Source organism: Paenibacillus sp. 2RAB27 (assembly GCF_052115445.1).
Taxonomy (GTDB): Bacteria; Bacillota; Bacilli; order Paenibacillales; family NBRC-103111; genus Paenibacillus_E.
Window position 1 is genome coordinate 230,687 of sequence record NZ_JBFRGR010000004.1, and the last position, 56,472, is coordinate 287,158.

Sequence of the window (56,472 nt, forward strand, 5' to 3'; positions counted from 1 at the left end):
AATCCTGATGAGAAACCACCTACTGAAATCGTACTCATGAATCCATACACAGATAAAGATTCTCCTCAAGATAAGCAATCCATATTTGGACATCCAAGCTAAAACTGTAGAAAGCAAACTTATAAATATTGAAATGCAGCTTTTTAACCGATATGACAATGAGTAGCGTACATTGTATTATTGGAGTAAGCACTATGCGAGCCAGCTTGAAGAGGGACAGTCATAAAAGAAGCTAAAGAAGTGCATCACCATTAATATTCTTAACTTCTCCATCGTACCTAATGAACGTTATCATAATGTTTTTCATTTGCGGGAGGATTATAGTGGCATCCCATTAACGGACGATCTGGAGATTCATTTTCTGGAACTCTCCAAACTGAATCAAATTAGGACAACAACTTCCAGCGGATTATTAAATTGGTTGCTTTTTCATAAAAGTGACAATACAGAAAATTGGGAGGTGCTAAAGATACAGGAACCTGAGCTTGGCAAAGTAATGACTGTGTTGAAATTTCTCAGTCAAGACGCTGAATTTCGGCGACTTTATGAAATGAGACAAAAGGCTTTGCATGACGAAGCTTCGTCTATTGAGGGTGCGAGAGAAGAAGGGGAAAAACAAGGAGAGTTAAAAGGCAAACTTGAAGTAGCTACTAAAATGCTTGAAAAAGGAATAGACATGGTGTCCATTTCGGAATTAACAGGGCATCCAATTGACGAACTAAAGAAAATCAATCAAGCTCATTAACTAATAACGACTGTCAGGGGGAATTTGCCTTGGCAGTCTTTTTCTATGGTATTCTGAATGTTACCGAATTGTCATCTTGGTAATGAAATGAGATATGAAAATGCATTTGATGGAGCCTGATGAGGATGCCTTTGATTTACATCCCAACCAAGGGATGTCCGAATCCTGATTTAAATGGCTGACGAAGCAACTCGAAGAGGACTTTTAGCGGTGGATTCAGACGCAGTGCTTCTAAACTTGAAGTATTCCTTCGAAGTTTATTCATCCGCTCCCTCCGCGCGTGCGAACCTTATAGGGGTTCTCTCCACAATGGCTCCAAGAACGAAAAAAAGAACATGTCCGATGCTCCAAAGGGGTGCTTGTTTATTCCTAGCGTATTTCTGACATTACTATTCTATGGTAAAATATCTTCTAAAACTGGTGAAATAAAAAGCCTGAATCAGGATATTTGCGTCACTTTTCGGATCCAGTAGCATTTGAGTACGTCACAGTTCTAGTATTTGATGCGTTCATTTTCTGAAAACGAAACAAAGCTAGAAACAGCAATAATTTGAGCTTTCTTAGCGAGTGCAACAGAACTACAGTTATGTAGTACTCAATTGGCCTTTTTGGGGTGTCTGAGGGCTCTATTAATTATGCTTTGATTAATAGTGCCCCTAAAAAAATGGTGACCACTCAAATATCAAACTCAATTATCTGAAATGATATGTTTACAATCCTCGTCCTATATATGAAAATGGTAATAAAAAAAGTGGGGGACAACTTTGTATCTTGCACAAATAACAAAATACATGGCAGTTAGTTTGTTGATTTTATCCTTTTTAAATTACTTTGAGCTCCTAGTTTTACCAACAGCTTATTTAATGGGATTTGCACTTTCAGCATTAACATTCACATTTATTGATTTGTTGGACTACAATGTTGCTCAATCGAATGATCCGTTTAAATTTCGTAGGTTGAAAGATTTCTTGTATTTTATAGCAGTTTCTTTTTTTATGGTTATTCCTTTCTTGAATATTAAGTGGGTTCAGTCGGTAATTGAGAATGTTAACGACATGACAGTTCTCTTAAGTGTTAGCATAATATTTTATGTTAACAGCTTGAAACATAAAAAAATGGTTTCTGAACAACTTGAAAGAATAATTAGTACTTATATTCAAGATTTTTTAGGATCGGATGAACATAAAAGAGTAGTTGAAGAGGCAGTTCAAGATAGTATTAAGAAAATGAATATTAAAGAGACTACTCTTGCTGCTATCCAGGAATACAAGAATTCACACGGAGAATGATGGTGGTGGTGGAGTTTAAGTGGCGAAACCTATGGTCACGAGGAAATTCACTCAAATATCAATTTAATTCGACCAAATAATAGTTTACAAACTTCCTCCTGTGATGGAAAATGTAGGATAAAGGGGGTGGAAAATATATGTCAAAAGCATTTTACGAAGTTGCAGCAGAGGTCGTTCAAGAGGTGTTCAGAGCACGGAGTCAAGCGATAGCTGGTGTCGAGCATCTTCCGTCGAAGAAGGAACTAATAGAAAAATATTTAAGTGATGAAGCTGTTGTGGCTACATATGATGTTGTTACTAAAGCAATTAAAGAGAATTATTAGTAGATTGAGTACCTCTAATAGGGGTACCTTTTTATTTGCATAATCAGTGTATATATGGATAAAAATCGTGTTAACAACAGTAAACTTCGCGAATGTTCAAAAATATGAAAACCTAATAATAATGCGGTACCTCAGCGTTTTGCATAAATGATGCATAATTACCTAATTCTTATTAAGGGTATAGTTGAAAAGCGACATAGCTGGAGATTTAGAATCAGTGGGGTAATAACTCGGAAAAATGTTCCAATTTAGGGTGAAAGGTGATAATCTCATTTTATTAATATAAAAAGGGGATTATCACTGAAATGGGAACAATGGATTTTATTAATCAGGGTTGGATTGGATCTTTCATAGGAGCGCTTAGTATCATATTTTCCATAGTATTCTATAAATTTACGCGTGTTAAAAATCAACTCTCTTATAAAACAAGCTTTATTAGACTTATCGGAAAAAGGAAGTCTTTATCTGATGACGTAGATATTTTGTATAAAGGGATTAGCATACCCAGGCTTACAAAAAGCCATTTAGTTTTTTGGAATTCTGGTACTACCACAGTTAATGGCATTGACATTATTAAAGATGATAGGATTAGACTTGAATTCTCTGAAGGCACGCAAATTCTTAGAGCGAATATTATTAAAGAGAATCGCAGAATCAATAAATTATCTGTTCAAATCGATGTAGATTGTTCAAATATAGTTAATCTTAATTTCGATTATTTAGACCCTAATGACGGCGCTGTAATAGAATTACTTCATACGGATCAAAAAAAGTATCCTCTTATTAAAGGAACCATTAAAGGAATTCCAAAAGGTATTATTGATCGTGGGAGAATAAATGATCTTAACGAGAAAACAACATCATTTCGTATTAGTGGATTCAATCTAACATTGAATAACTCTTCTAGGTTAGGAGTGATAATCTTCTTTGGTTCTGTTTCAATTTTAGCCCCAGTTCTTAGCAACGAAATGGCAGCACCATTAAAGTGGTTTTTTATTATTCTTGGATTATTTTATGTTCTTATTATTTGTGCCTATTTATGGATTGATAGAAAGAGTTCTTATCCTAAAACATTGAGGATATATGATTTGGATCTAGAGTAGAAACAAATTAGTTGGTTACAATCTGAAATAATGAAGTAGCACCGGTAACCGGTGCTTTCTTTAATTGTATAAAACAAGTGGAATTACTTCAATCGGAGTGCCTAGCGGTTTTCTGTACTATATGGAGCCTAGGGGGATGCCACCACTTGCACGGCACCCCCTAGAAGGGATGTCCGAATCTTTATTTAAATAGCTGACGAAGCGAACTCGATGAGGACTTTTAGCGGTGGATTCAGACGCCGTGCTCCTCCGCTACGCTTCGTCCGCGCGGGCGAACCCCTCAGGGGTTCTCACCCCCATACGGCTTCAAGAACGAAAAAAAGAACATGTCTGATGACATGTTCTTTTTATTTCGTTCGTATGGAGCCTAGGGGGATCGAACCCCTGACCTCATCGCTGCCAGCGATGCGCTCTCCCAGCTGAGCTAAGGCCCCGTGATGTCGCTTACAAACGTCGACTTTTTGTATTATACATGAATATATCGCGGCAGGCAATACCTGTCATTCAGGATTTTTCTAGCTTATGTGCATCTTAGATGCTGTATGTCGATTCTGTTGCAAACGGGGGTCGAACGTTGTTTTCGTCCGTAATTTCATGCTAACCTAGTAATATAAACTAGTTGAACGTTTGGGAGTGACGTAGAGTGTCAAACGCAGTATTGTATTGGATTTACTTGGGTATCGCTTTCGTAGTGCCGTTTGTGATTGGTGTTCTTTTGATGCGAAAAACGAACCGTTTAGGGTTCTCCTTTTGGATCACGACGGCGTTAAATATTGTGCTGACGGGTCTTGCAGCTTTGTGGTGGAAGTCTGTCACGACAGATCAGTTTCAGATGATGTTTGGGATGGCGTTTTATGGTGTATCCGCAGTGAATTTAATGGTTATTGAATTTTTTGCCCTATTCAGTATTCGCAAAAAAATGAATCCGTGAGAGAGAGAAAGGGGCCGTTATGCCGAAGTTAACACGATCGAAGACGGTATTCTACGTGTTCCTAGTGGCAGCCATTCTATGGATGGCTTTCATCTATATGAAATCTGCCGAGCCATACCAGCAGCAGAGCTTGAAGCCATACTTGGAATCGAAATTTTCCACTGAAAAGTTGAAAGAACATATCCCCAAAGTGAAGTTTACCTATGATCATCAAGTGATTTCATGGCAAGATCCCATTAATTTGATTGAATTCTTCATAAGAAAAGCAGGGCACGTTAGCGAATACGCTGTGCTTGCCCTGCTTTGGTCAATAGCTTTACTTGCAAAACCTGTCAGAATGAACATAGCTTTGATCAGCTCCTTCCTAATCTCATTGCTGTACGCAATGACAGATGAGTGGCATCAATCGTTCGTGAAGGACCGAACGGGGCACGGCATCGATGTAGTCGTCGACGGAGTTGGTATTCTGTGTGCGCTCATTCTGATTGTCGTGGTGGTTTCCATACGTAATCGAATTAATTCCAGAAGAATAAGCTAGTTAGAAGGACGTAGACTTTTCTTTTTTTAACGGATTGCCATTTCCAATGCTCGCGGGACTGGCTTTCCAAATCTTGCTGTTGCCACTCCATTAATTTCTCTGAAACATAGAGGTCTGTTGGTTGCATTTGAGGTTCACTTTCCTTTCTTTTCCTGATACGTTTAGTTTACGCTAGAATAAGGGGAACAAAAAGAGTATAATTCACTTCAATGATTTCCCCTTTTAGAAAGGACGTTGAAGATGCAGCTACTTACTCATTTTCTGGAGCTACGTGCGGGTTTTGAGCATGGTGTTGAGCATAAACCGCAGCCCATTACATTAGAAGAATTAGCGGACAGATTATATTGCTCGACACGGAATGTAAAGATTTTATTGAAAAAGATGAGTGATCAGAATTGGATTTCCTGGAAACCTGGCCGGGGGAGAGGGAACATCTCAGAGCTTACTTTTTTGGTCTCATCGGAAGACATGATCTCGAATCAAGCGATGGCGCTTGCCAATCGAGGCGATTATTTAGGCACGATTGAGCTGATTCATCAACTAGGCAAGGGAGAGGCACTTCAGGACTCCTTTATCGAGTGGTTGTTCAGCTTTTTTGGCTATCGTACGGTTGAGCATGAGGAGCGGTTTAAGGATACATTACGCGTGCCTGTTTACAAATGGTTGGTGACGCTGGATCCTGCTCACACCTTTTTTGCGTTTGATTTTCATCTAGTGAGTCAAATTTTCGATACCCTCATACGTTATAATCCACAGACAAGGGTGATCGAGCCGCACTTGGCTCATTATTGGGAAATTAGTGAGAATGGCTTGTATTATACGTTTTATTTGCGAAAAGGCGTGCTGTTCCATCATGGCAGAGAGATGACAGCGTATGATGTAAGTTACTCTTTGTCGCGATTAAAGAAGCTTGGTCAGGCTGCCACGCAAGGTTGGATGACCGAAAGCATTGAGACGATTACAGTACTGAATCGAAGTTCGATTGCTATTGAATTAAGCCAGCCGAATGTGCTGTTTCTTCAACAGCTGGCTCATACCTCGATGGCGATTGTTCCCGAGGAAATATGCCGGGATAATGAATCAATTTTTGGGCGAATGCCCATTGGGACGGGGCCGTTCAGGCTGGAGAGAAACGATGATTACATTTGCAAGCTGCGAGCGTTTGATAGTTATTTCGGTGTGAGGCCGCATATGGATCTCATCGAATTCTGGCTGCTGCCTTCGGATCTGCAGGAATCAACACCAAGCTATGATAAGATCCAAGTGTATCGTGGCCAATCGAATTCGAGTAAGCCGGTAGGCGCCATTGATAAAGATTCAGAATGGCATCAAATTGAACAAACCATAATGGGGTGCAGTTTACTAACGTTTAATCGCAATAAAAGAGGGCCGCAGTACCATCCTAACTTTCGTAAAGCGGTGGATTTGGTCATAGATCGTGAGCGTATGATTGGTGAGCTGGGTGGTTTTCGAGAAGCGCCCGCAAGCAGTTTTATTCCGACAATGGAGCCGCTAGTGAGGTCTAGGACGGATTTTGAAGAAGCCAAGCGTTTGCTAAATGAAATGGGCTACAACGGCGAGACGTTACATATGTATGTCTATCGGAATAACAATGAGGATGCCATGTGGATTTGCCGGCAGTGTGCGCAGATTGGGATTCCCATCGAGATCACGATTCGGAGTGAGTCCGACATGACAAAGATGGACACCATTGACGAAGCCGATCTTATTTTTTATCACATTTGCATGGAAAGCAATTATGACCTTCATATCATCCAAACATTGAAACAAAGCAATAGCTATGTGCGCGCACATTTGAATGAAGAACGGCTGGCGTGGGTGGATTCGAATATGGAGGGGATTCTGAGTAATCCGAGCCTAGATGAGCGTATTTGTGGCTTACATCAATTGATTGCCGAGCTTCAGGAGGAGAAATCGTTTCTTTTCGTCCTTCATCGCTCCCAACAAACGACGTATCATGACTCGATTAAAGGGGTAACAATCAACGATTTAGGCTGGATTGATTTCCGTGAAATTTGGTTTACACCAAGTGTTTGATAAACAAAAAAACGACCTTACGGTCGTCTAGGAGCAGGTGGCTCAAAGCGGTGTTCCATCGCAACCCAGCGTCCATTTGCAACGAAAAAGCCGATGAATGCGAATACGATTAATCGAATAGGAATCCAAGCGGAATTAATGGATTGAAAGCTAATATATTCAAGTAAGGTCGTGAGGATTGCAGCGCAGATACCCCAAGGTACAATCCCGAACATAATTAAATATCTAGAGCGGCCTAGTTTCTTTCTCTTCAGCCATATAGCCTTATGCGAATCTTTCATGTCAAAGCTCCCTTTTTTCTTTCTAGTATAGCACTGCTGGCGAAAAATCTCGAATGGTAGAAACTCCTTCCCTTTACGCCCTTTTTTTCTTACGGAAGGGGTAAACATAATCAGCATAATATGGTAGTATAAGGAAGTTGAAAAGGGGGAGTACACCATGCTTATCAAAATACTATTATTTGGATTGCTCTGGCGGATCGTTGGTAATCCGTTTCTAGCGTTACTTATTTTACTTGTCATTCTGTATGTGTTGGACAGAAGATACGTTGGCATCCTGCCGAATATTTGGAGACCGTTTCAGTTGAATCGAAGAGCATCACGTCTGCGAATTGATCTTCATGCGAACCCGCACAATACGTCAGCGAAGCTGGACTTGGCGCGCATTCTGATTGAACGCAAAAAATATCAAGAAGCGCTGCCTTATTTGGAACAAACACTACCAATCATGCAGGAATCTGCCGACGTTCATTATGAAATTGGACTATGTCTTCTGAAACTTGGCCGAATAGACGAGGGTGAATCCTTTATGCTGAAAGCGATCGAACTCAATCCTCGTGTAAAATATGGCGAAGCCTATCTGCGCCTCGGCGAGGCTTTGGCTCCCCTTGCGCCGAAGCGTGCGGCGCAGTTTATTGAACAATTCCGCGACCTGCACTCTTCCTCGGTCGAGGCTTACTACCGACTCGGCCAGCTGTACCAGCAGCTCGGCCGCCAGGAAGACGCCAAGCGCGCGTATCGCGAGGCGCTGGACATTTACCGCGGCTTGCCTCGCTACAGCCGCAGACAGCAGCGGCGCTGGGCCTGGCTAGCGCGCATGAAATAGAAAGGTTCCGCTCATCTGCGAGCGGAACCTTTTTGTACTGCGCGAGCGTAGCCGCGCGTGAGCAGTAAAGCACCCAGCAGCCCGATAAGTACGGCTGCTGCGGTGTGCACATCATAGAGCCAAAGGCGCCCAGGCGCTGGCTCTGGCTCTGGCGTAACGCGATCCCACAGGGTGAGAATCGCGGGATGCACGAGATAGATGCCGAAGGAGGCTGCGCCTAAGGCAGATAAGAAGGCGCTGAAGCGTGAGCCGCGCCCTATCTGGTTGCGCGCCCACGGCACACAGACGAGTGGGATGGTCAGGCAATAAGCGAGCAGAGCTAGCTCGAACCACGTATTTTCGATCATAGCGAGACCATATTGCTGAAGCAGGAGCATGCCGACATAAGCGCCACCAGCTACATAGACGGCGATCCCTATCCACCTTTTGTAACGAATCGCCCAAGTCACTAACGTTGGATAATAGATGCCCATGAAGGCACCGAAACAGAAAGTAGCCGTATAGCTTAAGCATAACGTCGCATACTCAGGCAGCGGGATTACCCAATGATGAAAGGTATAGGATGCCGCTTGAATGCCGATACCTAGAGGAATCAGGCCGCGACGCAGCCACGCGTAACGTTTGATCGCAGCAATCATCAAGGGGAACAGCGCATAGAACTGAACGATAATGACGATGTAATAGAGATGATAGCTCGCATTGCCCGAGAGGAGCAATTTAAATAGATGAAACGCATCAACATCTATCGTGCCATGAAACATGATTTGGTTATACAAATAATAGAATATGGACCAAATGATATAAGGAATTAATATCTTGTGCAGTCTTTTTGTCCAAAAAACACGTGCCATCTTGGGCTCCCAACGGTCATAATACGAATAAAACAAGACGAGACCGCTAATCCAGATAAACAAAGGAACCGTAAACAAACTAGCTTTGTTCAGGATGAAAAAGAAAGCCTGGGAGCCTGTCCCAACAGGAAGTTGAGTGGCGCTAGAGGTACCATGAATAAGTACGACAGCAAAGATGGCAAGCGCGCGTACGATGTCGATTTCTGACAGCTTGGGCTTAGATAACATCATGCAAATTCTCCTTTTTTCTCTCGTTTCACTGTAACATGATCCCCATAGGAGGACAATGGTTATAGGAATGAAAGCCCGATTAGCTTGACGCTCTCACCTACCCGAGATAAACTGTTGATAGCATGTAAAGAGATCAATCAAGAGGGTGAATGAACGTGAGTTATGAATATTTGATGCAGGCGGTTTTGCTCATATTTTTGGTTATTATCACTTTTTTTGCGATGTTGGTATGGACGAAATGGCGAAAAAGAGGACGGAGATAGACCATGTATTTTATTAATCATGAACAAATTGATGGGCGCATTCAGTTTCTGTCGGTACTCGCTGAGGCGAGTCAGCAATTAGAGGCGCAATGGACACAAGGTAAGCAGGATCTGACTTGGCAGCTTTCGCAAGAACGAGTACTTCATTTGGCGATCGAAACCGTGACGGATATTGGGAGCTTGCTCATTGATGCTTTTATATTAAGAGATGCAAGCAGCTATGAAGACATCGTAGAAATCGTACATGGAGAAGGGGCTTATTCAGAGTCTTTGACGGAGACGTTGCTGCAATTAGTGAAGCTGCGCAAGCCGCTAGTACAGGACTTTGTAGAATGGCCTCGCCAAGACTTGCATCCATTAATACCGAAACTCCCAGCGGCTTTTGAGGAATTCGCGGCATCCGTTCGCGCATTTATCAAAAGTGAATTGGCATAACATACATAAGTGTTTCATAATTTACTTATTGCCTGTGATGCTGTAAAATGAGACCTAAACGAGTTCCGAGGGCAGGTGAGAGCGTGAATCAAATACTAGAAACATCGACGCGTAAAGTGATTCTTTCTATGCTCAAAACGCAGGGACCGTTAAGTGTACAAGATATGGCTAAACAACTTGGCATCACAGAGATGGCCGTTAGACGACATATTCATTCGATGGAGAAGGATGATTTGCTCGAGGCTAAGCTCGTAAGGCAAGCTATGGGACGTCCTACAAGTGTGTATACCTTAGCGCCTCAGGCTGACGAATTATTTCCCAAGAAATATTCGCAGTTAACTTTGGATTTATTAGACGAGTTGTTAGAAGACGAAGGTCAAGATAAAATCGAACGGCTCTTTGAAGGTAGACAGGGGAAGCTCGAAGCTCGCTATCAGTCAAGGATGCAAGCCAAGAGCTTAGAAGATCGTGTGGCTGAATTAGCGCACATTCAGAATGAGAATGGCTACATGGTTGACTGGTCCCCGCAAGGTGATGATGCTTATATCTTTAATGAGCATAACTGCCCCATTGCGAAGGTGGCCAACACCTTTCAGCAGGCATGCCAGTGTGAGTTAGCGCTGTTCCGTAATTTGCTCGATGCCCAAGTAGAACGTACAGAGTGTCTCGCCAAAGGTGCTAATAAATGTGTGTATATCATACGTCAAAATAAATAGCTTCGAAAAAGAAGTTAAGCAGACAGTCTGCTTAACTTCTTTTTTTGTGCGCGCTGGGCGCTAGCGCCACCTCTACAGCTCCATTCCATGCTGTAACGTCAGAAATCGACTTGTACGCCTCTCCATAGTCAATTGGAGCACCGTAAGTCGAAAAAATCGACTTACAGTGCTCACCATAGTCACCTGGAGCTGTGCAACACTCTTCAGCATACTTTCAGCTAACATTCATACAGCTATCAGCCCAGTTTAAGTCTCGCTTCAGGTTAGCGTTCTATACTTGATCTATCAGCAAGACAACACAATGATAGCAATCGAGAGGCGGTAATCGTATGAATCAAGATATGAACAATAACGTGAACTTGAATGATATAAAAGTGGAGCGTAAACCAAGCAACTCGAGAGTAAAGCCAATTTTTGCAGCTTTTATGGCGGGTGCGGTTGTCGTTGGTGGATTGATGTTTACTTCGGACAAATTGAACCTCTTTGGCTATGATACGCAAACTGTGCAGTCCAGCGCCACCGCGGCTTCAGCAGCGAACTCAGCTGCAGCTGGTGTTCAAACGGCATCGTTGAACAATTTGGGAACCAATAGTATTTCCCAAATTACGAAAGCGTCGAGTCCAGCCATCGTCAAAATTGAAACGAAAGTCAAGCAAACAAGCACATCAGGCTCGCGAAGAAATTCGCAGCAGCAAGGAACGCAAAGTGGAGATACGATTGAGAATGGGATCGGTTCTGGTTTCATTTTTGAAGATAGCGGCTATATCTTAACGAATGAGCATGTCATTGACGGAGCAGACGAAATCGATGTTTACGTACAAGGTTATGATACCCCATTTAAGGCAACGCTACTTGGCAGCAGCTATGATTTAGATTTGGCTGTACTCAAAATTCAAGGAGACAAAGCTTTTCCAACACTGAAAATCGGGGATTCAAATGCAGCTGAAGTAGGAGAGTGGGTTGTTGCGATTGGGAATCCATATGACTTCGATTATTCCGTTACAACAGGCGTATTAAGCGCTAAAGAACGTGAAATCAGCATTGATGATGAGCAGGGGACACGTAATTACAAGCATTTGTTACAAACGGATACGGCCATTAACCCTGGTAACTCCGGTGGGCCGCTGTTGAATTTGAATGGTGAAGTCATTGGGATTAATACGGCTGTTAATGCCGAAGCACAGGGAATGGGCTTTGCGATCCCGGCAAGCACCATCAGCTCAGTCGTAGATAAATTGAAAAACAATGAAACTATTCCGAAAGATCCAGCACCCTACATTGGCGTAGCGTTGCAAAATATTACGGATGACATGCTGCAGGATTTGCAAATTAATAGCACCAATGGAGTGGTCGTTGCTGAAGTACAGCAAGGTTCGCCAGCGTTCAAAGCAGGAATTCGCCAGTTTGATGTCATTACGGAAGTGAACGGTAAAGGAATTGCGAATACGGAGGAACTAACGAAAGCGGTCCAAGCCGCTGCTGTTGGGGATGCTTTGAAGGTGAAAATTTCGCGCGATGGTCAAACGAAGGACGTATCCGTCGAAGTTGGAGATAAAAATGCAGTTGCCGCCTATCAAAGTTAAACAGCCCACGAAAATGCCTTAATAAAAAAGGAGCCGCGATTACTCGCGAGCTCCGTTTTCTCATACATGGGCGTACGTAAAGATTAATTAATGAAACCAGCTTTACTTAGGAATCGTTTCAGCATAGCAGCGGCCTCTGCGCGAGTCGCTTGGTTGCTAGGGCCGAGTGTTGTCTCCGTCAAGCCATTGATAATCCCAGCGTCGATAGCGGTAGCCATTTCTTTTTGTGCCCAAATGATGTGGTCAGAATCGCTGAATTTGTTTAACAACGCGAGTTGCTGCGAGTCAGAAATCGCTGATTTCAGTCCTGCATAGTTCATAGTGCGTACAATCATAGCGGTAAGCTCTTCACGAGTGATCTGAGCATTTGGCTTAAATGAGCCGTCTTCATATCCATCAATGATGCCTGCTTTAGCTGCAGTTGCAACGGTCGTAGCGTACCAATCGGAAGCTTGGACATCGCTGAATGATGATGTTGAAGTTTCCAGGTTTAAACCTAAGGAACGAACAGCCAGAGCAGCAAATTCAGCACGTGTAATATTTAGATCAGGAGCAAATGTTGTATCTGTCATCCCATCAATCACGAGTTTATTGGCAAGGAGACTTACATCATCCTTAGACCAGTGGGAGACAGTATCTGTAAAGATTTTGTCCATTTCGACTACTGTGTAGATGCTATTGTCGTTACGCTTCAGTGTGGCAACTGTTTTGCCATCTTTAACATCGAAGATTGCAGGAACAAAGCTTAGCTTCTTCGTTGTCTCGTTGAAGAGAACGCCAGTAACCATCTTGGAATCTACAGCATTTGAAATGTTAAGGGAGCGAGAGACATACGTTTTTCCAAAATCAATAGCCGTTGTTTTGCCATCTGGACCTACAGCAATGACATTAAAATCTACGGCATCTGTGATAGCTTTAGCACCGATTGCAGCGGCAGCAGTAGTTACCGCAGTAGCGGAATCACCGGTAAGCTTTGTAATACCTACTTTGATCTTCAAATCCTTCACGGCAATACCAAGCGATTTGGCCAAAGCATTCAAATCTAGGATAGAAAGAGGAAGCATATAAGTTCCGTTATCTGACATTACAGTAATCATAGAGCCCGATTTGCCAACAGCATCAACTAAAGCAGCTGCTGGAATAAGGGCGATGTCTCCGAATAGTTTGAGTTCAACGTTCGCACTTGAAGCTAGCGCAGTCTTCAGACTATCCTCGTTAACTTCACCGTTACTAGGTACACTAATGCTAGTCCCAGTTACTGGTGGTATCCAACCTCCACCCCCGCCATAACCGCCGCCACAGTTAATCGTGCATCCCGGTACATCAGGATTGGCATCCGTCGCATATACACGGCTAGAAACCGTAGAATTATATTCACCTTCTAAATAAACGGCGTCATATACGTTAGCTGTTATACCTGTATTGAACGTGAAATTGTAGTAAGTAACTCCACCTACGGTCGTTATATTGGTGTAATCAGACATGTAGGTCTTCTTTATCAGACTACTATTAGGAGCATACATATTTAGATAGACAGCTCCAGATACATTGTCATAAACGTCACTATAAACGGTTGCTGTAACATTCCCTGTCGTCTTGTCGTATGTGTACGACTTGATGCCTAGCGTTGCACCATACGCAATCACAGGTACTAGAATAGAAACGAACATGAATAGAGCTAAAACTCGAGAAACTTTTCCAGTTATTGATTTCACACGGAATGCACTCCTTTTTCTCTCTATTTGATTTTCACTGAACTGATCGTCTCTCATAAACGATGGATTCACCTCCTATGTTGATAGACTTCGAGAGTTTAGGTTCTATTTGAGTCCGTCACTTGGAAATTTGTCCCAATAATGTCCCCTATCAGAGCTAATTAGTCCACGCAGCTGCAAAAAAAACGGAGCCGCGATCACTCGCGAACTCCTTTTTCTCCTTCTCATGCACGCGACGCCGCGAGCAATTGAACCGCCTTTTCCGTGATCCAGCCGAAATTGCCGGCTTCGATTTCCTTCAGGTTGATGAGGGAGCCACCAATGCCTAGTCCATAGCAGCCGATGCTCAAAAATTGCTTGATATTGCCTTCGGTTACGCCACCGACAGCCATCATTGGGATGTGATCCAATGGCCCCATCAATTCCTTAATGTAGGGTAAGCCTAAGCTTGCACTTGGAAATATTTTAACGGCGGTCGCACCGGCTTTCCATGCTTTCACAACTTCGGTCGGCGTCATCGCACCAGGGAAGATCGGGATGCCCTCTTGCTTCGACCAGCGGATGACCTCCTCATCCAAATTCGGAGTGACCAGGAAAGCTGCCCCGGCAGCAATAGCTTGTTTGGCGTCCTCCAGATCCAGCACAGTGCCTGCTCCAATGAACATGTGATCTCCCCATTGCTTTTGAAGGTTAGAGATCATAGTGAGCGCATCAGGTGTGTTTAGCGTTACTTCCATAACGGTGATCCCACCTTGATGAAGTGCTTCAGCAACAGATAGTATGTGTGCCTCCTGAACGCCCCGAACGATTGCCACGATGCGTGTGCGTTCAATTTCTTGTAAGCCTTGTTCTCGGTTCATTTGTCGATTCTCCCAACTCAAATACCACGTTTTTGTTATTTATTATGACAGGTTCCTGAAATTTTTCCAATCCGTTTGTGTCAAAACAAGCCCTACCTACCTATACTGTAGTAATTCATAGGCATTCGTCTAGAAGCCTCATCAGCCCTCACAGCTTTCAGCTCATAGGAGGTGACCTACATGACATGGAGTGAGATCAGTATCGTCAGCTTGGCAGTTGCTTGTTTAGTGCTCATTGTCTTTACCGTTCGCATGTTTAATACGGCTACGCGAACGCTTCGCTTGTTAGGGGATACGGTTATTGAAGTTAAGCAGCAAATTGTCCATACGACAGAGCATGCGGAGAATCTAATGACGCAATTAGGGCAGCTTACGGAAGAGGTACATTTGCAAGTCCTTGCTTTAGAGCCAAGTATTCAATCGGTTGAAAAGGCAGGGAAAGCTGTCGGCGAAGTTGCTTCGACGCTGCGCAAAGCCTCACGCATGATGAATGATTCCTTACTAGGTGCGGAAAAGGTCGTACATACGCATCAGAATCGTATTCACGACATCATGGAATGGGCAACGACAGGGTATGAGCTATGGCAGAGATGGCAGGCGCAGCGGAGTGCGAAATCAGATCATTAAGGAGTGGATATCACATGTCCAATGGAAAAAAAGGTAAAGATCTTCTCATCGGTGCAGTCGTAGGCGGTTTAGTTGGGGCTGCAGCAGCGCTGCTGTTCGCACCGAAATCAGGTCGTGAGCTACGAAGTGATATTGCAGAAGGAGCTACTGTGGTTAGCGACAAAACCGTGCAACTGGCCACTACAGTTAGTCAAAAAACGCAAGCAGCTGCAAAAACAGTGAGTACGACAACTGCGGATCTCGTTGGTAAAGCCAAGGACACAGCAGCAAGTGTTGTCGAGACCGTTCGCTCTTGGAAAGATTCGCAATCTGAGGATGATATTCAAGACGAGATCGCAGCATCGGAAGCCGCAGAAGATTTGGTCATCGTAGGCCGATAGAATGATAAACAAAGAAGCAGAGCGCTCCTTCGAGGAGTACTCTGCTTCTTTGTTTACCATTTGGAAGGATCAATTTTACTAATATCGAGTCCTTCCCAAACATTCTTAATATCAGCGGTCTCAGGATGATCGAAAAGCAACCATGCGGTAGGGAGATAGCGTTCACCGTATTCACTTGAAGGTTTATTAATAATAGCATTATTGTGGACCAGCACGGTTGATGCGCCACCATCCAGGTTCGCCGCGGTAATTGCACCATGCGCTAAGAAAATTTCCTGCACATCATAGAGCGTTGCACCAATACTGTGCGTTTGTCTGCCATCAATGATGGCGAATAGAATCGCTCCGTCCTTCGTTTGAGCCATGCACGTTCGCGGTGCGATGCCCCAGCCATCTGCTTGACTTTTGACTTGGCCAACACCGTTCACGATGAAACGAGGACTGAAGGAGACGGCTTCTTGAACACCCATTTCAAGCAGTTCAGATACTTTGTATTTTCCTGAAATCATTCGGCCTTGCTTATCGATCCCTACGATCTGTACGGTACCGTTCATACCTTTGTCATTGTAGAAGATTTTGCCTCCGGAGATGACAACTCCTTCGGGTTGAAAGCCATTGCCTTCCCAGTTCGGGTCAATAAATCCACCGCCATTCACACCGAGGATCGCTCCGGTACGTTTGACCATTGAGGACACTTTTTCCCCTTTACCTGCTTTCTCTGGTACTGCTATGCGAAGCTTGGTAGGGTCTGAAATGGTTACAAGCTTACCTTTGAAATTGGGACCCGAAATATTCTCGATAGTTACTAAATCTTTTTTTACTGGAGCTACGACTTCGGTAGGTGTGTAGGACGGCACAGGTGCGAGTTCGACAAGTCCTAAATCCTTCTCGGTACCCATTTCGTCAAAGCTTTTCGTATACGCGGCTACACGTTTCTGCAACTCGGATGTGCCAATTAAATATTTGGCCCAATCCCGATGCTGAGTGGTGATGATGGTATCCGCCATCATGAAACGCAAGCTCGACCCCGAAGCAGTCAGGAAAAACCAACTTAATCCTAAGATTGCTAGAATGGTGATCGTAAGGACTGTATACGACAAAAAGCGTATTCCTGTAGAACGTTTGCGCTTTGCGCGGGCTTGCAAGGTAGTCTGGGCGGTTGTTTGTTGAACAGCCATGCTTAGGCATCTATCCTCTCTAACGCTAATCAAGTCCACACTGTCAACTAATAAGACGAAAAGAAAGGAGAATAAGTTTCAGATTTCCCTGAAATTTTCTCCTTTTTTGTAAAATGCTTAATTTTGTCGTTGAAGTGAGGCGAGTAGAGAGTCATTTATCGTACTTTTATCAAATTGATATTCCAGATCGTTCCCTGCATGATAGGCGACACTGCGTAGAATAAGATCATGGTATTTCTTCTGGCGCAGGGCAGCAATCGTTACGCTCAGGCTCACACCTAATGGATCGAAATAAAGTTTACCTGCTTGTGCATCATATTTCTTAACGTGAGACAAATTGACGAATAGATCCGTATCCATTTTCTTAAACCCTTGATCTTCTAATTGGTCTAAGAATAGACTGAAATCTAAGAGTGATTGCATGGGTATCGTGCGATTACCGATCCGAGTATGATACGTCATTTCGGTAGATCCAATTTCTATAAAAAGGATGTCTTCTAGGGGCAGAGTTAACGGTGTCGATTGACTATCTTGGTTAACTTTTTCGAGATATCCAGCTTTTTCCATGAGATCTGTATACGAAAACTTATAGGCATCCGACAGTTTTTTTAACGTGACAGGGGATGGTTTAATCTTTTCATTCGTCGAACGGTTACGCTCTAATTCTAAATCTCGAATATAGGCATGGGACAGGCCACTCTTGTTCGCTGCTTCACGTAAGGACATCTTTCCACGTAAGCTCTCCAAAAATTTACCGAATCCTTCAAATTGCTTCATCATAGGAATCCCTCCATATGTTAATTGTAATTGAATTGGCTCAAAATAGAAACGTTTATAGCACTTATTGGTACTAATTACCTGAGTAGAATGTGAACATCTTATATGATTCGTAAGTAAATTGCGAATTTGGTAGGTCGCGAGAATCAATCCCGTGACTTCTTACTTCTATTTTTTTATAATAGGGGAGTAGAAAGGGGACGATTTCATCATGTTAAAAAAATGGCTGAGAGACAACGGCATGCATATCTCATGGCTAGTTGCCTTAATTGCGACGCTAGGAAGCTTATATTTTTCGGAAATTTTGCATTTTGCACCCTGTAAACTTTGCTGGTATCAGCGAATTCTTATGTATCCATTGGTCGTCATTCTAGGCATTGCAGCCGTTCGTAGAGATTACAAAATAACCATCTACGTGTTGCCGTTAACGATTTGGGGAGCTTGCATCTCCATCTATCATGTTTTATTACAAATGGGTGTTTTCAAAGAAACGGGTACAGGTTGCGGTCCCATTGCTTGTGATACCGATTATTTAAACTGGCTTGGATTTATTACAATTCCGATGCTGGCTGGAACAGCGTTTATCCTACTTACTGTTCTACAATACTTGACTTATCGCGCTACAAAATAACTCCCAAAATCAATCGTTAGGCAGGTAAATTGTCATTCACTGTCGAATAAGATGGATGAAGAATCCATTTCTATCTCGAGGTGTATCTCATGATTAAACATACCCATAAAGCTGCACTGCTGATCATATTGAGTGTTTCGTTGGTCGGTTGTGCAGATATAAGCCTAACTGCCCCTGTCGGCACGGAAGCGGCTGCCAAAGCCAGTCCAGTTATTTCCCCTAGATTTTCGCCAACACCATCTCCTACGCAAACGGTTAAACCATCGCCGACAACGGCACCAACACCAATACCTCAGACAACGACAGTACCAAGTGCATCACCAGCTACACCGACGCCTAGTGCGACACCTAAAGCCACACCTGAACCTGCTAAAACGAAACCTTTACCCGCAGATCGGACTCCGTATTCTTGGTACTATATGAAGAAAAAAACAGGGCAAGTTCCTGATTTTCCGCATGAAACCAAATCCTTTACCAGTGACCAGAAAGCAGTCTGGGTTGGGACCGGGAAAAAAGTCTATTTAACGATTGATGCAGGAGGACCGCTCATTGAGGTTGATCTCATGCTGAAATCACTCAAAGAGAACAATGTGAAAGCGAACTTTTTTATCACAGGAAACAACATCAAGAAGAACCCGGATTATTTGAAAAGAATTGTGGCAGACGGTCATTATGTTGCGAACCATACGATGACACATACTGATTTTAATGATTTGACGGATGATCAGATCCGCAAGGAAATTAAGGATTTTGAAGTCGTGTATAAGCAAATCACTGGTAAAGAGGTCGGGAACTATTTCCGTTTCCCTTATGGGCACTATAATGCTCATAATTTAAGTCTTGTTTCTGAAATGGGCTATACGTCTGTGTTCTGGTCTACAGCCATGCGTGATTGGGAGCCTAGAGCGAATGGAGCTGAGGATCCCTACAACGATATTATGAATAATTTGCATGACGGCAATGTGATTCTGATGCATCAAGGGTCGGTTGAGAACATGCAGGCGCTGGATCGTATTTGTAAAGAAATCAAAAAGAGAGGGTATGAATTCGGACTTGTAACCGAGCTTCAGCCGAAAAAGTAAAGAAGATTAGGTCTAAATCTGTGTAGTACTCTTGGTACCTTTAAGCTTGGCCGCACATATCCTAACCATGTGGTTTATATCAATTCATCAACCGGCAAAGGAAGCGGATATGTGTGCAGCAAGCGATAGCCGTACTGGACTCCGGAGTCGGAGGGTTAACTGTTGTAAAAGAAGTTATGAAACAGCTGCCGCATGAAAAGGTCATTTATTTTGGAGATACAGCCAGGAGCCCCTACGGCCCCCGACCTGCTAGTGAAGTTCGTCACTTTACTCGTCAAATTGTAGACTACTTACTTCAGTTTAATCCCAAAATGATTGTGATTGCCTGTAATACGGCGACTGCTGTCGCGATTGAAGACATACGCGCGCGCGTCTCGATTCCTGTCGTAGGCGTGATTTCACCAGGAGCTAGAGCAGCAATCAAAATGACTCGAAGCGGTAGGATCGGTGTCATTGGCACGGATGGAACGATTCGCAGCCAAGCGTATGAAACCGCGCTGAGGCAGATTTCGCCAGATATTCATGTATATAGTGAGGCATGTCCGTTACTAGCTCCATTTGTTGAGAGAGGACTTTTTAGTAGTGATCGTACGCATTCCATCGTGGAGCAATCCCTGAGTCCCTTGAAAGATAAGCCGATTGATTGCTTAATTCTGGGATGTACCCATTACCCGTTTCTGATGGAATCCATTTCACAAGTTATGGGGCCTGAAGTGACATTAATTTCTTCGGCCGAAGAGACAGCCAGAGACATAAGTACAATCCTTTCTCAGAGAGGCATGCAAACGAAATCCAATGAAATACCGATTCATCAGTTTTTCTGCAGTGGTACGCCAACTGTGTTTCGGCAGATTGCGGAGAATTGGCTCAAGGATTATATTGCCTTCATGCCTGTCGTGTGGCAAGTGCCGAGTATTATTTAAGTGATGCAAATAGACCCTTTCGGGTCTATTTTTATTTCATCTCGTGGAACTGAGATACCGCATGGGTCAAGCAATCTAATCATAAGATTAGCCATACGAAAGAAGTAAAAGGCAGGTGGTTGTGTGTTAGGATATGGCTATCAGACATTGGTACAGGAGCTGAATCGTTTAGGCAAAATATATCCATTTTTGCAAATGGCGTGTATTGGCCAAAGTGCGATGGGGAGGGACATTCATACGCTGCGTATCGGGCACGGTACGAAGGAAATCCATTTCAATGCAGCTATGCATGCGAATGAATGGATAACAGCCCCCTTGCTGATGCAATTTGTTGAAGATCTGGCATGTGCTTATGCAAGAGGGACGGCATGGCAGGGGCGTAATGTTAGACGTATTTTGTCAGAGTATGCCTTATGGGTCGTGCCTATGGTCAATCCTGACGGGGTTGAGCTGGTATTGCATGGACTGCCCGAAGAACATCCACATCGTGAAGCATTGTTGGCATGGAATAAAGGCTCCTTATCGTTTATAAATTGGAAGGCGAATATCCGCGGCGTAGACCTCAATGACCAATTCCCTGCCCATTGGGAAGAAGAGAAGCTGCGAAGAGAACAGGAAGGACCAGGCGAGCGTGATTATGGCGGCGAAGCTCCGCTATCTGAACCGGAAGCCGCGGCATTAGCGGGGTTCACCGAGTGTCATGACTTCGAGCTTGTCGTTTCCTTACATACACAGGGGAGAGAAATTTATTGGAATTACCGTGATTATGAACCAGCTGAAGCTGAAGCACTTGCAGAGAGGTTGGCCTTAGCCAGTAATTACGAGGCTGTGAAGCTTACAGGCAGTGATGCAGGGTATAAAGATTGGTTCATTCAACAGTTTCGGCGACCAGGCTTTACAGTTGAGGTGGGGTTCGGCGTCAATCCTCTGCCAGTTGAAACGTTTGCGTTACTTTATGAGGAAGTCGTTCCTATCTTATTGACGGCCTTGGAATTATAATCTCAAGACAAGTTTCTTCAACTTGCTTGCCTTCGCCACGAACCGACTTTGCCCAGACTTCATATACTGAGGAAAGGAAGCTGTTGGGGAGGCGTGAACATGGCACCACCTAAAGGTAAAGGCAAAGTTGTTAAGAAGAAAAAGGAACTTTCATCTCGTGCTCAATACACGATGAGGATGGTTGAGTCTGCCACTTGTTCGGTGTGCAAAACACCTTGCGCAAGGGGCATGCGCTATCTGGATATGATGTCACAGCCTGGGGCTGTCGGCAGAGGTGTACCGTGCATTTTGACACGTAGAAAAATCAACTAACCAAGATCCGCCCCTTGGAGGGGTGGATTTTTTGTCTATTTACAACTCACAACAAGTTGGACCAACTCCCGTCAACTCCCACAACTCCCGCAAACACACGCAACTCCCACAACTCCCACAACTCAGGCAACTCCCGCAACTCCTGAACTCCGACAACTCCCACATCTCCAACAACCCCCACAACCCTCGTCCCCCTAGTATGCCGCCGATTGACACGAATAGATGGATTTTAAGTAGCTAATTCATTCGAATTTCGGCTGAAATCACGTTTAGATGGATAATGTACAGTTAATTACCTGCGTTTTTGCAGATAGGATCGAATGAGGCAAAATTAACTACCTATTTTCCATCTAAATTGAATTTTCGGGCGAATTTCCAAATAATAGCTGTACAATTTCCAGTTAATTCATTTGCGACGACCAGCGCCGACTTAGAAATCGGAAGTTTGCACTGTAGATTCCCATAGATGCCTCCAGAACAAAAATAAAAAGCCCCACGAGATAATCTCGTGGAGCTCCATATGTGTATGAATTAATGGTTTGGTGTGAGTAATTTATCTGCTAAAGATTGTTTGAGCTTCTTCATTGCGTCTGTCTCAAGTTTGTTGCTTTGGGCAAATTTCGTTCCAGTTAGTGCAAGCGCTTCCTTAACTGTCATTTCAACACGAATAATTTCTTCGCCATGCGGAATTTGTAACATTTTCATCACTCCTATGTCAGCTTTTAAAAGCGAAAACCTTGATTCTATGCACTTTTAATATAACACATCATGTAAGGTTAAACAAGGGCAAAGCTGGCCTATTTTTCAAATAATTAAGGGGGCTTGTCCGAGTGTAATTATACCGATATGAGCAATCAAAGTGGGAAGACCATCCATGTTCTTTCTTCAAGTCTGCGTAAAAAAAAGAACCGATCTCAACCATGAAGCACATGGCAATATCGGTTCTTTCCTATTCACTATTTTAACGATAACAACGTAATTCCACGATTTCTGCATGCGCTGATCCATTCGTTGAAGCAACAACAACACGCAGACGGTTCGTTGATACGGCGCTGTCTAACACATGAACATAGTGCCGAGTATGATTGTTGGTCGCCTCAACAACTGTTGTCCACGACTCTCCAACCCATGCTTGCACTTGATAATCCTTAACGAGTTCAGGGATGATTTCGAATTCGGTACGATGGTGATGCAAGTTAATAAGATCCTCGTTGACGTCATCATTGAACGTAATGTGCACGTTCCCAATACTTTGAGCCTCGGTCCAGCTCGCCTCAAGCCATTCCTCGTTGCCAGTTCCTCCTGCGGAAGACCATAGATGCGGGCTGCCGTAAGGCCGCTTATATCCATCAGCTGCTTTCTCAGCTGCGAAGGCGGAAGTAGGTGAGAGGAGTCGGAAGCAGAATGGCTTCCGTTTAAAGCTATAGGGACTCCAGTCGATCACAGGTTGATTAGGATGCATTTCCCCGAAGTCAGCGGTACTTGTCGTTACCGTATTGTTTTTAAAGGACAGTACGCCAGATTGCGGGCGATCGGATAGATGTACAGCTAGAGCAGGGTTGCTTTTGAGCACGATGAATGCGTTCTGAGCATGTGCAGGCTCCCAGTTCAGCGCAGCTGTAACCCACTGCTTCATTCCCTCAGCTACAGGCACGACAACCGACGCTATGAGCGTATGAGGGACGTAATTCTGCGGCTTGCCTGTGTCCCACAGTTCGACAGTAAACTCTGTATCAGCAGTCGCATCGACTAATAGCTCTATGCCATTAAGAAAAGGATCTACAGGCACTAGAAGCGCTGCAGGCGTCTCCAAAGGATAAACACCAGCCGACTGCTCCAAAGCCAGCTCTGTCAGCGCGCTGGAGGCCTTCAGCGTCGCGCTGCGAACAAGATCTCCCTCGTCGTTATTCACCACGCCGAGAATCGACGCATCCTGCCGCAGCAGCGTCTGCTGCAGCTCATTCAAGTGCTCGCTGTGCAGCTCGCGCGGCGAGATCCCTTTGGCTGCGCACAGGGCGGCGCCTGTACCCGCAGCTTCGCCAATAACCGCACATGTCGCCATAACACGTGTTGTGCCGAAAGCAACGTGGGACGCGCTGATATTGCGTCCAGCCATGAGCATATTCGACACATTGGTCGAATAGAGGGAACGGAACGGGATATGATAGGAACCATCCATATGCATATGCTTAGAGCCGCTTTCCGTCGAATACATGCCTTGCGGTGGATGCAAATCAATCGACCAGCCGCCGAAGGCAACACGGTCCTCGAAGAACTCTTGGGCAATCACGTCATTTTGATTCAGGACGTAGTCCCCTACGAAGCGACGATATTCCCGTTTCCCTGGAATTGACCCGATCCATTCCAAAGTTAGATTGTCGCTGTCAAATTTCCCGGAGTTTTTGATATAATCCCAAATCCCATAGATAACGGAGGAGAGTTCATCTCGAATTCGCTCATTATCATGGACGGTGTCATGCTCGCCGCCCCATTCAATCCACCAGTAAGCGCATCCATTATCACCACTGCGAATGACACGTTTCATAGGAATTGAAGTTTGTGTGATATCTTTGGCAAAACTCGGAGCGATATATTTCACTGGGCGACCAGCATCCTTAGTGTAAAAGAGCAGCGTGCTTCCTAGTGTGATATCATCCGGCACGAGTGGCGCCCATTCCTCGTTTAATTCATGTTGAGCTTCACGGCCAATACGGAATTTAGCACCAGCAAGGAAGCCAACTAGACCATCCCCCGTACAATCGAGGAAAACACGACTTATGAATCGGATTCTTCGCTCCGAGCCCATCATCCAACCTGTGACGGCTTGAATGGTGCGATGATCTTCATCACCTGAAGCATCAACCTCGTGGACATCTGTGTTGAGGAACAACGTAATATTGGGCTCAGCTTTCACTTTCTCAAGCACAATCAAATCCCAGATATAAGGGTTACCATCGATATTTCGATATTGATTCTCTACGAAAAGTTCGCCCATAATGCCGGTTTCCCGGGCGTTGCGATGGACACCATGAGAGGTGGCCCCACATACCCACACACGTATTTCACTGCTTGCATTTCCGCCAAGAACAGGCCGATTTTGAACTAAAGAAACAGTTTGACCTAATCGAGCTGCCGCAACTGCGGCGCAAACACCAGCCAATCCTCCGCCAACGACGGTAATATCAGATGTAACGATTTCATGTTTCATATAGGAGCACCTCACTATGATTAACTAGCTATACCTTGCATTTTAGAATAGATAATACCCTTTTAACATACAGTGAGTTACAATAAGCATACACTTTATTTCATTCAACGGAGCGTGTGACATGACAAATCGGGATCTTGCCTTGAAGCTTCTATCACATGTGTTTTGGCATCAGAAAAACGAATTCATGTTCGAGCGTGATACCTATCCATGTTGGACGATATTTGCCGTGGAGGAGGGGAGCTTTTTCTATGAAATTGGCGAGGAGCAAGGCGAGGCTAGATTTGGAGATTTTGTTCTTTGCCCCCCTCGTGCGGTGTTCCGTAGAAAAACGTTAGAGCCGCTGAGCTTTCACTTTATACAGTTTATAGGGGAAGCCCAAATAGAACATGATCCGAAGTGGCAAGGAAAACTGTCGTTACTAGACCTGCCACGTTTAACATCCAGTTTTCGCTATTTGCGAACTTTGCAAGGGTGGGATGAAGAGAGCACACAGCATAAGCTGCACCTTGTGAATGATCTCTTGCGAATGGTACAAATGGAGAGGATGATCCAGGAGAGTCCCGCTGAGACCATCATGGATGAACAAATGGACCAAGCACGGAGTTTTCTTGCCGAACATGCTTACGGCAATCTTTCGATGTTGAATTTGGCTCAAAAACTGGCGCTGACGCCTGTTCAGTTTACCCGAAGGTTTCGGAAAGCCTTTGCCCAAACACCAACGGAATTTATTAATGATTTACGGTTGACAAGAGCGAGGCATCTATTAGAAAGTACGTCATTCACGTTGGACGTGATCGCGTCCCAATGCGGGTATGAGAATGGCTTTTATTTGAGCCGCGTGTTTACGAGTAAAATCGGCATGGCCCCCTCTATTTATCGGAGCATGCATCGCGTATAGCGGGTGTCAGCCAAAAGCAAAAGAGCTAAGCGATTTAACCCGCTTAGCTCTTTTTTCAATTGCCCGTATACGGCAGTTTTCCTTCGGTATATTCGTTCTCCGGCTTGCGGATCCAACGCTGCAAATATCCTTGCGTATGTAAGGCTTTGATCAGAATGATCAGCACTGGCGAGAGAATCACCCCGGCTACCCCAAAGAGGGATAGGGAGATAATCATAAAAGCAAGAGTTGTAAATGCCGATACCCCTAAGGATTCACCTGTGATTTTGGGTTCCATAATTTGTCTGACGAGAATCACGACGAGGAGTAGTGAACTTAGCCAGATCGCCAGCGTTGTATTACCAACGATGAACAAGTAAATAATCCACGGGATGAATAAAGTGGAAACACCGAGCAATGGAAGGACATCGAAAATCGCTGACAATAGGGCGATAGAGAATGCATTATTCACATTCAGTACGAGCAAGGCGATAAAAACAACGATGAACGTTAATGTGATGAGCTTGGCTTGTGCTTTTACGTAAGATACGATCCCCTTCACAACATTTTCTTTTAGAAAAAAGAAGGCAGATTTGAATGTGTTCGGTGTTTGCTCACTTGCAATACGTTTCCAAGATTCAATTTCGATGCTTAAGAAGTATGCGAGAATGATGCCGACGATGAAATTGAACATGAACGTGGAGAAGGAGGTCAGGGAAGCGACCAATCCTGATAAAAAGGCAACTAGGAACGTAGACGCTTTGCCAGCAAATTGGCCAGCATAATCTTTGGCTTTGCCAGTCACATCGTCGGGCAGGGCTTGGAATCGATCATTTAACTCAGCAATCCGATGAATGATCTGCTCATTGAAAATCGCTGCGTAGTCATCGATTTTATCCGCAAGGCTCATAATCTGACTGGTGAAGATGACGACTGCCCCAGCCAACGCACCTAGGATAATCAGGACGAAAACCAAGGTAGAGATGGCGGAGGCAAGCGATTTACGCATGCCTTTGCGATTTAAGAACCGAGCCAGGGGCTCGATCATCATGAAAATAATCAAGGCCAAGAAGATTGGCGTGGCGATGGCGTACAAATAACTGAATAACAGCATGAATAAGTAGACGGTTAGTACGATGAGCCCTATGTCAAATACCGTTCGCCAATATTTCTTGTAAAAAGAAAGCATCCCTTTTCCTCCAGATCGTTATTGTTCAGTTAAAATAATCGGTCCGTTACTTGTGATAGCAATCGTATGCTCGTATTGTGCAGAGAGACTGCCATCGTAGGTTCTAGCTGTCCATCCATCTTGATCAACTTTGGAGTGATATTTACCGACATTCAGCATCGGTTCAATGGTGAAAACCATGCCTTCCTTGATGCGCGGCCCTTTGCCGGCCGGCCCATAATGTGGCACTTGAGGCTCTTCATGCATCTCGGAGCCGATTCCGTGACCGATGAAGTCTCTAACAACAGAGAAGCCTTGCGATTCCGCGTAGACTTGAATAGCGTTGGCGACATCGCCGATCCGATTGCCGACGACAGCTTTTTCAATGCCTTTATATAAGGACTCTTTGGTAACTTTCAGAAGCTTCTCAGCAACAGGCGAGATGTTGCCAACCGCGTATGACCACGCGGAGTCTGCTAACCACCCATCGACCCGAACGACCATGTCAATCGTAACAATGTCACCATCATTGAGCGGCTCTTTCTTTGGGAAGCCATGACAGATGACGTCATTTACTGAAGCACAGGTTGCGTAAGGATAGCCGTGATACCCTTTTTGCTCAGGCGTAGCGCCATTTTTGGCCAGAAAGCCTTCGACAAATTGATCGATTTCCCACGATGTAATGCCCGGGCGAATCATTTTCGCGATTTCCTTATGGCAATCGGCAAGGATTCGGCCTGCTTTCCCCATGGCTTCAATCTGTTCTTTTGTTTTAATAGTAATCATCAAGTTTCTCTCCTTCTCAGCTAGCTTCCCTAATTGTTCATTATGTCCATTTTGCTGACCAAAGCTTCATCTCTCTAATAATTTGATGCAGATCCTGCCCTTTTGGTGTCAAGGTATACTCAACGGTAACAGGAACTGTAGGGAACGCCATGCGTTCGAGAACCCCATGTTCTTCAAGATGGCGCAAAATATCCGTAAGGGATTTGGGACTGATGCCCGTAATTTGGCGCTGCAGCTCTCCGAAACGTTTCGTTCCACAGAATAATTCACGAAGTACAAGAAATGCCCATTTCCCGCCAATAACCTCCAAGGTTCGCTCGACGGAACACTCGATTTCTTTAGGGATTTTGGGAACATAGTTGCTAAGTGGAGCGACTTTTTCATTTTCAAGAGTGGACATGAGATCGCTTCCTTTCATCAAAATTGTGTAGGGTACTTACTTTTAGGTTAGTAAGTTAACATTTTGTAATAAGGGATTAATACTCATACTACTATGTATTTTAAAGTTCCTTATGGAATTTGGCAATAGAAGGGCAGAATAGGACAAGGTTGATTTCATGCTCTAGATTCTTTACAATAGAGTTAAAATTAAAATTTATTGTTTCAGGAGATGTGTACATATGAAGGTCAAAATTTCTCGTAACGCAGCAAAAGTACTTCAATTGGAGCTTAATAAAGAAGAAAACCAAGGTTTGTTGGTTCGCGTACAAGTGACGCATAAGCATGGTGATCATGCTCACTATGGTTTGGGTCTTGATGATAAAACAGAAAATGATGTTGTAGTAAACACGGACAAAGGAATTGATGTTTTGTTAGATCAATCCGAGCCACTTCTAGATGGTATCCGTATCGACTACTTCTACACACCAGAGGAAGGCTTCATGATTACTAACCCAAGCAAGGGGAACCACGGAGACCACTAATGCGGAATGATATTCGCATTTGTGATAAATGCAAACACATGAAGGTGAAATCGGCACTTGCCAAAATAAGTGCCATTGCACCGGACACAGAAGTCAAAGTTGCGTGCAAATCGTATTGCGGTCCATGTTCGAGATTCGCATTCATCTTTATTAATGGCCGCTATATTACGGGCGCAACGGAAGACGAAGCCATCGACAAAGCAAAAAAATACGTGAAATGAGTAAAAAGCATCCGTCCAATAGGACAGGATGCTTTTTTGCTTATATAAGCTGGAATTAGGCGTAAACGGCTGATTTTTCTAACAACTTACGAATTTCACGATCGATCTTGTGCGGTTTCGTAGTAGGAGAGAAGCGCTTGATTACATTGCCGTTTCCATCGACTAGGAATTTGGTGAAATTCCACTTGATACCGGACCCGAATAGGCCAGATGCCTTGCTCTTCAAATAACGATACAATGGATGGGCATCGGAGCCATTCACATCGATCTTGGCGAATAGCGGAAAATTAACACCGAAATTAAGTTGGCACGCCTGTTCAACTTGCTTGTTATCGCCAGGCTCCTGATCTCTGAATTGATTGCAGGGAAAACCTAGGACACTAAAGCCTTGATCTTTATAGGTGTCGTGTAACTTTTGAAGTCCTTCGAATTGAGGAGCTAACCCGCATTTGGTTGCTGTATTTACAATGAGTAGGACCTGATTCTTGTAATCGCTAAGCGATTTGTCTTCACCGCGAATCGTTTTCATTTTAAATTGATGTACACTCATAGTGACACAACCTTCCGAAACTAATATTTCTCACAATTTAATTGTACACAATTTTAATTCAGAAGGAAAGTTATTTTTTCGCCAAATCTTCTAATGCACCTGCGATCGAAGGAAAGCGCCACTCAAAACCATGCTCTTGAAGTACACGAGGAATGACCTTCTGACCTTCCAGAAGCAGAACAGAAAGTTCGCCAAAAATTAATTTCATCATAAATGCCGGAACAGGAAAGAGATTGGGTCTTCGCATGGCAGTCGCAATCGCGCGTCCCAATTGCTTATTCGTTACTGGATTTGGGGCCGTTGCGTTAACGGGACCAGCAATCGATTCATTTTGAACGCAAAAATCAATAAGTCTCACCATATCATCGATATGAATCCACGAATGCCACTGCCTGCCGCTGCCAACTGTGCCGCCTACTCCAAGCTTATAAGGAAGTGCCATCTTGGGGAACGCACCTTCTTTATTATCCAACACCAGTCCAACCCGCACCTTCACGATACGTGTTCCTTGGATTAAATCAGCCGCAGCTTCCCATTGCTTGACTACGCTGGCTAGGAAGTCCGTCTCTCGATAAGGACTCGTCTCATCAAAGGTATCTGAATCCGAAATACCGTAATACGACATGCCGGAAGCATTCACAACGACCTTTGGCTTTGGATCCATTTTCGCGACAAGCTTGGCTACATGCTCAGCCGCCTGCAATCGGGATTGTAAAATTCGCGTCTTAGCCGCTTTCGTCCACCGTTGACTGATGGATTCACCAGCCAAATTTACGATTGCATCAAGACCTGCAAGAGATTCCGTATTTTGCTCTAACTGATCCCATGTTATCGTTCTGACACTTGGTATCTGCTTGGAAGATGAGCGTGATATATTAATAAGTTCGTGACCTTGTCCCAACCAGTAAGTGATTAAACGTTTTCCAATAAACCCACTGCCGCCTGTGATCGCTATTTTCATATGCAAGCACCTCCATATCATTATTATAGATACTCCATCCAATAAATACCATCAAGGAGAAAGCGATCGAGAAAGGTAAACATTCCAGTCTAAAATGACGACACAATTCGCTATTTTCGTGTATAATTGGATTTTGGTTATTAATTAACCATAGGGTAATTCGTGTGTCAGCGAGAGGAGTCATCGTCTATGAATCGAATGCGTCAATTTCTTCAAGCCTATCATCCTATCGTACATACGCTTATCTTAGGTACGGTCATGGCTCGGGCTGCTTCTTCCATGAGTTTACCGTTCCTAGCAATCTATTTGGCGAAGCACTCCGATATGAGCCCTGGGCTCATTGGTATTGTAATTGGAATGGGGGCATTAGCTGGAACGTTTGGCGGTTTTATCGGTGGTACGTTGTCAGACCGATTCGGACGTCGAGTCATTATGCTCGCGGCACTCTTTGGCTGGGGAGTCGTATTCCTCGGATTCAGTGTTGTAAAATTACCGGTCTTATTTATGCTGCTCAATATGCTCAATGGACTGTGCCGCTCATTCTATGAGCCTGTGTCACAAGCGCTAATGGCAGATTTAACGGAGCCGTCCAAAAGGATGCAAGTATTTTCACTCCGCTATATGGCGATTAACGTTGGTGTAGCTGTTGGACCTTTGCTGGGAGCTTTCTTTGCAACTATGAACGGAGCCTTGCCATTCCTGCTGACCGGGATTATTTATGTAATCTATGGTGTGACACTTTACGCCCTTCTAATTAAATTCGGGATTAAGAAAATCGAAGGTGAGAAGAAAGCCATCGTTACTTTCCGTTCTGCGATAGGTGTTATTCGTAAGGATATGACCTTCCGTTTGTATATAATCGGGGGGATTATCGGAGCCATTGGTTATTCACAGGTGATGGTGACGTTGTCGCAGTACTTACAAAGGGATTTTGCTAATGGGGTCAAAATGTTCGCCATTCTCATGAGCGCCAATGCCATTGTTGTTATTGCGATGCAGATTCCGCTGGGGAAATGGGCAGAAAAGTATTCACCTCTAACGGCTATTGTTGTTGGCAACTTGATGTTCGCATTAGGTGATATCGGATTTGCGTTTTCACACTCTTTGACATGGCTGATTATTTCAATGGGAATTTTCACGTTTGGTGAAATTTTGAACTATCCTGCCGCGAACATGTTGATAGATAAGCTAGCTCCTGAACATATGCGAGGAACGTACTACGGTGCTCAAACATTAACGAACATAGGTCACTTTATGGGGCCATGGATTGGCGGCTTTCTATTGGTTTCCTTTGGCGGCAGCACGCTCTTTCTTGTGATCGCTATTTTGTCGATGATTGGCTCGATTTTCTATTGGAGAGGCACGAAACGTCAAAAAACAGTGAAAATAACGTCGAAAATGCAAATATTATGATGAATTTCGTAAAAATAGTTCCTTTGAACTATTCGATTTCAAATCGTCATCCCTTATCCTTGAGAGTATAGCAAGTATTATTTTGAAATCTACATCTAAAATGATTGTGCATGTCATCTCGACAAAGGCAAAGCTGGCGAAAGCCAGTGACGCAAAGCTACAGGGGCCTTACTTCTCCTGCAAAGGACAAGCAGCCAGCCAGCCACCGAACGATTGGGAATTCACTTCAGAACCCCTCTAGTCGGTTCACTACGGTGGGTTTTTTTCTCTGTCATAGCGAAGCAAATGAATCAAATGGAATGACACGTACAAAGGAGGCCCTAGCGGCATGAAATCGGAAGTTAAATTCCAGGATGAACAGAAAGCAACATCGTTATGCGGTAACCATGTTGCACGTTTGGTGCCATCCACGGATGGACCAAAGCTTATGATTAACCGAGAAGAGTATGCATTAAACGAAGCGTGTTGGGATGTTGAGATGTTTCACGGGAGAAACAATAGCATTCTGATTTTTTACTGGAAAGGCGAAGTAAAGCTGTCTGTGAAAATGCCTCCGATGGCTCAAATCGAAGGGTTTGTCACAAGACTTTTGCAATGTCTATCATCCAAATTGAGAGTGGTTCAGCCTATCTAGGTGAATCGCTCTTTTTTTTTGAAATCGCTCATTGTCACCAAACGACACTAGCTGATATAATATGACCATCACATTTCATAGTTCTTAAGAACTACATTAAAGGAGATGCATGGCATGAGATTGATCACACGTTCCGATTTCGATGGTTTAGTATGCGCGATGCTCTTCAAACAATTAAATATGGTGGATGAAATGAAGTTTGTCCATCCCAAAGATATGCAGGACGGCTTAATTGAGGTTACGGAGAATGATATTTTGGCAAATGTACCCTACGTTCCAGGATGTGGTTTATGGTTCGATCATCATTCCAGTGAACTCACACGGATGGGGGAATCCGTAACGTACAAAGGTGAAACGCGACTTGCTCCAAGTGCTGCACGAGTTGTCTATGATTACTATGGTGGGAAAGAAACCTTCGGCGATATCGACGATATTATGCAAGGTGTAGATAAAGCGGACTCCGCGCAGTTTAGCAAAGAAGATATTTTGAATCCGAGCGGTTGGGATTTGCTTTCGTTTATCATGGATGCTCGAACGGGATTAGGTCGTTATCGGGATTATCGCATCAGTAATTATCAGTTGATGGAGGATCTAGTGGAGCATTGTGCAACGAAATCCGTTGGTGAGATCATGGAGTTACCCGATGTGAAAGAGCGTGTAGCTCGTTATTTTGAACTAGATGCGCTATACCGGGACATGCTGCAAACCTATACACGGGTTGAGGGAAATGTCGTCATTACGGATCTTCGCGATGTGGAGACGATTTATCCGGGGAATCGTTTCATGGTCTATGCCCTATATCCGGAGCAAAACACCTCGATTTGGATTGTTGATGGTCGAAACAAACAAAACTGCGTATTCGCTTGCGGGCACAGCATTGTCAATCGCACCGCACAAACAAACATTGGGGATTTGATGCTTCAACATGGCGGCGGTGGGCATCATGCTGCAGGGACTTGCCAAGTGGATTATGGGCAAGCTGACGAGGTTCTGAACAAAATCGTTGAAACGATGCAAGCAGCAGGTTAAAATAAGTGGACAAGCCGCAGCGGGGGAGCAGCCCAGCGTGCGGTTTTTCTTTGTAAGGAGGTTGTCATCCATGGACTTAAAACAGATGCACCACGTTGCGATTATTTGTTCGGATTACGAGCAATCGAAGCATTTCTATGTTGATTTACTCGGACTTACCGTCATTCACGAAACATATCGCGCTGAAAGAGACTCGTACAAATTGGATTTGCGCATTGGGGCTACCGCACAGGAAATTGAATTATTTTCTTTCCCGAATCCACCCCTGCGCGTGAATCAACCTGAAGCGAGGGGGCTACGTCATCTGGCCTTCGTTGTAGCTAATATGGAGCAAAGTGTGCAAGAGCTAGAAAGCAAAGGAATTCCGGTTGAGCCAGTGCGGGTTGACCCGATTACTGGGAATCTGTACACGTTTTTCGCGGATCCGGATGGATTGCCGTTGGAATTGGTGGAGATTGTTGGATAGGTGAAATTTTGAGCGGGCCGAAGTAGATCGGACAGCTGACTAAAAAATCGTAGATCGATTAGTCAGATTAATGGTTAACGGCCGCCAGTGTCGTTATTGTCCTATAATTCATTTCTTTTTGCGCGTAACGGACCCTAGAGCTCTTATTGGCCCATTTCGCGTGCATATTTCCTCCAAAAACGGTTAATAGCCGCGATAGTGTCCGTTAGAATTCTGAATCGGCGATGTTTCATCGAATAGGGGCTTCCATGTCCGTTACCTTGGCATGGAGAAACGGGATACCTCCGTAAGTGCAATCCAAAAACAGCGGCAGCCAAGACGTAAAGTCTCGCTGCCGCTGTTTCATTTATTTGAATGCTACGTGTCTTACCTGCGCGGAGGTAACGGTCCTAAATACTGGAACAAATTACATTCGATCCGTCCATTAAAAAGCTTACGCTTCTTATCGGCGCGGCGGTTCATATAATGCTCGAGCTGTGTGCTCGGGCTTAGGATGAACAGGCTCCACGACGGCATCGGCCGCGTTAATGCACCGAGCTCGCGCAGCGCCAGCTCAACATCCGGTGCTTCACCAAGACGCTCGCCGTACGGCGGGTTGGTGATCAGGCAGCCATAGTCGCCGCGCGGGCGCGCTTTGGCGATGGGCTCAACCTTCAGCTGGAACTGCTTCGTCAGTCCAGCTGCCTTGGCGGCCGCCTCTGCCACTTCGATGGCAGCAGGGTCAATGTCGCTGCCGACAATGTGCAGCGGCACGTTGTCTTTCACCGCGTCGAACGCTTCGTCGCGGGCTTTGTCCCACAGCTTGCGGGGAATGTTTCCCCAAGCTTCACTAGGGAAGCTGCGCCGCAGGCCTGGCGCGATGTTCCAGCCGATCATCGCCGCTTCGATCGGGATGGTCCCCGACCCGCAGAACGGGTCGTAGAGCGGCCGGTCGACGTTCCAGCGGCTTAACAGGATCAAAGCGGCCGCCATCGTTTCCTTCAGCGGCGCTTCGGTCACGAGCTTGCGGTAGCCGCGCTTATGAAGACTGGGGCCGGTCGTGTCGATGGTTAGCGTAGCGATATCGTTCAGCAGCGCGACTTCAATCACATAGCGAGCTCCGTTCTCGGGGAACCATTCGGTGCCATAGCGCTGCTTCAGTTTCTCAACGACAGCTTTCTTAGCGATTCCTTGGCAAGCGGGAACGCTGGATAATTGTGACTTATGGGATCGCCCCTCGACAGGGAATTCGGCATCGTTCGGGATCCAGTCTGGCCAAGCGAGAGCTTTGGTGCCTTCGAAAAGCTCATCGAAGGTTGTTGCTTTGAATTGCCCCATTAGTACGAGGACGCGATCGGCTGTTCGCAGCCAAAGGTTCGTCCGACAGATGGCCAATTCGTCACCAAAGAAACGGACGCGTCCATTCTCGACGGTCATTTCCTCATAGCCGAGGTCACGGATTTCGCGGGCAACGATAGCCTCAAGTCCCATCGGACAAGTGGCGATTAGTTCAATTTTTTGTGGCATAGGTATAGTCCTTCCATCCGGGTTGTACAACGCTCATAAAACTCATACAATTAACAAGTATAGGACAAATAGGTTACACTTACAAACGGGTATTGCAAAGTACCTGCATACGATGCGAATTTAGGAGGACAAATACATGGAAACGATCACTGCAGAAAGCTATATGGAAGGTCTATATGAAGAAGATGCCGTACTGACTCGGGTGAAGGAAGTTATTGTAGCTCACAACATGCCTGAGATTTCTATCGCTCCAGGATATGGCAGATTATTAACGATGCTGGTTACGATGATAGGTGCGAAACGAGTGTTGGAAATTGGAGCGTTAGGCGGGTATAGTGGCATTTGCTTAGCGAGAGGGTTAAAAGAGGGCGGAAAACTCATTTCCTTGGAGCTAAAACAAGATTTCGCGGATGTGGCAAAGCGTAACGTGACCGACGCCGGTCTTGGTGATTTCGTTGAGTATCGGATTGGCGAAGCACTAGATCACTTGAACGAGCTCTTGGAGCGGGGCGAGCGCTTCGATTTCTTCTTTATTGATGCGGATAAAGTGAATTATCCGAACTATTTGGAACTCGCGATCAAGCTGGCGAATCCAGGTGCAATCATTGCTGGCGATAATACATTGATGCGTGGCAAAGTTGTGGATGAGAAGCAAACGAAGGCTTCCGTTCAAGCGATGCGAACGTTTAATCAGCGAATTGCGACAGATGAGAGGCTGGAAAGTACGATACTACCGGCGTATGATGGATTAGCTTTAGCCCGTGTGAAATAAATGAATTGAGAAAAAGAGCGATTCGCTGCTAGCAGCTGATCGCTCTTTCGTCTTGTTAGGATGCTTTATCCTTCGTATGTAAATCAAAATCGATCCTTTTCGTATCTTTCATTTGTGGTTGAATTTGTGTTATGGGTACCTGAGGTTGCTTGGCAGGTGCGAGGTGAGTTGTTGTACGTTGCTTCTTGAAGCTCATCGTGCTAAGGCTGTTCCAGTAGATAAACAAACATTCGGCACAAACGATAATCAGTATGATTTTACGCCAATTTAGCTTCATTCAGATAATCCTCACTTTCCATCATGCACTTATATTAGCATATGGTGGAATAAATTTCCAATGATTTTCATCCAAGGGTAAAATCATTCCCTATTCGCAAGGCTTGTCGAATAAATGGAAAACCTCCATCTAATTTTCGGGATATATGATGAAAGTATGAATTAAATGGAAAAAGTACATGTAAATTCTCAATTTTCCGAGGAAATGAAGGAAAGAGTCAAAATTAGTCTCCTAAAATCCAGTTATTTGAGCAAATGGGTGTTTTGAGCTAATAATAACTGGATATTTTCCATTTATCTTGTTGGGCAGCGGGAAGGTGTAGGTGTAGGTATAAGTGGGAGCACCAACTTAATCACTCAAATGCACCAGTCCTGTCGTAATCTCCAACTCGTACCTTCGACTATCAGGCATCTGAACGTCGTACGCCATCTGGACAGCTCGCTTAATGTTATAGGGCACCCGCACGAATTGCAGCGCAACCCCTGCTGGAACCGCAGGATCCGTCTCTCCCTCGATCACGCAGTAGCATGCCTGAGGTATGCCGTCGTAGGGAACGCCCACACTGCCCACATTGAACAGCATCAGCCCGCTGCGCTGCCCAGTTTGTGCACTCTGCTCTGTCAGGCTCTCGCTCAGCGCGCCCCTCTCCGAAGGGTTGCTCAACGTCAACATATAAGGAATATGAATATCCCCGTAACCGGCGATATCCGGCTCAGTCCCATCGACAGGGGTTCCGGTCATTTCCGTATTTTCAAACATCGCTAGTCGCTCATTCTTCGAAGCTTCCCGTTTCAATCGATGAAAGACACTCTGAGCCGACGCATGGAACAAGCGAATATGTTTCCCGCTAAGCATCACATCGATCGAGAAGGGAAGCTGCTTCAAATAGGCTAGACGCTCCTCTCCAAGCGATTGCTGCTGCCACATGCCAGCAGGAAGCTCCTGCGGCATTGTGATGCCGAGATCCCAGTTGCCTTGCACAACGGCTTCACAAGTCAATTTAATGAGGTCGACAACCTCGGCAGAGCTCGGCCCTTTGCCAACAAGATCACCTAGACAGATGATGCGTGTAAGGCCTCTGCACTCAATATCGTGAAGCACGGCTTCCAAAGCAGGTAGGTTTCCATGAATATCGGAAATAATGGCGATTTTCTCCAAGCGACCCTGTCCTTTCTAATCCTATGTAATGCTTCTGTTATACCATAAGCTAGACATTCTGAAAATGAGAGTCTATCCCTATTAGAGGTTGTTCGAGAAGTCCACTTTTGATCACGAAGTGGTTCATGTAGCGTATTCAACATCGAATATTGAATTCAGCCGGAACTTCCGGTGCTCACGTAGCTTTCACTACGCTCCGCTCCTCATTTCCTAGCTTCTTTCAATCTTCTCGGTACTGAAAACTGGACTTTTTGAACACGAACTATTACCCAACGATGTCGACTTCTGTTATAATTTGTAGGGGGAAAGGGGAATGTTTGAATTGGAATCTAGACAAGAACGTCACGGTAAATCGAAAAAAGAATCAAATCCGAGCAAAAAGCCTTCACTTAAAGTTTTAGGTGGCTTCACAGTTGCAGCGATTGCTTGTTTTGCCATTGGAATCGGGGCTTCTTATTTATCCTCCAATAATAATAATGGGGAAGAAGAGGGAGCGGCTTCAACACCAATGGCTGTTATTTCGCCCAAACCGTCAACCTCCACTACGAATGGAAATTCAACAGTGCAGGCAAGTCCCAAAGCTTCTACCGTCGTTACCCCGACACCAACACCATCAGCGAATCCAACAGCGGTAAATCAAGTAGGAACTGGCGCACAAGTGAAGTTAACTTTTGTGGGTGATGTGATTATGGCCTCCAAAGTGGAAGATATCCTTAAGCAAAAAGGCTATGATTACCCGTACACGAATGTCAAAGACTTTTTAACCAAAGCTGATTTTACAATTGCAAATTTGGAATCACCGATAACGACTAGAGGTAGCGTTCAGAGCAAAGAGTACGTGTATCGTTCTGCGCCTGAGGCATTGCCCCCGCTTAAACAAGCAGGTGTTGACATTGTCAACCTAGCCAATAATCACATCATGGATTACGGTTCAGAAGGCTTGTTAGATACAATGAATGCACTGGATCAAGAGGGCATTAAGCGAGTAGGTGCTGGCAAAGATAATTCAGAAGCCTACCAACCAACCATTGTGGAAAAAGATGGCATGAAGATTGCTGTTTTTGGTTTCAGCCGTGTTGTTCCGGAAGCTTCGTGGAAGGCTGCACCTGGTCATCCTGGGGTTGCCGAAACGTATAACTATAAGCCGCCAGTTGAAGCCATTGAGAAAGCCAAAGCAACAGCCGATCTTGTTGTCGTTGTGGCTCATTGGGGTGTAGAACGCGATGACAATCCGGATAAATATCAGAAGGAGCTCGCACATCGTTACATTGATGCAGGGGCAGATCTAGTTATAGGCGGACATCCACATGTCCTGCAAGGCTTTGAACAATACAAAGGCAAATGGATTGCCTATAGTTTAGGCAACTTCATTTTTACGACGAATGACACGCCGAAAACCTGGGAAACCGTTATCTTGGAAGCGGCTTGTACGAAGGACAAGTCCTGCAATATCCATCTAGTGCCGATTATGACGAAATTAGCCTTGCCTACTCCGATGAATGAGGAAGATGGCGCGAAGCTATTTCAACGATTAAACAAAATTTCAATAGGTGCCACGGTTGATGCACAAGGCAATGTGAATAAGAAATAGAAGAGGTGTTCATCTAACATGACAACAACGATCCGAAATATATATTGCGTTGGACGGAACTATCGGGCACATGCTGCAGAACTAGGGAACGATGTCCCTGATCAACCGATGATTTTCACAAAGCCTACACATGCGTTAGTACACATGGATGGAGGCGCACTGTCACTTCCTAGTGATCAAGGTGAAATTCATTATGAAACTGAACTCGTCTTACATATAGCGAAGCCGTACATAGAAGGTAGTAAAGTCGATGAGATTGTAGATCAATATGCACTTGGGATTGATTTCACACTTCGTGATGTGCAGAACGTGATTAAGAAAAAGGGACAACCATGGCTGCCTGCCAAAGGGTTCCTGAAGTCAGCTCCAATCACAACTTTCCGTCCATTTCCTGGCGAGTCCGAATTGACGAAATCGAACTTCCAACTTCGACAGAATGGGCATGTGGTTCAGGACGGGAACATCTCGCATATGATTTTCGATCTTCAAACCATCATCGATTACATTGCGAAGCATTATGGATTAGGTGCTGGCGACATCATTTTCACAGGGACACCGGAAGGTGTAGGCTCTGTCCAAGATGGCGACCGATTAGAGTTGTACTGGGGAGAAGAGCAATTCGGAGCTTTTTCCATCAAATTATAGTAGAAAAGGGCAGTCTCCAAGGTCAATTCGACCTCAGAGAACTGCCCTTTTTCATCGGCATGCTATGTATTCGTTTCAATTGGATTGGCTAACGCTGCATCCGAGTATTGCTCTCTTACTCGAAGAATAGCAGGTAATTGTTTGAAGAAGGCATCCACCACATCAGGGTCAAAATGCTCTCCGCGTTCCTCCTGGAACAATTGGAGAATGCGATCGAGCTCCCACGCCTTTTTGTAGACGCGATCACTGCCAAGGGCATCGAAGACATCAGCTATAGCTGTGATGCGACCGTAAATATGTATCTCTTCACCTTTAATACCGCGCGGGTACCCACGCCCATTCCATTTCTCATGATGCTCATAGGCAACAACCGCGGCGGTTTTGAGAATATGACGGGTCGAATTTCGCAGCAGATTATAGCCGATCAACGTATGATTTTGCATGAGTTTGAACTCATCCTCGGTCAGCTTGCCAGGCTTATTGAGAACCGCATCAGGGATAGCTACCTTGCCGATATCATGCATAGGTGAGGCCATCTTCAACAGTTCAGCCTCATCTTGACTCATTCCCAACTCCAGCGCTAGCAAATAAGAATACTCGGCAACACGCTTCACATGATTGCCAGTTTCCTTAGAACGACTTTCACCAATTTCCCCCATTCGGAAAATGATTTCTTTCTGTGTTTCCTCGATTTCCATCGTTAGGAGAGCAGACTCCAATGATTTTCCAGCATAAGAAGAGGCCAAGGTTAAATATTCCATATCCTTGTCGGAGAATTGCTCGCTCGCCGTAAGCTTATTAATCGCTTGATAAGCCCCCATGATCTCACCTTGGCTATTCCGGAAGGGGATGACCATTAAGGCTTTCGTGCGATAACCCGTTTGTTGGTCTGTACGGATGGCGCCATTTTGCAAATAAGTTTTGTATTCCTCATTAGTATAAGCATCATGAATGAAGACAGCTTGATCATTCGTCACTGCATAGCCTACGAGGCCTGCTGAGCTTGGGATCCGTATTTCATCAAGACCATGAGCCACTTTAGACCACAGCTCACTCTTTTGTGTATCGAGCAGCCAGACGGTACAGCGATCGGAGACAATCATCTCACGACCCATATCCGCCATCAGCATTAGTACGTTATCAAGAAGTCGTTCGTTCGCAATCTTGGAAGCATAGTCGAAAATGACACGCAGCATTTCTTCGGGTTTTAGGTCTCTTTTGAATGTGGAATTGGTAGTGAAGTGATCTTGCTCCATGTCAGCCTCCTATCGCTTATCACTATTATAGTATCATAGAATAGGCTATTTATGGTTAATAATTTGCAGAAATAACCGAAAATTGTCGAATTAATTTTACAAAACGCAACAAAGAAGAGACTTGGTAGAATATGTTACAATAGACATAATAAATGTCGGCTCAGAAATTGAAATGAACGGGGAGAATCGTATTTATGCTGTTTATGCCGGTCGTCTATGGATTCATAGGTAGCGCAATAATTGCAGGAGCTGCCTATTGGAAGAAATCCTTATCATTGTCTGGGCTAGTGGCAGCGGTGCTACTAGGAACGACAATGTATGCATATGGGAGTCTAGCGTGGTTCGGAACACTAATCGCGTTCTTCATCTCTTCTAGCTTGCTATCCAAACTCAAACAACAGCGTAAAGCCGCAGCAGAAAGTGGCTATGCCAAAGGTGGGCGACGAGATGCAGGGCAAGTTGCCGCCAATGGAGGACTTGGTTTGCTGCTTTGTATCGGAAATGCCATCTGGCCAGATCCTGTCTGGTGGCTTATGTATATAGGTGTTATGGCAACGGTGAATGCGGATACTTGGGCAACAGAAATTGGTGGGCTGAGTAAGTCGATCCCTCGGTCTATCGTGAATGGGAAGCGGGTTGCAGCAGGTACTTCAGGAGGAATTACAAGTTTAGGGATCGTTGCTTCCTTGCTTGGCGGGGCGTTTATCGGGCTTGTGGGCGGCATTTTCAACCAACTAGATGAGACACAGGGGAGCAGTACTTCGATCATGTTCTTAGTCGCGGTAGGTGCAATTGCCGGTTTAGGTGGATCTCTCACGGATTCTTGGTTCGGGGCGACGCTGCAGGTGATGTTTCATTGTGAGGTTTGCGGTAAAACAATTGAGAAGCAGGAACATTGTAATCAGAAAGTTAGACAAATTCGAGGTTTGAGATGGATGAGTAATGATGTGGTAAACGCAACTTCCTCTTTAATCGGAGGGGTAATATGCTTCTATCTGAGCACCTTACCTCTCTGATGGTTGTCTTTCAGTAGTGCGGAATAAGTCTATACACTTGGCTCGTCCTGTTCTAGGTTGGAAACCGTGGAGGATATGGGTGTCTGATGTTGCGCTTCATGAAGTTGTTTCTCTAGTTGTTTAACTTTACGCTGCAGCTTATATTGACGTACCATGCCGAAGAGACCAACGATTAGACCACCTAATAAGGTTGAGGTTAAAATGACGAGAATCAAAGGGGTAGACGTCGTGACGAACATGAAGTTTACTTGTACCGGATCTACATTGACGACAGCGAAAACCGCTGTGATTAGAGCAAACACTAAAGCGCTGATTAGTATCCATTGCATCTTCATATAGCCATCATCCTCTCCTATTTAAGAAAAAGGTTGAAAGCCGCTGCTTTCAACCTTTTTCGTTTCTAACCGCCCTCATTAGCAATCAAAGGGTGGAGGTTAATGCGGATTCGTTTACTTCGTTAACTCTTCCATTTGGTCCAGCAACGAGCTGAATACGCTCATCGCTTGCTTAATTGGCTCAGGTGTAGACATGTCCACGCCAGCCTTCTTAAGAATGTTTAGCGAGTAGTCACTGCCGCCGCTTTTGAGGAAGCCGAGGTAGCGGTCAACCGCTGGCTGGCCTTCATCCAAAATCTGCTTCGCAAATGATGTAGCAGCAGAGAAGCCTGTCGCATATTTATAAACATAGAAGCTGTTATAGAAGTGAGGAATACGTGCCCATTCCATCTCGATATCTTGATCTACAACCATGTCATTGCCATGGTACAGCTTATTCAAGCCATAGTAGATTTCGCTGAACTCTTGTGGTGTCAGGGATTCGCCTTCTTCTGCCTTCTCATGCGTGATCATTTCGAACTCAGCAAACATCGTTTGACGGAATACTGTCGTACGGAACTGATCTGCGTAGTAGGTGAGCAAGTACATTTTTTCCTTCGGATCCGTTACTCGTTTCAATAGGTAATCCATGAGAAGGGCTTCATTTAGTGTTGAAGCAACTTCTGCTAAGAAAATAGTGTATTGCGCATAACGATACTCTTGGTTCTCATCCGACAAATAAGAATGAATCGCGTGACCCATCTCATGCGTCAACGTAAACATGCTGTTCAAGTTGTCTTTATGGTTCAACAATACGTACGGATGTGTGCCGTAAGCACCCCAGCTATAAGCACCATTGCGCTTATTTTTGTTCTCGTATACATCGATCCAATGGTTATCGAAGCCGTCTTGAAGAATTTTCAAGTAATTTTCGCCTAGTGGTGCCAAGCTTTTCTTGATTTCTTCTTTGGCTTGCTGATACGTAATATCCATTTTGAATTCTTCAACTAGCGGTGCAAAGAGGTCGTACATATGTAACTCATCAACCTTGAGCAGCTTTTTGCGGAGTTTGAGATACCGTTGTAGCTGCGGCAGGGATTCATGAATAGTGGAAATTAAGTTCGTATACACTTCTTTCTTGATATTGTCACCAAATAGCGTGGATTCAAGAACAGATGGGTAGTGACGCGCTTTGGCGTAGAAAATGTTTTTATTGATATTCGCGCTTAGTGTCGCACCAATCGTATTGCGATTATTGCGGTACGTTTCATAAACCGCTTTGAATGCATGCTTCCGAACCTCAGGGTCACGGCTCTCCAAGAACTGAATGTAGCTGCCGTGGGTAAGCTCAACTTCCTCACCTTTTTCATTCTTTACCTTCGGAAATTTCAGGTCTGCATTGTTCAGCATGCCAAAAATCGTACTCGGCGCCCCCGCCATCGTGCCTGCTTGAGCTAGAAGTGCTTCTTGTTCTTTCGATAACGTATGTGGCTTCTGACGAATCATTTCTTCAAGCGTATCTTTATAAAAAGATAAGGAAGGATCACTCACAAGCTGCTGAAGCTTTTCGTCCGAAAGGCTTAAAATTTCAGGAGAAATGAAGGAAGCTGCTTCCCCGACTTCAACACTGAGTTTTTTTGCTTTTTCGGATAAGGCTTGATATACAGGTTCAGCTGTATCTTCATGATGCTTCATGTTGGCGTAGACATATAATCTTTCCATTTTCACAGAAAGCTCATCTTCCAATTGGAAAATTTGCTTCACGGAAGCCGCATCATTAAGTTTTCCTTGGAAGGCACTGACTTTGCTAAGCGAGCTTTTTACCTCTTGAAATTCTTGATCCCAAGCCTTCTGATTAGCAAATAAATCCTCCAATTGCCAACGGTGCTCGGCCGGTACTTGCTTGCGTTCCAATAATTGAGTCATCGGAGCCCTCCTGTCCTTGTTTTGAGATTGGGGTAAGCTGGTATCCTTTGCGTGTAAATCAGCTATGGGGATGGAGCTTAGCAGAATGCCCATTACAGCTGTTACATAAAGAAGGCGCATCGCGGTCACGCTCCCGGCATATTCCCATGAGGGATGTTCTAACTGATATCCCAATCCATGGTTTTCACCTAGTATGACCGATTGCAAGTTTAATTATCATTATATGAAAAAGCTGGATGGAAGTAAATTCAAGTTCCTGCTCGGAAGAAGCTAAGCAAGATCAGAACGAAGGATATGGAAACCATAACAATCGCCAGCAAGGCCAGATAGCGTTTCATTTGTGCAGGGAGGCTGTCTTTTTTCATAATCAAAATGATTGCCAGGCAAAAGGATACAATTACAAATGTGAGTATAGATCCAGAATCGGTCATCGAAAATCATCCTTTTTCCTATAGAGTATGATACATGTTCCATATCATACTAATTTTCGCTACGCAGGGTCAAACTCCTTTTTCAACCGGCATGCTGCATGGAATCTTGGTTCGAATCCTCATCTTCCTCTTTCACCAGAATGAACTTGCCGCGTGAATCCATTTTGACTGTGAAACGATCCTCAGGAGAAATTTGTGCCTCTTCACTAAGCTCTTTGGGAAGTGTTAATTGACCACTATCCCCGACACTTACCTGATAGCCAATCATTTTCGCCCATTTACCAGCACCAAGCACGAGGACGACGAGTAATCCAATGAATAACCACTTGCCTAACGGATTGGATTCGAAGAAAGGAGCAAGAAAATTTTCTCCAGTAATCATCTTTCCAGCGGTAAGCGCAAGTACGCCTGCACCGATATAAATAATCGAAGGATACTTCTCGATCCATTTAATGAATAATGTGCTTCCCCAGACCACGATAGGAACACTGATCAGTAGACCAATAATCACGAGCAGGAAATTTCCGTGTGCCGCTCCAGCAACTGCGATGACATTATCTAACCCCATGACAGCATCCGCGATGATGATGGTCCGAATGGCTGCCCACATACTGTCTTTCACTTGCATAGTTTCATGATTTTTCTTTTCGCTCAGAAGCTTATACGAAATCCATAACAACAAGATGCCGCCGATAAGCAACAGTCCAGGTATTTTGAGCAGCGTTACAACGACAAGTGTTGCGAATGCACGAATCACAATCGCGCCAACGGTACCCCAGAGAATGACTTTCTTTTGTGTTTCCTTTTTCAAATTACGTGCAGCCATCCCAATTACAATCGCGTTATCACCAGCAAGCACCAGGTCAATCAGAATAATACTCAGCAGAGAGACGAAAAAGCCAGTTGACAACCAATCCATACGCGAACACACTCCTTCAAGGTTTTTTTGATGCAAAAAGAGCCCAGCACCATTAGTACGGTGAAGGCTCTAATTCATCAAAAAAGACCTTCACCAATGAACATGGCAAAGGTCTTGCTAACAACGTTGTCGTTGCCAATAAAGCCGGGATCTGATGAGGATCCGAATTGACGACTTTACTGTCTCAGCTACTCCCCTTTGGAGTGTTACTATGAGATTATACGTTTAATATATGCGGTACGTTTCAAAATAGTCCTCATATTTTTTAAACGTTTTTAAAATTATCCATAATAGCTTGCAATTCTTCCTCTGTACCATCGAAATTTTCTTTGGTAAAGCGCTCGTTAGCCCAGTGAAGCATGGCAGGTCGGCCAATAAAAGTATGGCATTCTTCGCCCCATTGATCAGAGATTTCGGTTAGAACGATTTTGGTACCTTGAACCTCGACATTCAGCATGTTCCATTTATCTTTTTTATAAATCGTATGTCTTTTGAAGGGTTGATGCGACATGGTTTTTTTCCTCGTTTCTGTAATAAGCTTATAGATGTAAACAATCGTATCATAAAATGCCGCCATTTCCAAACAGGGGGATCGATTATTTCGTTATTTTCTTGTTGCACAGGGGAATCTCTCGTGATAGAATTCTCCTAATCCTTTCCAGAGGGAAGGGGTTATGAGCCGAGTCGAGGAGAGATGAACATGGAACAGAAGCGTGTTTATGAGCAAATTGGGGTCGCAATGACCTCGAGATCGTATGTCGAATACGAGAAAATGTTTATGTTACAGAAGGCAGATTTGATTGGAAAACGAGTATTGGATGTCGCAGGTGGCGCATCTTCGTTTACGTCTGAAGCAAGGCAGTTTGGGATTTACGCAGAGGCGGTTGATCCATTATATGCGAAGTCGCCCAGTGCTATTTCAGATCATGGCATGCAAGAGATTGAGCTTGTCGCAACTAAAATGGCAAAACTAACCGATGTGTATGACTGGACGTTCTACGGTAATGTTGAAAACCATAAGGCAGGACGTATTCAAGCGTTACAACGTTTTATAGAGGACTTCTCAAGCGCGGAAGGATCAGCCAGATATCATACAGCTGCGTTACCTTCTTTACCGTTCGAATCGGAGAGCTTTGATCTCGTGATGTGCAGCCATTTTCTTTTTCTGTATGAAGAGCAGTTCGATTATGCGTTTCATGTAGGGGCTGTTCGTGAATTGCTTCGTGTCTGCAAGCCAGGCGGCGAGGTACGAATATATCCGCTAATGAGTTTCCGCACAGAGGAATATTCGCGTCTATCTGATCTAATCAACGAGTTCGCGTTGGCTGGATTTACCGTCAAAAAGCGAGAAGCTAGTCTACCTTTTCTACCGAATTCTCATCAATTTTTAAGCATAAAAAAGTAGCCCTCTGCATAGTGGAAAACCTTGCTACATCAACAAATTTCAGCTTATCCACCTCGGAATTTCCGTTGATTTTTCAACACTCAAATGGTATAATTTCCTTATTCGTCATAGATGGCGATATTTTTAGGAGGTTGTTCATTTGAAGGGTACAGTGAAATGGTTTAACGCAGAAAAAGGGTACGGTTTTATTTCTGTTGATGGAGGCGACGATGTATTCGTTCACTTCTCCGCAATTCAGGGCGAAGGATTCAAAACATTAGAAGAAGGCCAATCCGTTGAGTTTGATATTACTCAAGGTAACCGTGGTCCTCAAGCAGCTAACGTCACCAAATTATAAGACTCTGGGATTCCCTACTTATAAATAGTGTCATAGCACAAGCAATAAAGACAGTTCTCGAGTTCGCTCGGGGCTGTCTTTTTTGTTTGCTCGGAGATGTCATGCAAATGACTAATCCATTAGTCATTTTGGCGGGTATAAGCCATGCCATAGAATGTCGATAATTTGCGTAGCGGCTTCACCTTCATGAGGAAACATTTTATTTCCGTCGCCGTCCGTCGCATGGCCCATCATGAGAAGTGAAGTATAGGCGCGGGCTATTACACGTGGATTGACTGGACCGATTTCTCCGGAGTCAATCGACTTCTGGAATTCGGTTTCGAGCGCATCCAATATACCTTGTTCGGATTTGCGCATGGCTTTCATTTGCTCTTCGGAAAGTGTGGCCTCCATCTTGCGCATGAACGAATGCAGGTCGAAATCGACCGCTTTCAGATGTCCCACTGTAATGCCGAGAAGCCTTTCGCGAAGCGGCGCAGGTTCGCTTAAACGTTGAATGGTTACACGTCTTACATTATCCATCAACTGGATCATGGAGGCTGTAAGCAGGTCGGATTTGGAAGGGAAATAGTAATAAACAGATGCCTTCGTTACCTGGCATTCTTTGGCAATATCGTCCATGGAGACGGATTCGAAGCCCCGGGACAAAAATAAGGGAATAGCCGTCATTAGAATTTTCTGATTAAGAGGCATGTCTCCCTGGGAGACGCGAGGTCTGCCGAGAGCCTTTGATTTTTTTTCCATAAGTGTCACTCCTGAGAGGTTTTTAAATATAACTTGATTAATTAACTATATAGTATATATAATTAATTCTGTTGCAAGTATAATTATAACACTATTTCATTTTAAAGGAGAGAGGCTACATCATGCATGAAAATCCTTTTTTTAGTAAAATAGGCGGTGTTGTCGCGGGTCGCCGCAGTAAATGGGTAACATTGGCCATTTGGATTTTACTTACAGGCATTTTATCTGTCTTTCTACCTAACGTCAATTCACAAGAAAATAATGCTGCTAGGCAACTGCCATCCGATTCTTGGTCGCTAGAAGCAGCAGCGTTGATGAAAGAACAATTCCCAAGTAATGAGGGTGTGCCAGCACTCGTTGTTTGGTATCGTGGATCAGGTCTGACGGATCAAGATTTGGCAGCTGTTCAAAAGGTTACGAAACAGCTCACGGATATACCGTTAGCTGCTCAGAAGGGATTGCCCCCTTTGCATCAGATGCCTGCTCCTGCGTTAAAAAGCATGGTGTCCAAAGATGGCAAGATACTCGTCCTGCCGATTTCGTTTAACGAAGGGACGGAAACGGAAATCCTCCAGGAAGGTATGAAGAAGCTGGAAGAGATAACCGTAAGCCAATTAGGCAGTGACCCTTTTGAAGCTAAAATTGAGGAAGATGGTTTACATGCGCGAATTACAGGGCCAGTGGGCATTCAGACAGATGCAACGGCGCTATTCAAAGGAGCAGATTTTGCCTTACTCATGGCTACCGTGCTGCTTGTTCTCGTTCTTCTAATCCTGTTATATCGCTCACCGATTCTAGCTATTATTCCCTTAGTAGGTGTAGGTTTTGCATATGGCATCATTTCACCTATTCTAGGTTACCTTGCAAAGCAGGGATGGATTACCGTTGACGCGCAGTCAATCTCCATTATGACTGTCCTATTGTTTGGAGCAGGAACGGATTATTGCCTCTTCTTCGTGGCTCGCTACCGACAGGCCTTATTGGTTGAGAAAGACAAATATACCGCACTTCGTGTTTCATTCGGTGGTTCAACAGGTGCAATCGGGATGAGTGGACTCACTGTCATTGTTTCCTTATTGGGCTTGCTATTTGCTCATTATGGCTCCAATCATCGGTTCGCGATTCCGTTTAGCGTAGCGATCTTCATTATGGCCGTTGCGAGTCTAACGCTTGTCCCAGCGCTTCTTGCCATTATTGGACGTGTGTCTTTCTACCCGTTCATTCCGTTGACAGCAGAAATGCGAGCAGAGAAAGAAGCGCGCAAAGGGAAGCGAATTCGCGAGCAAAAGCCTGTTGGTGCCCTGAATACTGCTCTTGGGCGAGTGGTAACGGAAAGACCCAAAAGCGTACTCGCAATTTCATTAATCATTCTTATTGCTTTAGCAGCTTTCGCCCCACAAATTAAGTTTACGTATAATATTTTGGAATCGTTCCCTTCCACAATGCCGTCACGAGAAGGCTTTAGCCTGTTATCAGAGCATGTTTCACCGGGATCACTGGCACCGGTCAAAGTGGTCGTTAACACGGAAGGTAAGACGGCAGATGTCCAAGGAGTCCTGTCAAAGTTACCTTATGTGGAATCAGTTAGTAAACCAGAGGATAGTAAGAAGGACGCCAATTACAAGGCATATGAGTTGATTTTTAAGCAAGATCCATACGACTTGGCTGTTATCAATCGGATTCCAGAGATTCGAAACACCTTGGAACAGAAGCTAATGGAGGCAGGTATAGCGAACCCGCAGGTTTGGGTAGGAGGAGAGACTGCCACCCAATATGACACCAAGACCGTCGTAGAGCGGGATACGAAAATTGTTATCCCTGTTGTTATCACGGTTATCGCGATTCTGCTACTCGTGTATTTACGGTCCATTGTTGCAACCGTCTATCTGATAGCAACGGTACTGCTTTCCTATTACTCGGCGTTAGGTGCTGGGTGGCTTATCCTGCACTATTTCATGGATACAGCCGCGATCCAAGGATTGATTCCGCTGTATGCATTTGTCTTTCTCGTAGCGTTAGGCGAGGATTATAATATTTTCATGATTTCGAGCATTTGGCAGGAAAGGAATCGTTTGAGTTTGAAGGATGCGATACGTTTAGGCGTTAGCTCAACGAGCAGTGTTATCACTTCAGCGGGCTTGATTTTGGCAGGCACCTTTGCGGTTCTAGCATCGCTGCCGATTCAAGTGCTTGTGCAGTTCGGTGTCATTTGTGCCGTCGGTGTTATATTAGATACTTTCATCGTACGGCCGTTCCTTGTCCCTTCCATCACGATGTTGCTTGGTGATGCGGTGTTTTGGCCAAGTAAAGTGAAGCGTGCGCCACTCGCGTCTGGTTCTAAGAATTAAGTATGTAAAAAGGAGCATCCGTTTAAATCGCGGACAGCTCCTTTTTATGTGCGTCTAGTATGGGTGTTTTCTATAAGGTGAAGAGTAATGTGGCCAGTTAAGTAACTGGATTTTCAAATAAATGTAAAAAATACAGTTGATTTTAACGATTTGCATGAGATTAAATGAATAGATGGAAAAAGTACATCTAATATAAGGTAGATTGGCCGTTTAATGTATTGTGGCAGAAATTAACTGTAGGAAATCCATCTATCGCTCCCAAATGAGGAGAATGAGCAAAAATAACAACATAAAATCCATTTAATTTGTTTGTGGCGGTGGAGTAAGGTTTGGCTGGAGAAGTAAATATTGAGGCAGATTGGTGAGTCGGTCGGATGAAAAAAACCAGGTAACATCCCCAAAATCGGATGCTATCTGGTTTAGTTTGGTTTACTACGCTGTCACTCATACTTGAAGGACTTCGATAAACATTTTTCTTATTCTAGTCGATGATTTCAAGAATATCGTCAATTTCTTTACGTGCCATTTTACTAGGCTTATCCTTCGGATAGCCAAGGGAAATGACCATGTTAATTTGATACTCTGCTGGAATCTCCAGGTAAGCCCGGATTTGATCCTGTGCTAACAGCACAGGGCCTGTCATAGGGCATGTAGCGAGTCCTCTAGCGTGCGCAGCAAGCATCAAGTTCTGCGAAGCAAGGCAAGAGCTCTTGATGCCTTCTTCGGCCCAAACATGATCATCGACCAATTGAATGGGGTCGAAGATGCGATCACGGAATTTGGATTCATAAGGTGTCGCCAAGCAAATGATGAGTACAGGCGCGTCCGAGAATGCTGTTGCGTAAGGCCCGAAGGATCTCACTAGCATGCGTGCTTCTCTGGATAGCCCTTTCTCCTCGGCAGCCGCGGCACGTAAATGCAGCTGATCCCAAGTTAATTGCTCGATATGTTTGATTTTCTCTGTATTTCGAATGGCGATAAATTTCCATGTTTGTGAGTTCGTATCGCTGGGAGCATAACGAGCACAGTCGATAATTTCGCGAATATCTTCAACTGCAACGGTTTGCTCGGTAAAGTTGCGAATGCTGCGTCGTTCTAAAACGATGGTTTTGAAATCTTCATACATCATAATAAATGTGTACCTACCTTTGCTGCTCATAATGTTCATCTTGGATTATTACTTGGTACTAAGACTATATCCTTATTATAGGGGAGATCATCAAGGAGTACAACTGCTGTTACTCCCAATATGCTCAAGTACTAAGGAAGTAAGCATTCTTTTATCAACGACTAGGAAGGGCTTCCTCATTCTTTTGAAACAAATACGTGCACAGAAAGCCTATGGCTGACGTTATTGATAAGCACGCTGCAATCATATAAACGGTACTTCCACCAGCTTCGTTATAGATCCAACCACCTGCCGTGCCGCTTATCAAACCAGCTATACTAGACCAGGCGACAGCGAATATGGCTTGACCTGAAGAGCGGTACTCATCAGGAATAATTTGACTCAAATAACGATTCGCTGTGAAGAGGAAAACACCGAAAGTTAAGCTATGTAGAAGCTGAATGCCGATAACCCAAACTGGATCCTGAATGAAACTCATCATGACGAAGCGGAAAGCGTAAATCACACCAGCAAAGGCAAGTAAGGGTAATTCCTTGAAGCGATGCCCGTGTCTGCTGAGATAGAAAAAGACCGGAATTTCACTGAGTGCGGATGTCATCCACGCATATCCGATGAGTGAATCAGAAGCACCGAGCTGACGCATATACAGTGCTAAGAAGCCATCATTGAACCGATGTGATACCGACATGATGATCACAAGCGTAAGGAACCAAATGAATTTTTTGGAACGGATAATGTTCACCATACCGCCAAAGGCCATTTTTTTGCCGCCTTGACGCGTATCTTTCAGCAGAAAAAGAATGATTAATGTACAGCCGATCGTTATAAAAAGCAAGATAGGTGTAAGTCCCGTTCCATAGGCTCGTAGGATTAGACCGAATCCGCCGGCTGAAAGGGCGAAGCCAATGGAGCCATACACGCGGAATGAGGCGTAGCTTTTTCCACTCGATCGGACATGCAGCATAACTTGGCTGTCATTCAAGGAGTTCACGGGCTGTTGGAAGAAGAAAAACGCTGCCAAACAGACGTAGAGCAGGGAAAACCAGCCTGCGGTAGAAACCAAGACGGCAGTGACGAGCTGGCCGAGGATCAGAATAATCATGATTTTCTTGACGGTTTGAAACCGGTCGCTCAGGAACCCCCACAATAGGTTGGTTGCAATGCCGATCAGTGGTCCGATGGCGTAGAGCAAGCCGATTTGGATCTTAGAATATCCTTTATAATCGAAATAAAGCGGGAAAAAAGTCACGACAATCCCCATCGTCATAAAAAATGAAAAAGTAAACATTTTAAGCAATCGATCATTTCTATCAATCTCATTTGAATTTGCCAAGCGTAATCATCACCATTTCGTTACATATTTTCTTGAGGTTGACTAAGTTGTTGCACATCATTTGTTCGTTTGAGCACATAGATGACGACAAGCAGTTCTGCTAACATGCCTACAGATTGGGCTAGCGCGCCGATCATCCCGTTCCAGCTAGGAACCGTTGCAATGGCAACGAATAAAGTGATTACCGTAATAGTAGCATTCGCAGATTGCGAGAAAACCATGATTTTTGTTTGGCCGCGCAGCATAATAATCCCATTCATATAATCAAGCCACGGGAATACAATCGTCATGATCATGAAAATTCGCATGGCACTTAGGCTTGCTTGTTTCAGTTCTGCATTTACACCCATGACGTGAGTCATAAACCAAGGGCCGATCGGCGTATAAGCCAGTATGGCAATTAGTGCTCCTGGAATGAAGCTAAGCAGGAGAATGAATTTTTTGACTCGCACAGCATCTTTACGATAGAAATTTAAGACGATTTGATGTATGTAGGAGAAGAAACTCATAACTAACTGTGTTAAGGATCCAGCGATCGCAAAGGATGAGATAGCTAGATGGATATGTGTTGTTTTACCTAACATTGCATTAATTGATGGTCCAATAATGACTGCGATAACAGATGAATATAAGAGCGGTTTGTAAAAGCTAAAAATTTGCTGCTTCGTCTCAATTGGATGATTGGGTGCTTTCTCCGGAATAACATGCTTGAGTAAGCTTGTCCCCTCCCAAATCGCAACAGCTGCTTCAATGACCATACCGACAAGGAAAATAATGGCACCTACTTTACCACTGGAGACATTATCCGTTGTGATGAAATATAAAGATAAGAAATACATCGCGATAATCCTTACGCCCATGCCGATAGTGAGCCATTTGGTACGCATATTGAAAATGATAATTCCGTGAAATAAACAACGTAAACCAGAGAAGATGCTTACATACATGAGGATGCGATAAACACTTAATGTAGCAGCTAGCATTTCACGTTCTACGCCGAAAAAATAAAGAAACACCCATTCTCCAACCGGTGTGTAACAGAGTATGAGGCCAAGCAGGATGATACAGGCAAAAACGTATGAGCTGACAACGCCCATGGCACGGAACGAAATCCGGTCCCTGACAAGTGCCGAGCAGGCTTGTCGTAGCAATACAACGGGTCTTTCAGTCAGTCCTAGTAGACTTAGGGGAATGGCATAGCTGGCGATGACGACCTCGGGATTATCTGCCCTAGCCAAGGTGCTGTTAATAATAACATGCGAGAGGGTTACAAGCGTTGCAGAAAGTCCGAGGGGGAGGAAAAAGGAGATGAGCTGTTTCCATGTGATGGTTTCCTTTATTGTCTTAGCATTCATCCAAATCGCACTCCTTCGCGTTTTGCAAACATTTCTTAAGTATATCAGAAAATGAAATCGGGATGACATACAATTTTAACTGGAAACCGAAGGTTTGAAGTGATACATTTAAAGGTAGAATGTTTCTTGAATAAGACAGACAGTTTTGCCTGCAAGGAGGTACACAGGAATGAACAGCTATTTTCAGTATGATGAGAGACTCGGCATTGAGATTCCTGTTTTGGAATTGGAGTGGGAAATGTATGATGCTGTTGTTCGCATAAATCTGTTATTACAGTGGGAACAAATACGAGGCGTTATTCCAGATCGTATTATGAAATTGGAAGCACAAATTATTGAAAAGCAAAATAAACTCGATAAGGAAGACGATTTTGTAACCTCCTGCCGTTTGAATTCCGATATTGCTGACTTGGCTTCAATCATAAATGATCTTCATCTCTGGTTTCGGACTAATCAGGATTTGGAATCAAAAACCCACCATTAATGGTTGTCAATGAAGGGAGAATGACTGCATGCATAGCAATAAGGATGGGAATAACTGGTTAGAAACGATAGCGAAACCACTTCTGGAGCATCTCCCTGCGCTTTATCCAATTGAAGAGTGGGACGTCGCGATGGATGCACGGATTGAAGGACTTTCAACATCATTGATTACGGAAGGAAGTCCGGAGCAACTCCCCTATGGATTAGCTATTAAAGCAGGCTTGTTTCTTCTAAATGAAAGTTTAGATAAATCTCACGATATATCGCAGGAAATTACCAATCCAACCGGGAGTTACTGGCATGCGCTAATGCATCGGATGGAAGGCGATTATAGTAATGCGAAATACTGGTTTAACGATGTTGGTCATCATCCTATTTATTCTAATCTAATCCAATTTGTAAGAGATAATCTATCGCTTAAAGACTTCATGGAATTGGACAATGAAGCACTTCGACATAAGCTTGAAGTACTTGTAACATCGCCAGTTTGGAATCCATACGTATTTATTGATGTGATTGAAATTCAGGTATCGCTTGTTCAGAATCCTACAGTTGATAGTTGGTTACGCCAAATACAGCGATCTGAAATGCAATTATTACTTCAATTCTGCTATGAACAAAGTTGTGGAGGAAGTTTACTTGAAGCAATTGGACAAAAGTAGAATAATGAGCCATGCGAAGGTTCCGCAGGGGCCAATTCGATTAATGATTAGTGTGTATCGCTATATTTTACCCGGTGTCAATGAACAATTGAGCTTCTGGAAAAGTAGAGCGGCAAGTATTCCCGATGAAGAGCTTCGTACGCAAGCGCTAGCAAGCATTGCAATGAAGCAATTTCATTGTCAAGGAGGAGCTGTGTATGCAGCTGCTCATTTATCGATGCGCCACGTGCTTATTCCACTCATCGTCGCATTCCAGTCCATCAGTGACTACTTGGATAATTTATGTGATCGAAGCACGTCGCTGGATCCTAAGGATTTTCGACAATTGCATCAATCTATGCTGGATGCAGTTGATCCTGCGAAGCCTTTGCATGATTACTATGCGTTCAGAGATGAGAAAGAAGACGGCGGCTATTTAAAAGACCTTGTTCAGCAATGCCAAACTTCTATTAGCCAGATGCCATCGTATTTGAAAGTAGCTGACCAGGTCAAAGAATTTGTAGGCTTATACTGTGATTTGCAGGTGTACAAGCATATTCGTAAGGATTTACGCGAGCCACAGCTGCATCAATGGTGGGATGATCATCACCATAAATATAGCCAGATTGATTGGAATGAGTTTGCAGCTGCAACGGGTTCAACGTTAGGCATGTTTATGTTATTTTTGGGTGGGTGTGATCCGAATCTGACGGACAAGCAAGTGGATTCCATCCGGGAAGCTTATTTTCCTTATGTGTGCGGACTTCATATTCTGCTTGATTATTTAATTGATCAGGAAGAAGATATTGTAGGTGGAGACTTGAATTTCTGTACCTACTACGATTCGTTAGATACAACCGTAGAGCGAATCGCTTTCATTGTCCAAGAGGCGAGGAGTAAAATTTTGTTCTTGGAACATCCGAGATTTCATCGTATGATTATCGAAGGTTTGCTTGCTCTCTATTTATCTGACCCTAAGGTCAACAGTCAACA

General features: G+C 44.3%; 61 protein-coding genes, 1 tRNA gene, 2 pseudogenes and 1 riboswitch (1 of these 65 running past the window's edge). Of the genes and pseudogenes, 35 read left to right on the top strand and 29 right to left on the bottom strand.

Translation table 11 applies throughout. From position 1 onward, the window contains the following. Positions 1-12: 12 nt before the first annotated feature. A pseudogene (locus tag AB4114_RS08185) lies at positions 13-745 on the top strand (Rpn family recombination-promoting nuclease/putative transposase); the annotation flags it as partial. A 136-nt stretch (positions 746-881) separates the two neighbouring features. On the opposite strand, the gene AB4114_RS08190 reads toward AB4114_RS08185, so the two are convergent. Beyond that, complete coding sequence (locus AB4114_RS08190) at positions 882-1,010, bottom strand: hypothetical protein (protein ID WP_441988015.1); 129 nt, start codon at positions 1,008-1,010, stop codon at positions 882-884. A gap of 499 nt (positions 1,011-1,509) precedes the next feature. On the opposite strand from AB4114_RS08190, the gene AB4114_RS08195 reads away from it, so the two are divergent. The 3 genes from AB4114_RS08195 to AB4114_RS08205 all read left to right on the top strand — a co-directional run bounded on the left by AB4114_RS08195 (position 1,510) and on the right by AB4114_RS08205 (position 3,460). After that, a complete protein-coding gene (locus tag AB4114_RS08195; RefSeq protein ID WP_441988016.1) occupies positions 1,510-2,034 on the top strand; it encodes a hypothetical protein in 525 nt (174 codons plus the stop codon). Between the two features lie 137 nt (positions 2,035-2,171). Next, positions 2,172-2,357 carry a hypothetical protein gene (locus AB4114_RS08200; RefSeq protein WP_441988017.1) on the top strand — a complete coding sequence of 62 codons (186 nt, stop codon included), beginning with the start codon at positions 2,172-2,174 and terminating at the stop codon, positions 2,355-2,357. 305 nt (positions 2,358-2,662) lie between these two features. Continuing rightward, positions 2,663-3,460: a hypothetical protein gene (locus AB4114_RS08205; protein ID WP_441988018.1), complete on the top strand. Its 798-nt coding sequence runs from the start codon at positions 2,663-2,665 to the stop codon at positions 3,458-3,460. Positions 3,461-3,821: 361 nt separating this feature from the next. Here AB4114_RS08205 and AB4114_RS08210 read toward each other — a convergent pair. Further along, a tRNA-Ala gene (locus AB4114_RS08210) sits at positions 3,822-3,894 on the bottom strand. Positions 3,895-4,103: 209 nt separating this feature from the next. On the opposite strand from AB4114_RS08210, the gene AB4114_RS08215 reads away from it, so the two are divergent. The 3 genes from AB4114_RS08215 (at position 4,104) to AB4114_RS08225 (ending at position 6,987) form a co-directional block, all read left to right on the top strand. Next, positions 4,104-4,391 (top strand): hypothetical protein, encoded by a 288-nt coding sequence (locus AB4114_RS08215; RefSeq protein WP_171633970.1) that lies wholly within the window; start codon positions 4,104-4,106, stop codon positions 4,389-4,391. Positions 4,392-4,410: 19 nt separating this feature from the next. Next, entirely contained in the window at positions 4,411-4,929 is a 519-nt protein-coding gene (locus AB4114_RS08220) for a VanZ family protein (protein WP_441988019.1), read from the top strand. Positions 4,930-5,169: 240 nt separating this feature from the next. Then, the gene (locus tag AB4114_RS08225) at positions 5,170-6,987 is read left to right on the top strand and encodes an ABC transporter substrate-binding protein (protein WP_441988020.1); all 1,818 of its coding nucleotides are present in this window, start codon (positions 5,170-5,172) and stop codon (positions 6,985-6,987) included. A 17-nt stretch (positions 6,988-7,004) separates the two neighbouring features. On the opposite strand, the gene AB4114_RS08230 is transcribed toward AB4114_RS08225, so the two are convergent. After that, a complete protein-coding gene (locus AB4114_RS08230) occupies positions 7,005-7,268 on the bottom strand; it encodes a hypothetical protein (protein ID WP_441988021.1) in 264 nt (87 codons plus the stop codon). Positions 7,269-7,425: 157 nt separating this feature from the next. Between AB4114_RS08230 and AB4114_RS08235 the strand changes: the two genes are divergently transcribed. Then, on the top strand, positions 7,426-8,091 hold the full coding sequence (locus AB4114_RS08235; RefSeq protein ID WP_441988022.1) for a tetratricopeptide repeat protein: 666 nt from the start codon (positions 7,426-7,428) through the stop codon (positions 8,089-8,091). An 11-nt stretch (positions 8,092-8,102) separates the two neighbouring features. Here AB4114_RS08235 and AB4114_RS08240 read toward each other — a convergent pair whose 3' ends face one another. Continuing rightward, positions 8,103-9,173, bottom strand: coding sequence for an acyltransferase (locus AB4114_RS08240; protein WP_441988023.1), 1,071 nt, complete (start codon positions 9,171-9,173; stop codon positions 8,103-8,105). Between the two features lie 266 nt (positions 9,174-9,439). Between AB4114_RS08240 and AB4114_RS08245 the strand changes: the two genes are divergently transcribed. The 3 genes from AB4114_RS08245 (at position 9,440) to AB4114_RS08255 (ending at position 12,170) form a co-directional block, all read left to right on the top strand. Then, on the top strand, positions 9,440-9,871 hold the full coding sequence (locus AB4114_RS08245) for a DUF86 domain-containing protein (protein WP_441988024.1): 432 nt from the start codon (positions 9,440-9,442) through the stop codon (positions 9,869-9,871). Between the two features lie 47 nt (positions 9,872-9,918). After that, positions 9,919-10,587, top strand: a complete 669-nt coding sequence (locus AB4114_RS08250) for a helix-turn-helix transcriptional regulator (protein WP_441988025.1) — start codon at positions 9,919-9,921, stop codon at positions 10,585-10,587. A 329-nt stretch (positions 10,588-10,916) separates the two neighbouring features. Next, positions 10,917-12,170 carry a S1C family serine protease gene (locus AB4114_RS08255; protein ID WP_441988026.1) on the top strand — a complete coding sequence of 418 codons (1,254 nt, stop codon included), beginning with the start codon at positions 10,917-10,919 and terminating at the stop codon, positions 12,168-12,170. A gap of 83 nt (positions 12,171-12,253) precedes the next feature. Here AB4114_RS08255 and AB4114_RS08260 read toward each other — a convergent pair whose 3' ends face one another. After that, entirely contained in the window at positions 12,254-13,885 is a 1,632-nt protein-coding gene (locus AB4114_RS08260; RefSeq protein ID WP_441988027.1) for an S-layer homology domain-containing protein, read from the bottom strand. Positions 13,886-14,109: 224 nt separating this feature from the next. Further along, on the bottom strand, positions 14,110-14,745 hold the full coding sequence (locus AB4114_RS08265) for a bifunctional 4-hydroxy-2-oxoglutarate aldolase/2-dehydro-3-deoxy-phosphogluconate aldolase (protein WP_441988028.1): 636 nt from the start codon (positions 14,743-14,745) through the stop codon (positions 14,110-14,112). Positions 14,746-14,925: 180 nt separating this feature from the next. Here AB4114_RS08265 and AB4114_RS08270 point away from each other — a divergent pair, with 180 nt between their 5' ends. Together AB4114_RS08270 and AB4114_RS08275 are read left to right on the top strand one after the other, a co-directional pair. Continuing rightward, complete coding sequence (locus AB4114_RS08270; protein WP_441988029.1) at positions 14,926-15,372, top strand: DUF948 domain-containing protein; 447 nt, start codon at positions 14,926-14,928, stop codon at positions 15,370-15,372. Between the two features lie 14 nt (positions 15,373-15,386). Continuing rightward, positions 15,387-15,752, top strand: coding sequence for a YtxH domain-containing protein (locus AB4114_RS08275; RefSeq protein ID WP_441988030.1), 366 nt, complete (start codon positions 15,387-15,389; stop codon positions 15,750-15,752). A gap of 53 nt (positions 15,753-15,805) precedes the next feature. Here the strand turns inward: AB4114_RS08275 and AB4114_RS08280 are convergent, their stop codons facing one another. Then, the gene (locus tag AB4114_RS08280; protein WP_441988031.1) at positions 15,806-16,930 is read right to left on the bottom strand and encodes a phosphodiester glycosidase family protein; all 1,125 of its coding nucleotides are present in this window, start codon (positions 16,928-16,930) and stop codon (positions 15,806-15,808) included. Between the two features lie 117 nt (positions 16,931-17,047). Beyond that, positions 17,048-17,710: a helix-turn-helix domain-containing protein gene (locus tag AB4114_RS08285; RefSeq protein ID WP_441988032.1), complete on the bottom strand. Its 663-nt coding sequence runs from the start codon at positions 17,708-17,710 to the stop codon at positions 17,048-17,050. 205 nt (positions 17,711-17,915) lie between these two features. Between AB4114_RS08285 and AB4114_RS08290 the strand changes: the two genes are divergently transcribed. The 5 genes from AB4114_RS08290 to AB4114_RS08310 all read left to right on the top strand — a co-directional run bounded on the left by AB4114_RS08290 (position 17,916) and on the right by AB4114_RS08310 (position 21,654). Further along, on the top strand, positions 17,916-18,338 hold the full coding sequence (locus AB4114_RS08290) for a disulfide oxidoreductase (RefSeq protein WP_376769523.1): 423 nt from the start codon (positions 17,916-17,918) through the stop codon (positions 18,336-18,338). Between the two features lie 89 nt (positions 18,339-18,427). Then, a complete protein-coding gene (locus AB4114_RS08295; protein ID WP_441988033.1) occupies positions 18,428-19,420 on the top strand; it encodes a polysaccharide deacetylase family protein in 993 nt (330 codons plus the stop codon). Between the two features lie 113 nt (positions 19,421-19,533). Next, positions 19,534-20,343: a glutamate racemase gene (gene racE, locus AB4114_RS08300; RefSeq protein ID WP_441988034.1), complete on the top strand. Its 810-nt coding sequence runs from the start codon at positions 19,534-19,536 to the stop codon at positions 20,341-20,343. Between the two features lie 123 nt (positions 20,344-20,466). Continuing rightward, positions 20,467-21,342: a M14 family metallopeptidase gene (locus tag AB4114_RS08305; protein ID WP_441988035.1), complete on the top strand. Its 876-nt coding sequence runs from the start codon at positions 20,467-20,469 to the stop codon at positions 21,340-21,342. 99 nt (positions 21,343-21,441) lie between these two features. After that, positions 21,442-21,654, top strand: a complete 213-nt coding sequence (locus AB4114_RS08310; RefSeq protein ID WP_171633989.1) for a hypothetical protein — start codon at positions 21,442-21,444, stop codon at positions 21,652-21,654. A gap of 46 nt (positions 21,655-21,700) precedes the next feature. On the opposite strand, the gene AB4114_RS08315 is transcribed toward AB4114_RS08310, so the two are convergent. The 3 genes from AB4114_RS08315 to AB4114_RS08325 all read right to left on the bottom strand — a co-directional run bounded on the left by AB4114_RS08315 (position 21,701) and on the right by AB4114_RS08325 (position 24,862). Then, positions 21,701-21,835 (bottom strand): hypothetical protein, encoded by a 135-nt coding sequence (locus tag AB4114_RS08315; RefSeq protein ID WP_441988036.1) that lies wholly within the window; start codon positions 21,833-21,835, stop codon positions 21,701-21,703. A gap of 350 nt (positions 21,836-22,185) precedes the next feature. Further along, on the bottom strand, positions 22,186-22,353 hold the full coding sequence (locus AB4114_RS08320; RefSeq protein WP_162261632.1) for a hypothetical protein: 168 nt from the start codon (positions 22,351-22,353) through the stop codon (positions 22,186-22,188). Between the two features lie 262 nt (positions 22,354-22,615). Next, positions 22,616-24,862 (bottom strand): FAD-dependent oxidoreductase, encoded by a 2,247-nt coding sequence (locus AB4114_RS08325; RefSeq protein ID WP_441988037.1) that lies wholly within the window; start codon positions 24,860-24,862, stop codon positions 22,616-22,618. Positions 24,863-24,983: 121 nt separating this feature from the next. On the opposite strand from AB4114_RS08325, the gene AB4114_RS08330 reads away from it, so the two are divergent. After that, entirely contained in the window at positions 24,984-25,763 is a 780-nt protein-coding gene (locus AB4114_RS08330; protein ID WP_441988038.1) for a helix-turn-helix domain-containing protein, read from the top strand. A 55-nt stretch (positions 25,764-25,818) separates the two neighbouring features. Here AB4114_RS08330 and ytvI read toward each other — a convergent pair whose 3' ends face one another. Genes ytvI through AB4114_RS08345 form a run of 3 tightly spaced genes read right to left on the bottom strand, consistent with a single transcriptional unit; the run spans position 25,819 to position 28,096 of the window. Continuing rightward, positions 25,819-26,931: a sporulation integral membrane protein YtvI gene (ytvI, locus tag AB4114_RS08335; protein WP_441988039.1), complete on the bottom strand. Its 1,113-nt coding sequence runs from the start codon at positions 26,929-26,931 to the stop codon at positions 25,819-25,821. A gap of 18 nt (positions 26,932-26,949) precedes the next feature. Then, positions 26,950-27,696 carry a type I methionyl aminopeptidase gene (gene map / locus AB4114_RS08340; protein WP_441988040.1) on the bottom strand — a complete coding sequence of 249 codons (747 nt, stop codon included), beginning with the start codon at positions 27,694-27,696 and terminating at the stop codon, positions 26,950-26,952. Between the two features lie 40 nt (positions 27,697-27,736). Further along, positions 27,737-28,096, bottom strand: coding sequence for a winged helix-turn-helix transcriptional regulator (locus AB4114_RS08345; RefSeq protein ID WP_056616422.1), 360 nt, complete (start codon positions 28,094-28,096; stop codon positions 27,737-27,739). A gap of 220 nt (positions 28,097-28,316) precedes the next feature. Between AB4114_RS08345 and AB4114_RS08350 the strand changes: the two genes are divergently transcribed. After that, positions 28,317-28,619, top strand: a complete 303-nt coding sequence (locus tag AB4114_RS08350; protein WP_441988041.1) for a HesB/IscA family protein — start codon at positions 28,317-28,319, stop codon at positions 28,617-28,619. Continuing rightward, positions 28,619-28,840, top strand: coding sequence for a DUF1450 domain-containing protein (locus tag AB4114_RS08355; RefSeq protein ID WP_171633994.1), 222 nt, complete (start codon positions 28,619-28,621; stop codon positions 28,838-28,840). Before AB4114_RS08350 ends, AB4114_RS08355 begins: the two co-directional genes overlap by 1 nt. A 55-nt stretch (positions 28,841-28,895) precedes the next feature. On the opposite strand, the gene AB4114_RS08360 is transcribed toward AB4114_RS08355, so the two are convergent. Then, positions 28,896-29,390 carry a glutathione peroxidase gene (locus tag AB4114_RS08360; protein WP_441988042.1) on the bottom strand — a complete coding sequence of 165 codons (495 nt, stop codon included), beginning with the start codon at positions 29,388-29,390 and terminating at the stop codon, positions 28,896-28,898. Between the two features lie 70 nt (positions 29,391-29,460). Then, the gene (locus AB4114_RS08365) at positions 29,461-30,351 is read right to left on the bottom strand and encodes a TIGR01777 family oxidoreductase (RefSeq protein WP_441988043.1); all 891 of its coding nucleotides are present in this window, start codon (positions 30,349-30,351) and stop codon (positions 29,461-29,463) included. Between the two features lie 189 nt (positions 30,352-30,540). On the opposite strand from AB4114_RS08365, the gene AB4114_RS08370 reads away from it, so the two are divergent. The 4 genes from AB4114_RS08370 (at position 30,541) to gloA2 (ending at position 33,893) form a co-directional block, all read left to right on the top strand. Next, complete coding sequence (locus tag AB4114_RS08370) at positions 30,541-31,764, top strand: MDR family MFS transporter (protein ID WP_441988044.1); 1,224 nt, start codon at positions 30,541-30,543, stop codon at positions 31,762-31,764. A 116-nt stretch (positions 31,765-31,880) separates the two neighbouring features. Further along, a riboswitch (cyclic di-GMP riboswitch) is annotated at positions 31,881-31,974 on the top strand. A gap of 118 nt (positions 31,975-32,092) precedes the next feature. After that, on the top strand, positions 32,093-32,398 hold the full coding sequence (locus AB4114_RS08375) for a hypothetical protein (protein ID WP_441988045.1): 306 nt from the start codon (positions 32,093-32,095) through the stop codon (positions 32,396-32,398). Positions 32,399-32,512: 114 nt separating this feature from the next. Then, entirely contained in the window at positions 32,513-33,427 is a 915-nt protein-coding gene (locus AB4114_RS08380; RefSeq protein WP_441988046.1) for an exopolyphosphatase, read from the top strand. A 70-nt stretch (positions 33,428-33,497) separates the two neighbouring features. Further along, on the top strand, positions 33,498-33,893 hold the full coding sequence (gene gloA2, locus AB4114_RS08385) for an SMU1112c/YaeR family gloxylase I-like metalloprotein (RefSeq protein WP_441988047.1): 396 nt from the start codon (positions 33,498-33,500) through the stop codon (positions 33,891-33,893). Between the two features lie 366 nt (positions 33,894-34,259). On the opposite strand, the gene AB4114_RS08390 is transcribed toward gloA2, so the two are convergent. After that, entirely contained in the window at positions 34,260-35,399 is a 1,140-nt protein-coding gene (locus AB4114_RS08390; protein ID WP_056616402.1) for a THUMP domain-containing class I SAM-dependent RNA methyltransferase, read from the bottom strand. 136 nt (positions 35,400-35,535) lie between these two features. Here AB4114_RS08390 and AB4114_RS08395 point away from each other — a divergent pair, with 136 nt between their 5' ends. Continuing rightward, positions 35,536-36,171: an O-methyltransferase gene (locus tag AB4114_RS08395; protein WP_441988048.1), complete on the top strand. Its 636-nt coding sequence runs from the start codon at positions 35,536-35,538 to the stop codon at positions 36,169-36,171. Positions 36,172-36,226: 55 nt separating this feature from the next. Here AB4114_RS08395 and AB4114_RS08400 read toward each other — a convergent pair whose 3' ends face one another. Beyond that, on the bottom strand, positions 36,227-36,448 hold the full coding sequence (locus AB4114_RS08400; RefSeq protein ID WP_441988049.1) for a hypothetical protein: 222 nt from the start codon (positions 36,446-36,448) through the stop codon (positions 36,227-36,229). Positions 36,449-36,796: 348 nt separating this feature from the next. Further along, on the bottom strand, positions 36,797-37,606 hold the full coding sequence (locus tag AB4114_RS08405) for a metallophosphoesterase family protein (protein WP_441988050.1): 810 nt from the start codon (positions 37,604-37,606) through the stop codon (positions 36,797-36,799). Positions 37,607-37,919: 313 nt separating this feature from the next. Between AB4114_RS08405 and AB4114_RS08410 the strand changes: the two genes are divergently transcribed. After that, entirely contained in the window at positions 37,920-39,197 is a 1,278-nt protein-coding gene (locus tag AB4114_RS08410; protein WP_441988051.1) for a CapA family protein, read from the top strand. 18 nt (positions 39,198-39,215) lie between these two features. After that, positions 39,216-39,842: a fumarylacetoacetate hydrolase family protein gene (locus tag AB4114_RS08415; RefSeq protein ID WP_441988052.1), complete on the top strand. Its 627-nt coding sequence runs from the start codon at positions 39,216-39,218 to the stop codon at positions 39,840-39,842. A 62-nt stretch (positions 39,843-39,904) separates the two neighbouring features. On the opposite strand, the gene AB4114_RS08420 is transcribed toward AB4114_RS08415, so the two are convergent. Next, positions 39,905-41,098 (bottom strand): HD domain-containing phosphohydrolase, encoded by a 1,194-nt coding sequence (locus tag AB4114_RS08420; protein ID WP_441988053.1) that lies wholly within the window; start codon positions 41,096-41,098, stop codon positions 39,905-39,907. Positions 41,099-41,301: 203 nt separating this feature from the next. Here AB4114_RS08420 and AB4114_RS08425 point away from each other — a divergent pair, with 203 nt between their 5' ends. Further along, positions 41,302-42,114 (top strand): DUF92 domain-containing protein, encoded by an 813-nt coding sequence (locus AB4114_RS08425; protein WP_441988149.1) that lies wholly within the window; start codon positions 41,302-41,304, stop codon positions 42,112-42,114. 29 nt (positions 42,115-42,143) lie between these two features. Here the strand turns inward: AB4114_RS08425 and AB4114_RS08430 are convergent, their stop codons facing one another. From AB4114_RS08430 to AB4114_RS08450, 5 genes and pseudogenes are all read right to left on the bottom strand, one after another. Then, positions 42,144-42,449, bottom strand: a complete 306-nt coding sequence (locus AB4114_RS08430) for a LapA family protein (protein ID WP_441988054.1) — start codon at positions 42,447-42,449, stop codon at positions 42,144-42,146. Between the two features lie 114 nt (positions 42,450-42,563). Next, positions 42,564-44,354 carry an oligoendopeptidase F gene (gene pepF, locus AB4114_RS08435; RefSeq protein WP_441988055.1) on the bottom strand — a complete coding sequence of 597 codons (1,791 nt, stop codon included), beginning with the start codon at positions 44,352-44,354 and terminating at the stop codon, positions 42,564-42,566. Between the two features lie 248 nt (positions 44,355-44,602). Beyond that, positions 44,603-44,785: a hypothetical protein gene (locus AB4114_RS08440; protein WP_028556538.1), complete on the bottom strand. Its 183-nt coding sequence runs from the start codon at positions 44,783-44,785 to the stop codon at positions 44,603-44,605. A 277-nt stretch (positions 44,786-45,062) separates the two neighbouring features. Continuing rightward, positions 45,063-45,704 (bottom strand): annotated as a pseudogene (locus AB4114_RS08445) (TerC family protein); the annotation flags it as partial. Positions 45,705-45,969: 265 nt separating this feature from the next. Further along, entirely contained in the window at positions 45,970-46,215 is a 246-nt protein-coding gene (locus tag AB4114_RS08450) for a hypothetical protein (RefSeq protein ID WP_441988056.1), read from the bottom strand. Positions 46,216-46,404: 189 nt separating this feature from the next. Between AB4114_RS08450 and AB4114_RS08455 the strand changes: the two genes are divergently transcribed. Together AB4114_RS08455 and AB4114_RS08460 are read left to right on the top strand one after the other, a co-directional pair. Beyond that, positions 46,405-47,109 carry a methyltransferase domain-containing protein gene (locus AB4114_RS08455; protein ID WP_441988057.1) on the top strand — a complete coding sequence of 235 codons (705 nt, stop codon included), beginning with the start codon at positions 46,405-46,407 and terminating at the stop codon, positions 47,107-47,109. Between the two features lie 139 nt (positions 47,110-47,248). Continuing rightward, entirely contained in the window at positions 47,249-47,446 is a 198-nt protein-coding gene (locus AB4114_RS08460; RefSeq protein WP_028556542.1) for a cold shock domain-containing protein, read from the top strand. Positions 47,447-47,569: 123 nt separating this feature from the next. On the opposite strand, the gene AB4114_RS08465 is transcribed toward AB4114_RS08460, so the two are convergent. Next, on the bottom strand, positions 47,570-48,190 hold the full coding sequence (locus tag AB4114_RS08465; protein WP_171634012.1) for a TetR/AcrR family transcriptional regulator: 621 nt from the start codon (positions 48,188-48,190) through the stop codon (positions 47,570-47,572). A gap of 122 nt (positions 48,191-48,312) precedes the next feature. Here AB4114_RS08465 and AB4114_RS08470 point away from each other — a divergent pair, with 122 nt between their 5' ends. Beyond that, a complete protein-coding gene (locus AB4114_RS08470) occupies positions 48,313-50,538 on the top strand; it encodes an MMPL family transporter (RefSeq protein WP_441988058.1) in 2,226 nt (741 codons plus the stop codon). 481 nt (positions 50,539-51,019) lie between these two features. Here AB4114_RS08470 and AB4114_RS08475 read toward each other — a convergent pair whose 3' ends face one another. The 3 genes from AB4114_RS08475 to AB4114_RS08485 form a co-directional block, all read right to left on the bottom strand. Continuing rightward, positions 51,020-51,667: a nitroreductase family protein gene (locus tag AB4114_RS08475; RefSeq protein ID WP_441988150.1), complete on the bottom strand. Its 648-nt coding sequence runs from the start codon at positions 51,665-51,667 to the stop codon at positions 51,020-51,022. 154 nt (positions 51,668-51,821) lie between these two features. Then, complete coding sequence (locus AB4114_RS08480; RefSeq protein ID WP_441988059.1) at positions 51,822-53,000, bottom strand: MFS transporter; 1,179 nt, start codon at positions 52,998-53,000, stop codon at positions 51,822-51,824. Positions 53,001-53,020: 20 nt separating this feature from the next. Continuing rightward, positions 53,021-54,355: a multi antimicrobial extrusion protein MatE gene (locus AB4114_RS08485; protein ID WP_441988060.1), complete on the bottom strand. Its 1,335-nt coding sequence runs from the start codon at positions 54,353-54,355 to the stop codon at positions 53,021-53,023. 169 nt (positions 54,356-54,524) lie between these two features. On the opposite strand from AB4114_RS08485, the gene AB4114_RS08490 reads away from it, so the two are divergent. The 3 genes in view from AB4114_RS08490 to AB4114_RS08500 are tightly spaced (at most 43 nt apart) and all read left to right on the top strand, a layout consistent with a single transcriptional unit that may run on beyond the window. Continuing rightward, the gene (locus tag AB4114_RS08490) at positions 54,525-54,839 is read left to right on the top strand and encodes a hypothetical protein (protein ID WP_441988061.1); all 315 of its coding nucleotides are present in this window, start codon (positions 54,525-54,527) and stop codon (positions 54,837-54,839) included. Positions 54,840-54,867: 28 nt separating this feature from the next. Further along, the gene (locus AB4114_RS08495; RefSeq protein WP_441988062.1) at positions 54,868-55,500 is read left to right on the top strand and encodes a hypothetical protein; all 633 of its coding nucleotides are present in this window, start codon (positions 54,868-54,870) and stop codon (positions 55,498-55,500) included. 43 nt (positions 55,501-55,543) lie between these two features. Next, positions 55,544-56,472, top strand: the 5' portion of a protein-coding gene (locus AB4114_RS08500) for a tetraprenyl-beta-curcumene synthase family protein (protein ID WP_441988151.1). It continues 97 nt past the right edge of the window; only the first 929 of its 1,026 coding nucleotides appear in the window; it begins with the start codon at positions 55,544-55,546; its stop codon lies beyond the right edge, outside the window.

Coding starts and splice junctions, on each gene's coding strand:
- AB4114_RS08230 (WP_441988021.1), bottom strand. CDS start 7,268: ATGAAAGATTCGCATAAGGCTATATGGCTGAAGAGAAAGAAACTAGGC.
- AB4114_RS08345 (WP_056616422.1), bottom strand. CDS start 28,096: ATGTCCACTCTTGAAAATGAAAAAGTCGCTCCACTTAGCAACTATGTT.
- AB4114_RS08235 (WP_441988022.1), top strand. CDS start 7,426: ATGCTTATCAAAATACTATTATTTGGATTGCTCTGGCGGATCGTTGGT.
- AB4114_RS08310 (WP_171633989.1), top strand. CDS start 21,442: ATGGCACCACCTAAAGGTAAAGGCAAAGTTGTTAAGAAGAAAAAGGAA.
- AB4114_RS08325 (WP_441988037.1), bottom strand. CDS start 24,862: ATGAAACATGAAATCGTTACATCTGATATTACCGTCGTTGGCGGAGGA.
- AB4114_RS08370 (WP_441988044.1), top strand. CDS start 30,541: ATGAATCGAATGCGTCAATTTCTTCAAGCCTATCATCCTATCGTACAT.
- AB4114_RS08270 (WP_441988029.1), top strand. CDS start 14,926: ATGACATGGAGTGAGATCAGTATCGTCAGCTTGGCAGTTGCTTGTTTA.
- AB4114_RS08355 (WP_171633994.1), top strand. CDS start 28,619: ATGCGGAATGATATTCGCATTTGTGATAAATGCAAACACATGAAGGTG.
- AB4114_RS08295 (WP_441988033.1), top strand. CDS start 18,428: ATGATTAAACATACCCATAAAGCTGCACTGCTGATCATATTGAGTGTT.
- AB4114_RS08250 (WP_441988025.1), top strand. CDS start 9,919: ATGAGACCTAAACGAGTTCCGAGGGCAGGTGAGAGCGTGAATCAAATA.
- AB4114_RS08330 (WP_441988038.1), top strand. CDS start 24,984: ATGACAAATCGGGATCTTGCCTTGAAGCTTCTATCACATGTGTTTTGG.
- AB4114_RS08410 (WP_441988051.1), top strand. CDS start 37,920: ATGTTTGAATTGGAATCTAGACAAGAACGTCACGGTAAATCGAAAAAA.
- AB4114_RS08220 (WP_441988019.1), top strand. CDS start 4,411: ATGCCGAAGTTAACACGATCGAAGACGGTATTCTACGTGTTCCTAGTG.
- AB4114_RS08375 (WP_441988045.1), top strand. CDS start 32,093: ATGAAATCGGAAGTTAAATTCCAGGATGAACAGAAAGCAACATCGTTA.
- map (WP_441988040.1), bottom strand. CDS start 27,696: ATGATTACTATTAAAACAAAAGAACAGATTGAAGCCATGGGGAAAGCA.
- AB4114_RS08490 (WP_441988061.1), top strand. CDS start 54,525: ATGAACAGCTATTTTCAGTATGATGAGAGACTCGGCATTGAGATTCCT.
- AB4114_RS08365 (WP_441988043.1), bottom strand. CDS start 30,351: ATGAAAATAGCGATCACAGGCGGCAGTGGGTTTATTGGAAAACGTTTA.
- AB4114_RS08465 (WP_171634012.1), bottom strand. CDS start 48,190: ATGGAAAAAAAATCAAAGGCTCTCGGCAGACCTCGCGTCTCCCAGGGA.
- AB4114_RS08485 (WP_441988060.1), bottom strand. CDS start 54,355: ATGAATGCTAAGACAATAAAGGAAACCATCACATGGAAACAGCTCATC.
- AB4114_RS08205 (WP_441988018.1), top strand. CDS start 2,663: ATGGGAACAATGGATTTTATTAATCAGGGTTGGATTGGATCTTTCATA.
- AB4114_RS08255 (WP_441988026.1), top strand. CDS start 10,917: ATGAATCAAGATATGAACAATAACGTGAACTTGAATGATATAAAAGTG.
- AB4114_RS08245 (WP_441988024.1), top strand. CDS start 9,440: ATGTATTTTATTAATCATGAACAAATTGATGGGCGCATTCAGTTTCTG.
- AB4114_RS08455 (WP_441988057.1), top strand. CDS start 46,405: ATGGAACAGAAGCGTGTTTATGAGCAAATTGGGGTCGCAATGACCTCG.
- AB4114_RS08415 (WP_441988052.1), top strand. CDS start 39,216: ATGACAACAACGATCCGAAATATATATTGCGTTGGACGGAACTATCGG.
- AB4114_RS08225 (WP_441988020.1), top strand. CDS start 5,170: ATGCAGCTACTTACTCATTTTCTGGAGCTACGTGCGGGTTTTGAGCAT.
- pepF (WP_441988055.1), bottom strand. CDS start 44,354: ATGACTCAATTATTGGAACGCAAGCAAGTACCGGCCGAGCACCGTTGG.
- gloA2 (WP_441988047.1), top strand. CDS start 33,498: ATGGACTTAAAACAGATGCACCACGTTGCGATTATTTGTTCGGATTAC.
- AB4114_RS08280 (WP_441988031.1), bottom strand. CDS start 16,930: ATGGCTGTTCAACAAACAACCGCCCAGACTACCTTGCAAGCCCGCGCA.
- AB4114_RS08430 (WP_441988054.1), bottom strand. CDS start 42,449: ATGAAGATGCAATGGATACTAATCAGCGCTTTAGTGTTTGCTCTAATC.
- AB4114_RS08420 (WP_441988053.1), bottom strand. CDS start 41,098: ATGGAGCAAGATCACTTCACTACCAATTCCACATTCAAAAGAGACCTA.
- AB4114_RS08495 (WP_441988062.1), top strand. CDS start 54,868: ATGCATAGCAATAAGGATGGGAATAACTGGTTAGAAACGATAGCGAAA.
- AB4114_RS08200 (WP_441988017.1), top strand. CDS start 2,172: ATGTCAAAAGCATTTTACGAAGTTGCAGCAGAGGTCGTTCAAGAGGTG.
- AB4114_RS08265 (WP_441988028.1), bottom strand. CDS start 14,745: ATGAACCGAGAACAAGGCTTACAAGAAATTGAACGCACACGCATCGTG.
- AB4114_RS08390 (WP_056616402.1), bottom strand. CDS start 35,399: ATGCCACAAAAAATTGAACTAATCGCCACTTGTCCGATGGGACTTGAG.
- AB4114_RS08440 (WP_028556538.1), bottom strand. CDS start 44,785: ATGACCGATTCTGGATCTATACTCACATTTGTAATTGTATCCTTTTGC.
- AB4114_RS08190 (WP_441988015.1), bottom strand. CDS start 1,010: ATGAATAAACTTCGAAGGAATACTTCAAGTTTAGAAGCACTGCGTCTG.
- ytvI (WP_441988039.1), bottom strand. CDS start 26,931: ATGCTTTCTTTTTACAAGAAATATTGGCGAACGGTATTTGACATAGGG.
- AB4114_RS08450 (WP_441988056.1), bottom strand. CDS start 46,215: ATGTCGCATCAACCCTTCAAAAGACATACGATTTATAAAAAAGATAAA.
- AB4114_RS08470 (WP_441988058.1), top strand. CDS start 48,313: ATGCATGAAAATCCTTTTTTTAGTAAAATAGGCGGTGTTGTCGCGGGT.
- AB4114_RS08425 (WP_441988149.1), top strand. CDS start 41,302: ATGCCGGTCGTCTATGGATTCATAGGTAGCGCAATAATTGCAGGAGCT.
- AB4114_RS08285 (WP_441988032.1), bottom strand. CDS start 17,710: ATGATGAAGCAATTTGAAGGATTCGGTAAATTTTTGGAGAGCTTACGT.
- AB4114_RS08320 (WP_162261632.1), bottom strand. CDS start 22,353: ATGTTACAAATTCCGCATGGCGAAGAAATTATTCGTGTTGAAATGACA.
- AB4114_RS08380 (WP_441988046.1), top strand. CDS start 32,513: ATGAGATTGATCACACGTTCCGATTTCGATGGTTTAGTATGCGCGATG.
- AB4114_RS08240 (WP_441988023.1), bottom strand. CDS start 9,173: ATGATGTTATCTAAGCCCAAGCTGTCAGAAATCGACATCGTACGCGCG.
- AB4114_RS08350 (WP_441988041.1), top strand. CDS start 28,317: ATGAAGGTCAAAATTTCTCGTAACGCAGCAAAAGTACTTCAATTGGAG.
- AB4114_RS08360 (WP_441988042.1), bottom strand. CDS start 29,390: ATGAGTGTACATCAATTTAAAATGAAAACGATTCGCGGTGAAGACAAA.
- AB4114_RS08395 (WP_441988048.1), top strand. CDS start 35,536: ATGGAAACGATCACTGCAGAAAGCTATATGGAAGGTCTATATGAAGAA.
- AB4114_RS08275 (WP_441988030.1), top strand. CDS start 15,387: ATGTCCAATGGAAAAAAAGGTAAAGATCTTCTCATCGGTGCAGTCGTA.
- AB4114_RS08400 (WP_441988049.1), bottom strand. CDS start 36,448: ATGAAGCTAAATTGGCGTAAAATCATACTGATTATCGTTTGTGCCGAA.
- AB4114_RS08475 (WP_441988150.1), bottom strand. CDS start 51,667: ATGATGTATGAAGATTTCAAAACCATCGTTTTAGAACGACGCAGCATT.